This window comes from Bradyrhizobium sp. CCBAU 45384 (assembly GCF_028128665.1).
In the GTDB taxonomy this organism is placed as follows: domain Bacteria; phylum Pseudomonadota; class Alphaproteobacteria; order Rhizobiales; family Xanthobacteraceae; genus Bradyrhizobium; species Bradyrhizobium manausense.
This window is the reverse complement of the sequence record NZ_LBIZ01000099.1, coordinates 57,066-112,750: the sequence shown is the minus strand read 5'-3', so window position 1 is coordinate 112,750 and position 55,685 is coordinate 57,066. Positions and strand designations below refer to the sequence as shown.

The window sequence follows — 55,685 nt, the reverse complement described above, 5'->3', positions numbered from 1 at the left end:
AGATCCTTGCCGGCCATCTCGTAGTCGACGCCGAGCGCGACCCAGCGCATCGCCCAGTCGGCTTTCCACTGACACTTGACGTTACCGCCAGTGACTGATGTTTCGACTTCCTCGTTGGTATCAGGGTCAACATAGGTCACCGTACCGGCCGCGACGTCGCGGCGGATCATCGGCACCTGCAGCACGACACCTGTCGTCTTGCTGATCGGCAGGAACGGCGAATAGGTTGCACGGCGATCCGGCCCGAGCGTCGGCAGGATGATGTCCATGATCTTGTCGTAGGCGGCGAGCATCTTCAGCAGCGTCGCGTCGAAGCGGCCCGACTTGTAATAGACGGTCGAGCTCGCGAATTCGTAGTCGAAGCCGAAATGATCCAAGAAGGCGCGCAGGCGCGCGTTGTTGGCATCGCCGAACGACGGATGCTCGTTCGAGAACGGGTCCGGCACCGCGGTGAGCGGCCGTCCCAGATATTGCGCCAGCAGATCCTTGTTCGGCACATTGTCAGGCACCTTGCGGAAGCCGTCCATGTCGTCGGAGAAGGCGAGGAGCCGCGTCTTGATCTTGTCCTCGGTCAGCACGCGGAAGGCATGGCGCACCATCGAGGTGCGCGCGACCTCGCCGAACGTGCCGATATGCGGCAGGCCGGAGGGACCGTAGCCGGTCTCGAACAGCACCTCGTCCTTCGGGCTTTTCTTCAGCCGCGCGACAATGGCCTTCGCCTGCTCGAACGGCCAGGCGTTGGATTGTTCGGCGAGCGCACGAAGATCGCTCGGGCTCATGTTCGGGTCGATAACGGACATCAAGGGGCCTCCGGGCCGCGGAAAATAGCGATTTCCGGGCAGAATGCAATTTTGTGGGGCGACGCTGCCGCCTCCACCGTCATTGCGAGCGAAGCGAAGAATCGTAGGGTGGGCAAAGCGAAGCGTGCCCACCATTTCTAAAGACGTGGGCACGGCGCTGACGCGCCTTTGCCCGCCCTACGGCAGCCCGCTCGGTTCAAGAGCTGCGAACCTAAAACGGGCTCACCGAAAAATACTTCAGCCACAGATCGGTGTAGCGGCCTTTTTCCCAGACGCGGAACAGGGCCCAGTTCAGGGCCTGGCGCAACACGTCGTTGCCCTTGCGCACGGCAATGCCGACACCCTCGCCGAAGAAGCGGCTCTCCACGAAGGGACCGCCGGAGAAGGCGCAGCAATCGCCGGAATCGGTGCCGTTGATCCAGAACGCCAACGAGATGGCGTCGCCGAAGATGAAATCGACCTCGCCTTTGCGCAAGGCGGCGCGCAAGGCATCGTCGTTCGGATAGGGGTGCAGCTCGGCGTCGGTGAACATCGATTTCAGATAAGCCTCATGCGCTGAGCCAGCGATGACGCCAACCTTCTTGCCTTCGAGATATTCGGGGCGAATCTCCGGCATCACCGCATCCTTGCGCGAGACGAAGCGCGCCGGCACGCGGTAATAGGGATCGGTGAAGTCAACGCGCGCGCGCAGCTGCGGGCTCACCGCCATGGAGGCGATGATCGCATCGCCCCGGTTGGAGGTGAGCGCATCGACCAGCGTCTCGAAGCGGCGCATCTGCACGGTGCAGCTGACCTTGATCTCCTCGCACAGGCTGCGGGCGAGATCGACATTGAAGCCGGCCGGATTGCCGTCGGCACCGGTGAAGTTGAACGGCGGGTAGTCGGTCTCGGTCAGGAAGCGGATCACGGTCAGGCGCGACAGGTCCGGCCGCTCCGGCCGCCGCCGCGGGTCCCAGAAGCCGGGCACCGCCTGGGGAGCGGCTTGGGGCGCGACCGGGGTGGTGGCCTGAGGCGCCGCGGGAGGTCGCTTGGCAGGGGCCTGGGCCCTTGCCGAGGACAAACCTGCGAGCAGGCAGGCCGTGACGGCCAGCCCCGTCAGCAAGCCACGGGCAGATTTCGACGATTTCGCCTGTTGCGATGGAGCCATCGGCCGGAGATGCATGAATTTCGTTGGGATCGGAAGGCCTTATAGACCATCCGGCCGGGAACGCGAGCCGAAATGCACTCCCCCGCCGCCTGCGGGGTGTCCCTACAGATACTTCTTCAGATCCGCCGCCGCCTCTTCAGGGGTCCGCTTCAGGTTGAACGGCGAGACGAAGCGGCCGTCGCGATCGATCAGGTAGATCAGCGCGGTGTGGTCCATGGTGTAGTCGCCGTCCTTGGTCGGGACCTTCTTGGCATAGACCCGGTAGGAGGTGATCACCTTGGCGGTCTCGGCGGGATCGCCGGACAGGCCTTCGAGATGCGGATCGAAGCTGGAGAGATAGTCCTTCATGGTCGCGGGCGTGTCGCGCTCCGGATCAACCGAGATGAAGACGGCGTTGACCTTGTCGGCATCCTTGCCCATCGCGCGCAGCACTTCCGACATCTCGAACAGCGAGGTGGGGCAGACGTCAGGGCAATGGGTGTAGCCGAAGAAGATGAGGGTCGGCTTGCCCTTGAGGCTCGCCTCGGTGACGGTCTTGCCGTTCTGGTCGGTGAGCTGGAACGGGCCGCCGATCGCGGCCGGCTGCGCCACCTTGCTGACCCCGCCCATGGCCCAGAATATGATGAGGAGCCCGAGGACGAGGCTTGCGGCGAAAGCGGTCGCGATCACCAGCGGACGGGCAGTGGAGCTCATGAGCGGAAAACTTCCTGTCGCGGGTCAGAAGCAGGCGGCAAAGCCGCTCCTGATCATTTCGAAGAACACCTGGGTGCCATAGTGGAACCAGAGCGCGAGCGCACCGATCACGAGAAGCCCACCGACGCCAGCCCCTGTCCACAGCAGTACAGACGGCGCGCGCCCGGCAGTGGGCGAATTGTCCCTTAGCGGATGCGCCTGATGCAGTGGTTGAGCCATGACAAGGATCGGGTTCCCTGCCTTTGAAATAGGCGCCTGGGCGCGGGCGGGCAAGCCAAACGGGGCGAGCGGAGATCAATTGGTGATGAGTTCTCCCGTCATGCCCGGGCTTGTCCCGGGCATCCACGAACCTCCTTTGCGTGCCCAAAAAACGTGGATGGCCGGGACAAGCCCGGCCATGACGAAGGTGAGCGTGAAAAGCGAGGGACTACCTCGCCGATGGCTTGTTGGCCGAAGCCTGCGCGTCCATGTAGCAGGGCTTGTACATGGCCTGGAGCTGCTTGCCCCGCAGGAACAGCATGTGCGGCGTGAGGCCACCACGCTGTGAGATCCAGCGCTTCACCTGCGAGGGATACATCGCATAGAGCATCTGGGTGGCTTCGGGATTGGTGATGGCGCGGCCGTTGCTGCCGAAGTCCCAGGCGGCATGGAAGCCGAGCGTGGCGTGCGAGGTGACGCAGATGCGGTCGTGCGGGATGGCGCCGAGGACGATGGTGCAGGCGGAGGCGCAGAGACCGTCGATGATGACGGTATCGCCTGACTGCCTGAGGTCCTGGTATTTGTCGACGTAGGTTCCGATCCGGCCGCCACGATCATCCGCGATCCGAACCACCGCGTGAGACGCCCCCATGCAAGCGATCAGGCAAGCCGCCGCAAGCAACCCCGTCAGAAACTTCATTGGCCCCCGCCCCAGTCGTTTTCGAATCTGCGTGTCAGGTGGTGATGCGCGCCTAGCGTCGGTCGTTACCGTGGTTTTGTCTAGGCAGGCCGGCTCGCTCAAAACAAATTCAAATCCAGTGTTGCGTCCGCGCTGCACTCCGCCTGGCTCAATCCCAAAGTGGAACAAGTTAACGATGCCTTACGCGACACGCCCTTGATCTCAGTTACGGCAACGGGCTTCAATTCCGGGCAACTACAGGGGGGAACTCATGACCGACCTTCGGGCTGACCAGGCGGACGTCATTGTCGTCGGCGCAGGACTATCCGGGCTGGTCGCAGCGACCGAAATTGCCGATGCCGGCAAGCGCGTGATCGTCCTCGACCAGGAAGGCGAGCAGTCGCTCGGCGGCCAGGCGTTCTGGTCGTTCGGCGGATTGTTCCTGGTCGATTCGCCGGAGCAGCGCCGGCTCGGCATCAAGGACTCCTTTGAGCTCGCCATGCAGGACTGGCTCGGCACCGCCGGCTTCGACCGCGACGAGGACTTTTGGCCGCGCCAATGGGCCGAGGCCTATGTCGCGTTTGCTACGGCTGAGAAGCGTGACTGGCTGCGCGCGATGGGTCATCGCATCTTTCCCGTGGTCGGCTGGGCCGAGCGCGGCGGCTATGACGCGATGGGCCACGGCAATTCGGTGCCGCGCTTTCACGTCACCTGGGGCACGGGGCCCGGCATCGTCGAGCCGTTCGAGCGCCGCGCGCGCGAAGCCGCCAAGAGCGGGCGGCTGATCTTCAGGTTCCGCCATCGCGTCGATGCGCTGTCGATCACTAACGGTACCGTGGATGGCGTCAGCGGCGCGATCCTCGAAGCGACCAATGTCGAGCGCGGCAAGAGCTCGTCGCGCACTATCGTCGGCGAGTTCGCGTTGAAGGCGCAGGCCGTGATCGTCGCCTCCGGCGGCATCGGCGGCAATCATGATCTGGTGCGGGCGAACTGGCCCAGGCGGCTCGGCGATCCCCCGAAGTTCATGATTTCAGGGGTGCCGGAGCATGTCGACGGCCGCATGATCGGCATCACCGAGAAGACAGGCGCGCGGCTGATCAACCGCGACCGCATGTGGCACTACGTCGAGGGCATCCAGAACTGGTCACCAATCTGGCCGCGCCACGGCATCCGCATCCTGCCCGGGCCCTCCTCGATGTGGTTCGACGCCACCGGCACGCGACTGCCGGCGCCGCTGTTTCCCGGCTCGGATACGCTCGGCCAGCTCAAATACATTATGTCGACGGGGTATGATTATTCCTGGTTCGTCCTGACGCAGGCCATCATCAAGAAGGAATTTGCGCTGTCGGGCTCGGAGCAGAACCCCGACCTCACGGGCAAGAGCTGGCGCATGACCTTGCGGCGCGCCACCAACAAGGGCGCGCCGGCGCCGGTGGAGGCGTTCAAGAGCCACGGTGTCGACTTCATCGTGCGCGACAAGATCGAAGACCTCGTCGCCGAAATGAACAAGCTCGCCGGCAACGATCTGCTCAAGCTCGCGCACGTCAGGATGCAAATCGAGGCGCGCGACCGCGAGATCGCCAACCCCTACGTCAAGGATGCGCAGGTGATGAACATCCACAATGCGCGGCGTTACATCGGCGACAGGCTGATTCGCACCGCACCCCCGCACCGGATTCTCGATCCCGCGCAGGGACCGCTGATCGCGGTGAAGCTCAACATCCTCACCCGCAAGACGCTGGGCGGCTTCGAGACCGATCTCGACTCGCGCGTGTTCGGCGCCGAGGGCAGCGTCATCCCCGGATTGTATGCGGTCGGCGAAGCCGCAGGCTTCGGCGGCGGCGGCGTGCACGGCTATCGCTCGCTGGAAGGCACCTTCCTCGGCGGCTGCCTGTTCTCAGGCCGCAATGCCGGGCGTGCGGCAGCAAAAGCGGTGGGATAGGCGGGACGCATGCGTCATCGAGGATGCATGCGCCGCCGGCAACGCATGCGTGCCTGGGGTGGCTCAGCTTGGGGTGCTGGGCTAGACAGGGCCGCCATTCCCTGAAGGAGATTCCGCAAATGAGCATCCAGCGTTTTGAAACCGGCCCGCGCATGAGCCAGGTGGTCGTGCACGGCGACACCGTCTATCTCGCCGGCGTCGTCGCCAGCAACGCGGCCGGCGAAAGCGTGACCAAGCAGACCCAGGACATCCTCAAGACCATCGACGGCCACCTCGCCAAGGCCGGTACCGACAAGTCGAAGCTGCTGTCGGCCACGATCTACATCACCGACATGAAGACGTTCCAGGAAATGAACGCGGTGTGGGACGGCTGGGTGTCGCCCGGCAACACCCCGGCCCGCGCCACCGTCGAAGCCAAGCTCGCGGCGCCGCAGTACACCGTGGAGATCATGGTGACGGCGGCGAAGTAAGTTTCGCAGCATCGACGTACGACCGGAGCGCGATGAGACCCATCGCGCTCTTTTTTTGCGGGCACATGATCTCCGAGGTAATCGATCCCTGCGCGCGAACCTTCGATAGTCAGGTCAGCCGAACCAAGCGGCCCCATCGCAGGAGAGCACCATGACCGACCCCATCACCATCGCCCGCCGCTATATCGATCTCTGGAACGAGCGCGCGCAAAATCGCCGGCGCGAATTGCTCAGTGAAAACTGGACGGCGGATGCGAGCTATGTCGATCCGCTGATGAAAGGCGATGGCAGGGACGGCATCGACGCCTTGATATCAGGCGTGCAGCAGCGCTTTCCTGACTTCAAGTTCAGCCTGATCGGCGAGCCCAACGGCTACGGCGACCATGTCCGATTTTCGTGGGGTCTCGGCCCTGACGGCGTCGACAGCCCGATCAAGGGGACGGATTTCGCCGTGCTGAAGGACGGGCGGATCAAGAGCATTACGGGATTCCTGGATCAGGTGCCCGCGGGGGCGTGAGGCGCGAGCGCGGCCAAACTCGAATTGTCGTCCCGGCGAAAGCCGGGACCCATACCGCGTGATGTCTCGATTGCGCGCGGTGGGAGCACCGAACAACTAGCCTTCGCCAAACTACTCCCTGGGGTTATGGGTCCCGGCTTTCGCCGGGACGACAGCTGTGGTTAGGCGCGAACTTATGTCCATCACATTATCTCATGCCAGCCGATACGCAGCCTTGGCATTCACCCCGAACGCCTTCTCGCGCACGCTTTCGCCGAGCTTCGCCAAGCACGCTTCCAGCGCGCTCTTGATCTCGCTGTAGCTGCCGGCGAGCAGGCTCACCGGCCAATCCGAGCCGAAGATCAGGCGATCCTCGCCAAAACAATTCGCGACGTGCCGGAGATACGGAAACAGCCGCTCGGCGTCCCAATCGTCCCACTTCGCTTCGGTCGCGAGACCCGAGACCTTGCACCAGACATTGTCGCAGGCTGCGAGCTGCGCGATGCGCTCGGACCATTCGGCGCTGCCGCCAGCTGCGATCGGCGGCTTTGCAGCGTGGTCGAGCACGAAGCGGGCTTGCGGAAAGGCTTTTGCGGTTGCGATCGCGGCGGGTAGTTCGCGGGTGCGGACGAGGAAGTCGTAGGCGAGATCACGGGCGAAGATTTCGGCCAGTCCGCGCTGGACCTCAGTGCGCAGCAGCCAGTCGGGATCGGCCTCGTCATGAACCTGGTGGCGGATGCCGACCAGCTTGGCGCCGCCCGGCAAGGTGCGCAGGCGATCGAGCGTATCGCCGAGCGCGGCGTCGGTCAGGTCGGCCCAGCCGACGACACCGATGACGGAGGGCGTGGCATGCGCCGTCGCCAAGAATTCCTCGGTCTCCGCCAGCGACGAGCGGCACTGCACCACGATGCTTGCATCGATGCCGTTCGCCTGCAGCAGCGGCGCGAGATCGGCGGGACCGAAGGCGCGGCGGATCGGCGCCAGCTCAGGCGCCATCATCCAGGGGTAGTCGGCGCGCGCGGGATCCCAGAAATGCTGGTGGGCGTCGATGACCATGACTCACGCTCCGCCCGGCAGCGGCGCCCGCGCGTCGACGAGGTTCCTGGCGCGCAGCTCCTGCCAGAAGGCCTGCGGCACCGTGCGCTCCGACATCGCGATATTGTCGGCGACCTCGCTCGCGTTGCGCGCGCCCATCACGGCAACGGTCACGGCCGGATGGGCCATGCCGAACTGGAGCGCGGCGGCCTTCAGCTCGGTGCCATGCTTGCGGCAGAGTTGGTCGAGCTCGAGCGCGCGCGCCACGAGGGCCGCGTCGGCGTCCTCATAGTTGAACTTCGCGCCCGTGTGCGGATTGGCCAGAATGCCGCTGTTGTAGATGCCGCCGAGCAGGATGCCGATATTCTTCGCAGTGCAGATCGGGAACAGCGCATCCAGCGCGCCCTGGTCGAGCAGCGTGTAGCGGCCGGCGAGCAGGAAGCAATCGACCGGGACGGCTTCGGCAAAACGCGTGAGCATCTCGCACTGGTTCATGCCGGAACCGATCGCTTTCACGGTGCCGTCGTCGCGCAGACGTATCAGCGCGCGGAAGGCGCCGCTGACGGCGGCATCATAGTGATCGTCGGGATCGTGCACGAGCAGGACGTCGACGCGATCGAGCCCGAGGCGCTCCAGGCTTTCTTCCACCGAGCGCATCACGCCGTCATAGCTGAAATCAAATCGCGGCCGCAGCGCAGGTGCGTCCTTAAAATGATCGTCCTCGACCGTCGTACTGTCAGGCGCGCGCAGCAGGCGGCCGACCTTGGTCGAGATCGCATAGGACTCGCGCTGCTGTTGCCGCAGGAAAGCACCCAAACGGCGTTCCGCGAGGCCGAAGCCATAAAGCGGCGCGGTATCGAAGAAGCGGACACCGAGCGACCAGGCCTTTGCGACGGTGGCCTCCGCGTCCGCATCGCTGACCGCCGAGAACAGGCCGCCGAGCGGCGCCGAGCCAAGGCCGATTGACGTGACTTCGAGATTGTCAGCTAGCCGCGCTTTTTTCATCTTATTCACCTTGCGGGCTCCCTTGCTTCTCCCCCTGTGGGAGAAGGTGCCTTGCCGAAGGCAAGGCGCACGAGGGGTTCTCTCGGCGCATATCACACGAGCGGGACTCGCGGAGAGAACCCCTCACCCGGCTTCGCTACGAGCCACCCTCTCCCACAAGGGGAGAGGGTGGTCAGCGCAGGAACGTTGGGCTGGTAACGTTCCTACTTCAACAATTGAGCGACGTTATCCTTGGTCACGAGGTCGAGGCCGGTGTAGATCACCTCCGGAACCTTCTGGCCCTTCTTGATCGCGAGCAACGTGTCCATCGACTTCTCGCCCATTTCGAACGGGCGCTGGCCGGTGAGCGCGTTGGAGTAGCCGTCGCGCAGCAACTCGAGCTGCATCTTCAGCGTATCGGCAACGACGAGCGTCAGCTTGCCGCTGTCGATGTCCTTCTTGTTCTTGTTAACGAAGGCCTTGAAGCCCTCAGGCGCGAACATCGGCCAGCCGCCGACCGGAACGATCGCGGCGAGATCGGGCGTCGCGGTGCGCAGGTCGGACATCTGCTGGACCGCGAGCGTGGAATCGTCGTTGCAGAAGGTCGGCGAACCCTGCACCTCGACCCACTTCGAGCCCTTCAACGCCTCGCGGACACCATCGACACGTTCGGCGAGGTTCTTGGCGCCCGGACCACCGGAGACCATGGCATATTTGCCGCCCTCGGGCCGAAGCTGCAGCAATTGCTTGCCGAGCGCCAATCCGAAGTCCTTGTTGTTGGTGCCGATATAGGCGATGCGCTTGGAGCCCGGCGCGTCCGCGTCAAACGTGATGACGGGGATGCCTGCCGCGGTCGCAGCCTCAATCGACTTGGTCATCGACGCGACGTCGGCAACCGAGATCGCGAGCCCATCCACCTTCTGGGTGATGAAGTCCTGGATGATCTGCGCCTGCGTCGCCGGCTCGTGCTCGATCGGCCCCTTGTAGATGCACTCGACATTGCCGAGTTCCTTGGCGCGCTTCAGGCAGCCGTCACGCGCCACGTCGAAGAACGGGTTGTTCATCGCCTTGGGAACGACGGCGAACTTGTAGGTCTGGGCAAATGCCGGGGTCGCCATCATCGCGATGGTCACGCCAGCCAACAGAAGCTTCTTCATACTATTCCCTCCACACTTTGATGCCTATCCATTTGTGATGTGATGCCCCGGCAGGCGGATAGACGATCTTTCGTTGTCCTGCCGGAGTAACTGGTTAAGTGTTAAGTCATGCGCGAGCGGATGCGATCGACCAGCACAGCAAGAATGATGATCACGCCCACCAGCGTCTGCTGCCAGTAGGAGTTGACCTGCGCGAGCACGAGGCCGTTGCGGATCACCTCCAGCAGCACGCAGCCGACGATGGCGCCGAGCGGTCCGCCGAGGCCGCCGGCAAGATTGGCGCCACCGATAACGGCGGCGGCGATGACGTTGAGCTCGTAGGACGTCGCCATGTTCGCGGGCGCGGATCCCAGCCAGCCCGAGATGATGATGCCTTGCAGGCCGGCGGCGAGCGCGCAGATCACATAGACCTGGATCTTCACGCGCACGACCGGAATACCAGTCAACTCCGCCGCCTTCTCGTTGCCGCCGAGCGCGAAGACGTGGCGGCCGAAACTCGTGTGATGCAGCACAACCGCCATCACGACGGCGAGGATCACCAGGTAGATGAAGGGCGCGGGCACGCCGTACACGTCACCCGAGGTCAACGCGTAGAACAAATCGGCATCGGGCCCGCCCGGAAAGCTGCCACGGCCGTTCGAGACGACATAAGCCAGCCCTCGCACGATCGAGAGCATGCCGAGCGTGGTGACGAAGGGCGACAGCCCGAGCACCGCAATGCAGAAACCGTTGAAAATCCCGACGATGAACGCGGTGAACAGCCCGGCAAGCAGCGAGATCAGCAGGATCAATCCGGGCACATTGGCGACGACCGTCTTGCCATCGGCTGCCATGTGGACGAAATACGATCCCGGCGCCGACAGCTCGACCATGACCATGGAGGTGATCATCGCGGAAAAACACATCATCGAGCCGACGGAGAGATCAATGCCGCCGGTGATGATGACGAAGGTGATTCCGAGCGTGGCGATGGCGATGAAGGAAAAGTTCTTCGCCACGTTCTGCATGTTGCCCTCGGTAAAGAAGTAAGGGCTGGCAAAACGCATCACGATCATCAGCACCACCAGCGCCAGCAGCACGTAGCCGGTCTGCGAGGCGAAGATGCCGCGATGCCACCATTTGCTGCGGCCGACATTGGTGAAGGAGATCGGGTTTTCCATGGGTACGGACATTACGCCGCCTCCTTCGCGCCGGTGATAAGAGCGGTGACTTCCTCGGGGGACGTGTCGTGGATCGGCTTGTCGGCCCGCTTCTCGCCGCGGCGCATGACGATCACGCGGTCGCACACGGCGAACACGTCGGGCATGCGGTGGGAGATCAGCATCACCGCGACGCCCTGCTCCTTCAGACGGTGGATCAGGCTCAGCACTTGCTCGACCTGGCGTACCGAGATCGCGGCGGTCGGCTCGTCCATCATCACCAGCTTGGCGTTGGAGAGGCGTGTGCGCGCGATCGCCACCGCCTGACGCTGGCCGCCGGACATCTGCTTGACCAGATCATGCGGCCGGGTTTCCGAGCGCAGCTCGCCGAACAGCTCCAGCGCGCGCGACGCCATCGCCTTGTGATCGAGCAGCGCGACGGGTCCGAATTTGCGCTTGAGCTCGCGGCCGAGAAAGACGTTCGCCGCGGCCGACAGATTGTCGGCGAGCGCGAGGTCCTGATAGACGACCTCGATCCCCACCGCGCGGGCATCGACCGGGCGGCTGAAGTGGACGGGATGGCCGTCGAAGCGGATCTCGCCATGGGTCGGGCGGAAATTGCCGGCGATGATCTTGACCAGCGTCGACTTGCCGGCGCCGTTGTCGCCCATCAGGCCGACCACTTCGCCGGGATGGACATGCATGTTGACGCCATGCAGCGCGCGGATCGCGCCGAACTCCTTGCCGATCCCGGTCAATTCCAGCACCGGCTGGCCGCTTGTCGAAGAAGTTGTCATGCTCGGGCCTCGCTCAGACGTACCGGTTGACGAGAGATTCGAGATATTCCTGACGGCCCGACCGCGGCTGCGGATCGAAACCGGGGGTAAGCGCGCGATCAGAGAGATCGGCCAGCGATCGCTTGCCTGCCATGATCGCCTGCCCTTCGCTATCGGTCCATCCCTCATAACGCTCGGCGAGCGGCCCCGTGAGCGCCTCGGCGTCGAGCATGTCGACTGCTGCGAGCAGCGCCCGTGCGCAGGCGTCCATCGAGCCGACATGGGCGTGGATGAGATCATCAGGGTCGATCGATTGACGCCTGATCTTTGCATCGAAATTGAGACCGCCGGTGGTGAAGCCGCCGCCCCTGATCATGTCGTGGAACACCAGTGCCAGCTCCGGCACGTTCATGGCGAACTGGTCGGTATCCCAGCCGAGCAGATCGTCGCCCCTGTTGATGTCGAGCGAGCCGAACACGCCGAGCGCCTGGGCCAGGGCCACCTCGTGCTGGAAGGAATGGCCGGCGAGGATGGCGTGGTTCTGCTCGATGTTGAGCTTGACGTCCTTGAGCAGGTCGTAGCGCTGCAGGAAGCCGTAGCAGGTGGCGACGTCGAAATCATATTGATGCTTGGTCGGCTCCTTCGGCTTGGGCTCGATCAGAAGCGGGCCCTTGAAGCCGATCTTGTGCTTGTGCTCGACGACAAGCGAGACGAAGCGGCCCAGCTGGTCGAGCTCGCGCTTGAGATCGGTGTTGAGCAGGGTCTCGTAGCCTTCGCGGCCGCCCCACAGCACGTAGTTCTGCCCGCCGAGCCGGTTCGTCACCTCCAGCGCGGCGCGGACCTGTCCGGCGGCATAGGTGAAGACGTCAGGATCGGGATTGGTCGCCGCGCCCGCCATGTAGCGGCGATGCGTGAACAGGTTCGCGGTGCCCCACAGCAGCCGCACCTTGGCCGAGGCCATCTTCTTCTCGAAGATGTCGCCGATCGCATTGAGGTTGGCGACGGATTCGGCGAGCGTCGCGCCTTCGGGCGCGGCGTCGACGTCGTGGAACGTGAAGAAGGGCACGTCGAGCAGGCGGAACAGCTCGAAGGCGATGTCGGCCTTGGCGCGCGCCATCGCCATGGCGTCGGAGCCGTGATGCCATGGACGCAGGAAGGTCTCGCCGCCGAAGGGATCGCCGCCGGGCCAGCAGAACGAATGCCAATAGCAGACCGCAAAGCGCAGATGATCCTCGAGCCGCTTGCCGCGGACGACGCGGTCCTTGTCATACCAGCGGAAGGTCATAGGGTTCTTGGCGTCCTTGCCGCCATAGGCGACGGGGTCGGCGGCGCCGAAGAATTTTGGTAACGCGTTCACAGTGAAAACTCCTTCAGCGCGGGGTAGAGCTTGCGCCACTGCTGATAGGCCTCGTCATAGGCCGCAGCGCGCGACGGGTTGGGTGTTGACGTCGCAAGGCGCCGCGGACGCGTGCAGACCTGCGCGGGTTTTCCGCCCCGAGCGGCGAGCCGGCCCAGCCGGGCAGCGCCGAGCGCGGCGCCGACCTCGCCCTCCTCGACGCGATGCACGGCAATGCCGAGCACGTCGGCGCAGATCTGCGCCCACAGCGCCGAGCGGGAGCCGCCGCCGACGAGATCGACTTCGGAGATCGCCGAGCTGGCACTGCCGAGCGCGGCAAGATTATCGCGCGCGGCAAAGGCGACGCCTTCGAGCACCGCCTGCACGATTGCGTCGCGCCCGGTGGCGCCGCGCAGACCGATGAAAGCGCCGGCCGCGGCTGCATCATTGTGCGGCGTGCGCTCGCCATCGAGATAGGGCAGAAACTTCACCGGGCCTGGCCCGGTTACGGTGTCGCCGAGCGGCGCGAGCAACGAGGCTGTCGGTGTCGCCGTCACGCTGGAGAGCCAGGCCAGCGAAGCGGCGGCCGAGAGCATCACGCCCATCTGGTGCCAGAGGCCGGGCAGCGCATGACAGAAGGCGTGCACGGCGAGGGCCGGCGCCGGCGCAAATTTGTCGGTGACGCGGAAGATGACACCGGACGTTCCGAGCGACAGGAAGGCATCGCCCGGTGCGATCGCGCCGAGCCCGATCGCACTCGCTGCATTGTCGCCGGCGCCACCGGCAACGACGACATTCTTTGCCATGCCCCAGCGCTGTGCGAACTCGCCCGCGAGCGTTGCGCTCGCCTCGCTGCCCTCGACCAGGCGCGGCATGTGGTGCAGATCGAGCCCGGTGGCCTGCAGCAGCTCCGCCGACCAGCGGCGCTGGCCGACATCGAGCCAGAGCGTGCCTGATGCATCCGACATGTCCTCGACCATCTCGCCGGTCAGCCGGTAGCGGACATAGGCCTTCGGCAGCAGCACCTTGGCAACGCGCTTGAAGACCTGCGGCTCGTGCCGCGCGACCCAGAGCAGCTTTGGCGCGGTGAAGCCGGGCATCGCCAGATTTCCGGCGATAGCATGCAGCGAGGGGCAGCGGCGCTCGAGCTCGACGCATTCAGCATGCGAACGGCCATCGTTCCAGAGGATCGCCGGCCGCAGCGGGCGTCCATCGGTGTCAAGCAGCGTGGCGCCATGCATCTGGCCTGACAGGCCGATGCCGCGCACGGCGGCGACATCACCGGGACGAGCGGCGGCAAGATCGTCGACGGCGCCGATGGCGGCCTCGACCCAGGAATCCGGATCCTGCTCGGACCACAGCGGCTGCGGATGCGACAGCGCGAGCTCGCGCGCGGCCGTCGCGACAACCGCGCCGGCCTCGTTCACAAGCACCGCTTTCACACCGGACGTGCCGATGTCCAATCCGATAAACAAACGCGTCCTCCCTCTTCGTTTTGAGCGTGCTTCGTCCGGACAACCATTGCTTTCCGGATCACGCTGCCGCGGTGCGCGATCTGACGTCGCGCTTGCCGCAATCACTCATTTCAACACACGACCGCCGCGCCCTTTCGGTTACGGCAGATTGTCCCGCATCAGGATGTCGATGCGAATCTTCTCCTGTTCACTCAAGATCGGCTCGTTCCGCGCCAGCGACAGTAGCACGCGCACGGCGGCGCGCGCCTCGTGCCCCGGATTCTGCGAGATCGCGACATCCAGCGTGCCCTGCAGCAACAATCTGCGCGTCATCGCCGTGAGGTCGTGAGCGATAAAGACGATCTGCTTGTCGCGACCTGCCTCGGTCAGAGCGGTGGCCACGCCCTGCGTGCCGGCGCCGACATTGTAGAGGCCGATGATATCGGGGTGCCTGCCGAGCAGCCGCGAGATCAGCTGCTGAGAGCGGTCGTCCTCGTCGCGCCCCTCGAGCAAAGGCAGGATGTCGAGGTGCGAAAACTCCGACGCCATCACCTGATTGAAGCCGAAAATGCGCTCCGCATGGTCGCGCAGGCCCTGCGACCCCGCGATGATGGCGATCTTGCCGGATCTTTGGCCGACCAGCCTTCCGATCAGCGCACCCGCGGTGCGGCCCGCGGCGATATTGTCGATGCCGACATAGTGGTGGCGGCGCGACGAGGGCACGTCGGACACCAGCGTCACGACCTTGATGCCACGGTCGACGAGATCATTGATGGCGGCGCGCACGCTCGGATGGTCGAGTGCGACGACCGCGACGCCGTCATACTCGCTGCCGGCAAGCTCCTCCAGCGAGGCCGCCAGCACCGACGGGTCGAACACGTCGGTGATGACCATCTCAACGGCGAGGCGGCGGGCAGAGAGCCACGCCGACATCTCGCCCAGATAGGCCTTGATCTGCAGCATGAACGGGTTGGCGCCGACAGGCATCACGAAGGCAAACCGGCGGGCGCGGCCGCGGGCGAGCTCGGCCGCGGCCACATGCGGCTGGAAGGCGTTGCGCGCGATGATCTCCTGGACGCGCCGGACCGTGTCCGGCCGCACGCCCGGACGGTTATGCAAGACGCGGTCGACCGTAGCGAGGCTGACACCGGCCTCGCGGGCGATGTCCTTCAGCGTCAGCGCGGCGGATGCGGTCTCTTCAGCCATGGCTGAAGGCTAGCAGAGGCGTTTTGAGGTGCGCAACTCATTTTGAGGGGCAGGACGCCATTTTCGAGCACCGGTTGCGCAGGACTTCGCCTAGCTCTTTGTTTTGACGCGCCTTATTGCGCCAACCGTTATCCACTTCGCTTGAGAAGGTTCTATGCACCGAGATCCAGCGCGAGGAAGAGACTGTTGCGGTCCTCGACATAGCCCTCGAACGGGGCGCAAGGCACGAAGCCGTGGGCCCGGTAGAGCGCGTGCGCCGGCTTGAAATAGTCCCAGGAGCCGGTCTCGAGGCTCAGCCGCGTCATGCCGCGCCTGCGCGCCTCGGCGATGATGTGGCGGAGCATCTCCCCACCAAAGCCGCGGCGGCGCGTGGTCTGCAGCGTATGCATCGACTTCACCTCGCCGTGCTCTGCCGAGAGCGTCTTCAGCGCGCCGGTCGCAACCAGCGTCTCGCCGTCCCAACCGGTCCAGAACGCGACGTCGCGGGCACGAAGTCCGGCGAGATCGAGCGCGTGCGCGCTGCCCGGAGCGGTCTGCGCCCGCGCTGCCGTAACGTGATGGTCGAGCAATGCGACGACGCGCGGGTCAAAAGTATCGCCGGTACGGATCTGCATCGTCACGGCCTCACGTCAGTTGCAAGCGTCTTCTGCATGAAGACGAGATCGAGCCAGCGGCCGAACTTGCAGCCGACCTCCGGCATGCGGGCGACCTCGACAAAGCCGAGCGAGGCGTGCAGGCCGATCGAGCCGGCATTGAGGGCCTCGATCCCGGCGATCATGGCATGCTTGTTCATCGCCGCAGCGCGCTCGATCAGCGCGGCCAGCAGGCTGCGGCCGATGCCGGCGCGGTGATGGCGCTCATCGACATAGACCGAATTCTCGACGGTGTGGCGATAGCCGGGGAAGGGACGGAAATCGCCGAACGAGGCGAAGCCGACGACATCCCTGCCCTTCATCGCGACCAGCACGGGATAGCCCGCCTGCTGCCTTGCGCGGATCCATTCGCGCCGCGAAGAGAGATCGGCCGGCCCGTCGGTCCAGACCGCCGTGGTGTTGATCGCGGCGAAATTGTAGATGGCGAGGATGTCCGCGGCATCCTCCAGCGTGGCGTCCCGGATGATCAGCGGCATCACATTTTCCCGTAAGATGTGCCGCGCCTGGTGATGATGACGTAGCGGGCATCCTGCTTGGTTTCGTTCTCGAAGGTCACCGCGCGCATGACGTCGAAGTCGAGGCAGTCGCCCTCGCGCAGGCGCACCGTCTTGGCGTCGATATGCACGCAGACCGCGCCCTCCAGCATCAAGAGCTGCTGGGTGAAGGCGTTGCGGCCCCAGGGGCTGTACGGCACCCGCGCGCCGGCCGGCATGTCGACGACGATGATCTCGATGCCGCTCGCCGCATCGACGGGCGAGGCATGTCGGCGCCGGTAGCCGCTATCGGGATCGCGCCATTGCGGCTGGTCGGCGAGGCGCGTCAGCCGCTCCGGCGGCTTCTCCGAGAGTGCAACGACGTCGCTGAGCGAGACATCGAGCGCCGCGCAGAGCTTGTTCAGCAGCGCCGCCGTCGCGCTGCTCTGCGCCCGCTCCACCCGCCCGATCATGGCCCGGCTGACGCCGGATCGGCTGGCGAGCTCGTTCAACGTCATCCCTGCCTGCATCCTCAGAGTCTTCAAGCGGCGACCGATCGCGCGATCGAGTTTTTGCTGGTCCATGGCCTTCCGATCCGAACATCGCCCGGCACAGGGACCGCATCCGCCGGACAGGGGAGAGCTTAGAGCGGAGGAGCGGGGCGTGCCGCGAGCGAGAGGCTAATATATTGGAATCTTTGCGCGCCGGGCAGTAACGTTTAGGATGCACCAAACAACCATGCAGCGGGGAGGCGATGACATGAGCGGACCGACGCAGCGGATCATCAAAGCCAACGGCATCAACCTCAACATCGCCGAACAGGGCGAGGGGCCGCTGGTGCTGCTCTGCCACGGCTTTCCGGAAAGCTGGTATTCCTGGCGTCATCAGCTCGAGGCATTGGCGGCGGCCGGCTACCACGCCGTCGCGCCCGACATGCGCGGTTACGGCAAGAGCGACAAGCCTGAAGCGATCGACCAGTACACGATCTTCCACATGATCGGCGATCTCGTCGGCGTGCTCGATGCGTTCGCGGCAAAGAGCGCCATCATCGTCGGCCATGACTGGGGTGCGGGGATCGCCTGGCACGCGGCGCGGCTGCGCCCCGACCGCTTTCGCGCCGCTGCCATTCTCAGCGTGCCGTATCGCCCGCGCAGCGAGGTGCGACCGACCAGCGTGATGCCGCAGACCGAGGAAGCCCAGTTCTATCAACTGTACTTTCAGCAGCCCGGCGTCGCCGAAGCGGAGTTCGAGGCGGATACGCGCAAGGCGCTTGCCGCGATGCTGTTCGGCGGCTCCGGCGAGGGCGTCACCGCCATTCGCGCCATGGCGGCCGCGAGCGGACAGACGTCAAAAGGCGTCGGCATGGTCTCGCGCAAGGACGGCATGCTGCCGAAAGTGCCGGTGCCGTTGCCGTCGTGGCTCAGCGCCGCCGACCTCGATTATTACGCCGCCGAATTCGCCCGCAGCGGTTTTCGCGGGCCGCTCAACTACTACCGCAACCTCGACCGCAACTGGGAGCTGATGGGCGCGTTCGAGGGCGTCAAGGTAACAGTGCCCACGCTGTTCATCGCCGGCGACCTCGACATGGTGATCGCCTTCCCCGGTGCGGCCGAGCATCTCGCCAACATGAAGCAATGGGTGCCACAGCTGCGCGAGATCAAAATGCTGCCGGGCTGCGGACACTGGACGCAGCAGGAGCGGCCCGCCGAAGTGAACGCGGCGCTGGTCGACTTCCTGCGCAGCTTGCCGGGTTGAGCGGTCGCTAGCAGGTCCCGAGCTTGTCGATGCGCTTTTGATGGCGCCCGCCCTCGAACGCCGTCCCCAGGAACGCTTCGACACATTCCTTTGCGACCACCTCGCCGGTCGTGCGGCCGCCCAGCGCCAGAACATTCGCGTCATTATGCTGCCGGCAGAGCCGTGCGCCGGTGACATCATGCACGAGCGCGCAACGGATATGGGCGTGCCGGTTGGCGGCGATGGAAATGCCGATGCCCGACCCGCAGATCAGGACGCCGCGCCTGGCCTTGCCGTCCCTGATCGCGTCGGCCAGCTTGTGGGCGAAATCGGGATAGTCGACGGATGCCGCGCTGTCGGTGCCGAGGTCCAGCCACGTCACATCTGATAGCGCGGACTTCAGCGCTTCCTTGAGGGCAAAGCCCCCGTGATCACAGGCAATCGCGACCAAGCGCGTGCTTTCGTCCTTGTCGGCCATTTGCTGTCCCGGGTGATTGGAGCGGGCGAAGGGAATCGAACCCTCGTATGCAGCTTGGGAAGCTGCCGTTCTACCATTGAACTACGCCCGCCGATGCGCGTGTCCTGCGCCCATCCTGATTAGCCGAGACGGTGTCCGGCGCCAAGCGGTTTGGCGCGTCAGGCCAGACAGTTGTTAATGTCCTGGCAAGATTCCAGGTGCGCCGAATTGTGGCAGTGTTATGATGCCCGTGTCGGGAGGAGCAGCGTGCACTGAGTGGGGCGTGTGCATGGTGGGGCGTGCCTACACGATATTCGACACGGCGATAGGGCGCTGCGGCATCATCTGGAGCAGCACCGGCGTGGTCGCCGTGCAATTGCCCGAGGCACGGGAGATCGACACCCGCCGCCGGATTTTCCAGGTCCATCCCGAGGCGCGCGAGCAAGTCGCGCCTGTTAACACCGAGCTCGCCATCGAGGGTATCGTGGGCCTGCTGCAGGGCAGCGACCCCGATTTTTCCGACGTCAGCCTCGACGCCGGCGGCGTGCCGGCCTTCAACCGGCGGGTCTACGAATACACCTGCACCATCCCGCGGGGGGAGACGCGCAGCTATCACGAGATCGCCAAGGCGCTGGGCGCCTCCGGCGCCGCGCATTCGGTGGCGCAGGCGATCGCCAAAAATCCCTACATGATCATCGTGCCTTGCCACCGCGTGCTGGAAACGGGCGGCTATGCCGACCGGATTTCGCCTTATGGCGGGGTGATCTCCAAGCGGCGCCTGCTGGCGCTCGAAGGCGCGCACCCGATCGCCAGCAAGACGCTGTTCGAGGTGCTGCTGCCCGTTGCCCCGCCGCGTTCACCCAGCTAAGGCGCGATCCAGATCGCACCTTAGCTTATTTTTCTGGGCACGATCTTGTCGGAAAACCGCTTACACTTTTCCGGATCATGCCTAGATAGCTGGCATGGATGCGATCACGCTGCTGACGTCTCAGTCGATGACCGTCTGCGAGTTTCGCTGCGACGCGGGACCCGGCGACACGCCGTTTGCAGAGTGCCGCACCGGTCATTCCATCGCCTATGTCCGCTCGGGCAGCTTTGGCTGCCATTGCCGCGCGGGCTTCTTCGAGCTGGTGGCGGGCTCGCTTTTGGTTGGCGCGCCCGGCGAGGAATACACCTGCACGCATGAACATGTCTGCGGCGACGTCTGCCTCGGTTTCTTCTTCAGCGACAATCTGGTCGATGCCCTCGGCGGGCGGCGCGAGACCTGGCAGGTCGGCGCGACACCGCCGCTGCCCGAGTTGATGGTGCTGGGCGAGCTTGCCCAGACGGCGGCAGATGGCAACAGCGATTTGGGCCTCGACGAGGTCGGCCAGATTCTCGCCGGCCGCTTTGTCGATGTCGTCTCCGGCAAGCCGCGCAAGCGGGTAGCGCCGACGGCGCGCGACCGGCGCCGTGCGGTCGAGGCCGCGTTGTGGATCGACGCCAATTCGCATGCCGCGATCGATCTGGAACAGGCCGCGCGCCTGGCGGACTTGAGCCCGTTCCATTTCCTGCGGCTGTTCTCCAACGTGCTCGGCGTCACCCCGCATCAATATCTGGTGCGCTCACGGCTGCGGCACGCGGCGCGCCTGCTCGCGGACGACGACATTGCCGTCACCGACATCGCCTACGACGTCGGCTTCGGCGACCTCTCCAACTTCGTCCGCACCTTCCACCGCGCCGCCGGCCTGTCGCCGACCAGGTTCCGCCAGGCCTCGAAGGGGATGCGCAAGATTCTCCAAGAGCGGTTCGCCCTCAACTGACTAGGCTCGTCTCCGGTGCGCGCCACGAGCGGCGCGCTTTGCAATGGAGATGATCATGTACGACCATATCGGATTGCGCGTTGCCGACCTCGACGCCGCCACGCGGTTCTACACCGCGGCACTGGCGCCGCTCGGTTACGTGCTGTGCTCGAGCGGCGACGGCTATGCCGGCTTCGGGCCGAAGGGCGAGCCGGCATTGTGGCTGCATCTGAACAAGGGCCGCAAGGCCGACGGCGCGCATATCGCGTTTCGTGCCAAGGACCATGACGCCGTGAAGGCGTTTCACCGCGAGGGCCTGAACAGCGGCGGCCGTGACAATGGCGGCGCGGGCGCGCGCAAGGATTACAGCCCGACCTATTACGCGGCGTTCTTGATCGATCCCGATGGCAATAATGTCGAGGCGGTTTGTACGTGAGCGATCGCCACGCGCGTGATCTCGTAGGGTGGGCAAAGCGTAGCGTGCCCACCAATGCGCGCAACGATGCAGACGGTGGGCACGGCGCGCGAAGAGCGCACCTTTGCCCACCCTACTGATTCCGCATTTGAGGAAACAACATGGCCTCCATCCACAACGACGTCTCCCTCCCCGCCCCGGCCCGCGACGTCTGGGACGCGGTGCGCGATTTCGGCGCGCTGCCTCAGCGGCTGGTGCCGGGCTTCGTCACCGCATGCCAGCTCGACGGCGATACGCGTGATGTCACCTTCGCCAACGGCTCGGTTGCGCGCGAAGTGCTGGTCGATTGCGACGATATCAGACAGCGGCTGGTCTACGCGATCAGCAGCGAGCGGCTGAAGCATTACAGCGCTTCGGTGCAGGTGATCGCCGACGGCGAGGCAAGCTGCCGCCTGATCTGGACCATCGACATGCTGCCGAACGAGCTTGCAGCTTACGTGCAGGAGCAGACCAAGCTAGCTGTCGCCGCCATGCACAAGGCCTTCCCGTAGTTTTTATTTGCGCATGATCTCCGCGCAAACGCGTTCCGCGTTTGTCGCGAGGGAAAACCGCTGCGCACTTTTCCGGATCACGCGCGTGCAACGTGATCCGTCTCACAGAGCCCGCCCCTCATCGGCCGTAACCATGGCCGCGTGCGTCCTGACGGCCTCGCTCTCCCGGCGGCGCCACGCACGCGAGGAGCATGCCATGAGAGGTGCGGACAAGGTGATCTGCCAGGCAGCTGCCGTGCTGCTGCTGTTTTCGATTTCGAGCGCGCCGGCGAAGGCGCAATTCGCAGGCCTCGGAGGTGCCGGAGGCGGGGACATGATGACCCAGATGGCGCCGATGCTGGAGATGATGAAGGCGAAGATGGGCAAGCGCCGCTTCGCCATGCTGATGCAGACCATGGGCCCGATGATGAGCCGCATGATGGAGAACGGCGGCGGTGGCCTTGGCGGAATGATGGGCGGCAGCATGGGCGGCCTCGCCGGCGGCAATCTCGGCGGCGGATTCGGCGCACCCAATTACGGCGCCGGCTATGCACCGATGGGCGGCATGGGCGGCGGCGATATCATGGGCATGCTCGGCGGCGCCGGCAGCGGCGACATGATGGCGATGATCCCGCAACTGATGCGGCTCGCCAATGTCGGCGGCGGCCATCGCCGCCACAGGCATCGTTAGTCGGCAACCGACAGCACAGGCGCGACGGCGAGTTTCGCGTCTCGCGGCCCCCAGCGCGTCAGCACCACGCTGGAGCACGAGAGCACGCCGAGCACGACCATCGAGCTCGCGGCGAGCCAGAAGAAGCTTTGCGCGCTCGCGTCATGCGTCGACAGCCACCAGCCGATGCCCGCGATGTAGATCAGCCGGGCGGTCTGCGCCAGCACAGGACCGATCACCTTGGCTGCACCTTGCGAGGAGAAATACATCGTCGTTGCAAGGCCGAAGAACGCGTAGAACGGCCCGACCGTCGAGAGATATTGATGGCTCGCCGCGCGCACGGCCGCGCTGTCGGTGAAGATGTTGACCCAGAGATCCGGGAAGATCGCAACGAGGCATGCTGGCGCGCCGACGGCCACGAAGGCGGCGGCACCGGCGGTCCAGGCGATGCGGCGCGCCCGCGCGATGCGGCCCGCCCCGATCGCCATTCCGACCATGGGCACGCAGGCGATACCGAACGAGAACGCGATCGAGGTCAGCAGGAATTCGAGCCGCGCGCCGATGCCGTAGCCGGCGAGGATCGCGGTGCCGAATTTGGCCAGCATGTGGGTGAAGATCGAGATCGTCAGCACCGATTGCAGCGGCGAGAAGCAGGCGATGGCTCCGACCTTGAGGATGTCGAAGAACATCACCCATTGGATGCGCAAGCCGCGGAGTTTTGGAACGACGCGGGCGCGGCCGGAGAACAGGTACCAGCCCATCACGCAGATATTCATGGAGTAGGCGATCAGCGCGCCGGCGGCGACGCCGCGCATGCCGAGTTGCGGAAACGGGCCGAGCCCGAGGCCCAGCGTGCCGCCGAGCACGATCTGCCAGACCGCAGAGTTGAGGATGAGAAACGACGGCAGACGCATGTTGCCGGTGCCGCGCAGCACGCCCGCCATGGTGTTGAGCAGCCAGGGCAGCACGGCACCGCCGAAGAACACCTGGGTGTAGGCGATCGCATGCGTCAGCACATTGCCGCGGCCGCCGAGCATCGTCAGCACCTGAGGGCCGAAGATCAGCATGCCGAGCATGAAGACGAGGCCGAAGGTGATGCCGATCAGCAGCGCATGCGCAGCCAGCGTCCCGGCACGCTCGCGATCGCCGGCGCCGAGCGCGCGTGCGATGGCGGAGGCCACGGCGCCGCCCATGGCGCCGCCCGACATGGTCATGGTCAGGATCACTGTCGGAAACACCAGCGCCATCGCGGCCAGCGCCTCGACGCCGAGCCGGCCGATATAGGAGGTCTCGGCGATCACCGTGCAGGTGCCGGCGGACAGGGCGACAACGTTCGGCCAGGCGAGGGAGAGCAGCGTGCGCAGGATCGGCCCGTCGGTCAGCGCGCTCCGTACCGGGCGCGCGGGCGACGGTCGCGGACGTTCCTGCTCATCGACCGGGATCTCGGCGACCTCAGTCATTTCCTCTCCCGGACAAATCCGCCATTCGCGGCGTGGCAATGCTTAGGTGCATCAATCATTCGCTCGCGCGAAAGGCGCGGCTGCGCACTTGTTAGCACGCTGGTTGCCGATTCCTCCTGCGTCAGGTGCAGGCGTGCCCTGCGGCAGCGCATTTCGATAGGTGGAATTAACCGATCGTCCAGACTAGCGGTGGGCGGCCGCCTGCCGTTGGGCGCAGGTGTACGCCGATGTGCCGGCCGCATCCTGCGGCGAGTCCCTCGAGCAATCCCTCCAGCACCTTGGCGCAGGCGCCGTGATAGTCAGTGACACCGTCCATCAGCTTCCAGCTCTGCTGGTGGATTTCGAAGCTGCCTTCGGATTGCGTGGTCTCGGCCGCATCGTCCTGCGCGGCGAACAGCGCGCGGAGGAAGGGCGCAAACGCGCTCGCGCCGCCGCGGCGCATCGCCAGCGGCGCCGCGATCTCATCGAAAAACTGCATGCCGATCAGATTACCGGTGATGCGCAGGAGATAGCCGGCATCTTCCGGCCCGAATAGTTGCACCATCACCGGCGCGGCGGTGCGCACATATTCCATGGCGTAGTTGCGATAGGCCTTTTCGAGCCGCGGCCTTGGCCAGCTAGCGAGGGGAAGCGCCGGCGCGGTCTTCGGATCGAACAGCGGCGCCTCCAGATGCCGCGCGTAGACGAGGCGTTGATCCGGTTCGAGCGGATGGTCGTATTGATGGTAGTAGCCTTCGAGCCCGTCCTGGCCGTCGACGCTCTGCTTGGTGCAGACGAAGCCCAACCGGAGATCACCGAGTGCGACGCCGTTGTTGGCGTGCCAGCCGCGCAGCATCGCGCGGCTGACCTCGCCCGGCACGCCGCAGATTGCCGCGCCTTTCCAGATCCAGCGCGGCGGCGGATAGCGGATCCAGGCCTTGATGTCGCTCTCATACATGTATTCGACATGCACGCCGCCGATCCAGTTGGAGAGATAGTGATATTGCGCCGCCGCCACCGCCGGCGGCAGATGATCGATCCCGAGCTTCCTGAGCCCCGGCAGGAAGCGCTCCTGCTGCTGGCGACGGAACACGCGGAAGACGAATTCGGCGGCGTCGGCCGTGCCGCGACGCGTCACCACAGTGAGGATCAGACCGGTGAAATAGGCGTGGTAGAGATCGGCGACCGCACGCCAGCGCTTCCATTGCGCTGCTTGCGCGGCGTCTGCGGCGGTCATCGTTTGCTCCCGGCTTGTTGTTTTGCGGGAGTGTGTCATCGCGGATGGGGCTAAGCAACCAACACTAGCCCGGTGTCATCGCCCGGCGAAGACCGGGCGATCCAGTATTCCAGAGGTGTCAGTGCTTGAATCGAGAGGCCGCGGCGTACTGGATTCCCCGCCTTCGCGGGGAATGACAGCTGAGGACGGGGTACAGCTACACCCGAAAATGCTTGCTCAGCTTGAGCCCCTGCGCCTGGTAGTTGGAGCCGATGCGCTGGCCGTACATGGCGTCGGGGCGGGACAGCATCTTCTCGTAGACGAGACGGCCGACGATCTGGCCGTGCTCGAGGATGAACGGCACCTCGCGCGAGCGCACTTCCAGCACGGCGCGCGATCCTAGCCCGCCGGCACCGGCATAGCCGAAGCCCGGATCGAAGAAGCCGGCATAGTGCACGCGGAATTCGCCGACCAGCGGGTCGAACGGCACCATCTCCGCCGCGTAATCGGGCGGCACCTGCACGGCTTCCTTGGAGGCGAGGATGTAGAACTCGCCGGGGTCGAGGATCAGGCTGCCGTCGGGACGGGCCGAGATCGGCTCCCAGAAATCTTCCACCGCATAGCCGGAGCGGCGATCGACATCCACCACGCCGGTGTGGCGCTTGGCACGATAGCCGACGAAGCCATTGCCCTTCTCCCCGGAGAGATCGACCGAGACGGCGACGCCGCCGGTGAGGTCGGCATCGTCGATGTCGACGAGGCGTTCAGTGGCATGGAGCGCATCGAGCGCATCGGCATTGAGGATGGCGTCACCAGTGCGGAAGCGCACTTGGCTTAGGCGCGAGCCTTCGCGGACCAGCACCGGAAACGTCTTCGGGCTGATCTCGGCATAGAGCGGGCCGTGATAGCCGGCGCCGATCATATCGAAGCGGCGCGTGCCGTCGGCGATCACGCGGGTGAAGACGTCGAGCCGGCCGGTCGAGCTTTTCGGATTAGCCGCCGCGACGATCTCCGGCGGTAGCGCCAGGCTTTCCAGCAGCGGCACGATATAGACGCAGTTGGTTTCCAGCACCGCACCGTCGGAGAGGCTGAACTCGTGCAGCTTCAACTGGTCGATGCGCTCGGCGACGGTGGCGCCGGGACCGGGCAGGAAACTGGCGCGGACGCGATAGGCGATATCGCCGAGACGCAAATCGAGGCTCGCCGGCTGAATCTGGCTTTCGACGAAATCATAGGCGGGCAGGATGAGGCCCGCTTCCGCCATCGCCGCGATCATGCGGTCGGGCAGGATACCATTGGCGTCGGCGGCAACCGTGAACGTCAACCGGGGGTCCTCGTCAGGGGTCGCGTACATCCGGACTTGCGGGACATACGAGCCTTTTACGGCTATCCGATGGACGCCTTGACGGAAAGGGCATTGCGGAATATGAGCATCACTTATCCCGTGGTGATTTGAGCCGGCCGGCTTGCAGCCACGTTAAATAAGTCGCTAAACAGGCCGGGGACCTCTGTGATCCCGGCCCGTGGAGATATCCAGGCCGGTTTTTTTATGACCATCTCGACAAGACGGTCATATCGGAGGGTCCTATGTCGAAGTCGCCTGCCTCTTACCGCCCCGAAACCCGCCTGGTCCATTCCGGCACCCTGCGCTCGCAATATGGCGAGACGTCGGAGGCGCTGTTTTTGACCCAGGGCTATGTCTACAACAGCGCCGAGGAGTGCGAGGCGCGGTTCAAGGGCGAAGACCCCGGCTTCATCTATTCGCGTTACTCGAATCCGACGATCGCGATGTTCGAGCGCCGCATGATCGAGCTCGAAGGCGCCGAAGCGGCCCGCTCGGCGGCGACAGGCATGGCCGCGGTGACGACGGCGATCCTCGCGCCGCTCAAGGCCGGCGACCATGTCGTGGCCTCGCGCGCGCTGTTCGGCTCGTGCCTCTACGTCATTCAGGATCTGCTTCCTCGCTACTGCATCGAGACCACGCTGGTCGATGGCGCCAATCTCGACCAATGGCAACGCGCGGTGAAGCCGAACACCAAGACGTTCTTCCTGGAGAGCCCGACCAATCCGACGCTCGACGTGCTCGACATTCCCTCGATTGCCGAGATCGCCCACAAGGGCGGCGCGCGGCTCGTGGTCGACAACGTTTTCGCGACGCCGATCTGGCAGAGCCCGCTCGCGTTAGGCGCCGACGTCGTCGTCTACTCCGCGACCAAACACATCGACGGCCAGGGCCGGTGCCTGGGCGGCATCATCCTGTCCTCGGAAGCCTTCATCGCCGAGCACATCCACAATTTCATGCGCCAGACCGGCCCGTCGATCTCGCCGTTCAACGCCTGGGTGCTGCTCAAGGGCCTGGAGACGCTAGGTGTGCGCGTGCGCGCGCAGACCGACACGGCAGCGCGCATCGCCGATGTGCTGGCGAGCCATCCCAAGATCGCGCGGCTGGTCTATCCCGGCCGCGAGGACCATCCGCAGGCGGCTCTGGTGAAGAAGCAGATGCGCGGCGGCTCGACGCTGGTCGGCTTCGAGGTCAAAGGCGGCAAGGCGGCTGCATTCCGCGTGCTCAACGAGCTCAAGCTCGCAAAGATCTCGAACAATCTCGGCGATGCCAAGAGCCTGGTCACGCATCCGGCGACGACGACGCATCAGCGGCTGAAGCCGGAAGATCGTGCCGCACTCGGCATCAGCGAGGGATTCATCCGCTTCTCGGCCGGGCTCGAGCATGCGGATGATCTGATCGAGGATCTGACCGCGGCGCTGGAGAAGGCGTAGCCACAACAAAGGTCTCGTAGGATGGGCAAAGCGTGAGCGTGCCCACGTCTTCTTCCTTCGTATCACTGAGCGGTGGTGGGCACGGCGCGTTGCGCCTTTGCCCACCCTACGGCGCAGTTGCCTACATCGGCCGATAGGTCCGCACGTCCGCGGGCACGTTCACCCCGATCTTGATCTGGCCGACCGAGTGGATGATGTCGTCGCCGAGCAGCTGGGCGAAGCAGGCATAGCCCCAATCGTTCATGTGCAGGCCGTCGGCGATGACGAAACTCTCGACCGGAAGCGCCTGCTTCTCGTGCCAGTCGCGCATCACCTCGAAGCGCGGGAAGATGCCGACGTGACGAAGCTCGGCGACCTTGCCGAGCAGCTTCACCATCTTGCTTGCGCTCTCGGGACGCTCGGTGACCCTGGGCGAATATTGCGGGTCGACCAGCACGATATCGGAATTGCCCGCCGCCTGGATGCGAGTGATGCCGTCCTCGACCATCTTGGCGGTGTCGCCGGGATCGAGATTGCGCAGCACGGCGTTGGTGCCGACCTGCCAGATCACGAGATCCGGATGCACGTCGATCACCTCCTTCTGGAGGCGCTTCATCATCTCGGGCGCGTCCTCGCCGCCGACGCCGGCATTGATGACGGTGATGTCAGCGGTCGGATATTGCCGGCGCAGCTGCGCAGCGAGACGGTTCGGATAGTTGAAGTCGGGCGAGCTCGCGCCATAGCCCGCCGTCGACGACGAGCCGAACGCGACGATGACGACGGGCTGGCCCGCGACGAGCTTGCCCGCGACATGGGGCAGCGAGCCCATCGTCTTGGCGCCGCCCTTCGGCGGCAGGCAGGGAACGCGGCTGAAAATATCGCCGGCCGATTTTGCGACCTGCTTCACCTTGTCGATGGCGCGCGAGGTAAGGCCGCGCTGATCGGTGGGCTGCTGGGCCGTCGCCGCAACCGTGGTCTGCGACGGCGAGGTGGGCGCTGGGTTAGCGGCCTGCTGCGGCGCGGCAGTCGCCTGGGCGGCCTGAGCTCGGGCAGGCGCCTGCAGCACAGGCATCAGCATCAGCAGCGTCGCCACTGCGGGCGCGGACAACCATGTCGACAGGCCAAAAGGGCGGAAAGAACTCATTAACGCTAGACCTCAATTCTGCTGCTCGGTCGGCCCCAGATGGGCAGCATCGATCACGAACTGCGCCAACGCCCGGCCAAGGCAATCATGGACCTGCTTCGCCAGCTCGGGGCCGCGCGAGGCGCTGAACAAGTCGAACTGCCCCTGATCATTCCACTGCCGCATGATCGCGAAACGATCGAACAGCGGGATATCATGCTCCTGCGCCACCACCCGCATATTGTCGAGATAAGGCGGTGCCGAGATCATGGATTCGGTACGCGGGCTGTATTGCAAGTTCATCAAGACGACGTCAGCCCCTGCATGTTGCAGCGCAGCGACCCCATCGGTCACGGCGCCGCGAAAGTCATCGGGATCGATCGATCGGATAGCATCCACCGTCCCGGTCTGCCAGATGACCAAAGTAGGTGTTTTTGCTTCCATCAGCTTAACGAAGGTTCCGGCGGCCTCCTCCGCCGTCTTCTTGCTCTGTAGTTCTACGGATACGTGCACGGTCTCCGAAGGGGGCAGTTTCTCTTTCAAGATCGCCTCCATCCGTGCCGGATAGGAGCTGCTTTCCGAAAATGGGATCGTCGTCGACCGGCTTCCGATCACGAGGATCTCAAGCGGTTTGCCCGCCTTGACGGCGTCGGCGACCTTGGGGAGCTGGCTCTCGGTGGCGAGCAGATAAGGCGGCACTTCACAGGCTGCAGGGATCGGGGGCGTCGCAGGCGCGGCCTCGTCTGCGCGCGCCGAAGGCGCGGTGAGGTACCCGCATAGCAGGATCAGGCTCAGGATAACCTTCGCCGTCATCAGCCCCCTCCCGCCAGATCGGCGTTGCCGACGGCGTTTTTGGTTTTCGCACCGCTCTTGTCAGCTACGCGCTTGTACCACGAAATCACCCAGGCCATCGCCCACATGATCAGAATTCCTGAAAGACTAATCAGCGCATGCATGGCGGGTCCACCGGAGACCTCGGCCAGGATGAAATGGCCGGCAAAGGCCAGGAAGACGCCGAGACAGAAGATCTCCAGCGAGTGCTGGCCGCACACGATCAGCGGCCGCAACCATTGCGATTTCAGGCCCGGCCATTCCCGCGGCAGGAAGCGCACGGTGAGCGCGGCCAGCGCCAGGAAATGCGTGAAGCGCAGCACGTCGAGATCGGTCTTGTCGATCGGATACATCCACTGCTCGATCCGCTTCGGCATGAAGTGCGAAAGCTGCGGGACGTACCAGGTCAGCGTCACATAGAACGCCGCAACGAGATAGGCGATCGAGATCCACATCGTCACGGGCGATGCCAGAATGCGCGACATGCGTCGCGCACCTCCGAGCGCGCACCATGCGCCGAACACGAACAGCAACTGCCAGGCAAAGGGATTGAACGCCCAGAAACCGTTCGGATAGGCGGAGAAGTACAGATCGAACTGCCAGGTCGCCGCGTAAAGCAGCGCCGAGAGCGCGAGCGTGACATCGGGCCGCCATTTCATCGACCACAGGATCAGCGGCAGCGCGAGCATCAGGACGATATAGAGCGGCAGCACGTCCATGTTGACGGGACGGAAGCGCAAGAGAAGCGCCTGCACGATGGTGATGTCGGGCTGCTTGAGAAAATCCATGATGCCCATCTCTTCGGTGTAGAGCGGGTTCTCGAAGCTGGTCGCGACGTAGGAGATTTCGGCGAGGAAGATCGTGAACAGGAAGACGTGGGCGACATAGATTTGCCAGACCCGCCGCAGGACGCGCGCCGTGGCGATGACGACACCGCTCTCCAGCATCGCGCGGCCGTAGACGAAGGCTGCGGTGTAGCCCGAGATGAAGATGAAGATCTCGGTGGCGTCGCTGAAGCCGTAATTGCGGATCGTGAACCAGGTCAGCAGATTGGGCGGCAGATGGTCGATGAAGATCAGCCACAGCGCGAGGCCGCGGAACAGATCGAGCCTGAGCTCGCGCTCGCCGATGGCAGGCAGCGTGATGGCGGGCGCGGCGACGCGCGGCTTCGCGTCGACCGGTTTGGCCTCCGCGGGCTTGGCGCCTGCGGTTCCCGCGATCGTCGATCCCGTCACTTGATCGGCAATGGTCATGGGGGCCCAAAAACCCTTCCGCAAATCGCGACGTTTCAGGAGTGTACCGGGCCGGTCGCCGCCTCGCAAAGCGGCCGGATCACATCTGGGGTGTACTTCTTCGTGAATTCGGGCGGGACGATGTCGCCAAGGCCGCGTGCGGCGTTTGGTTCCTGGCCGGGTTTTCGTTATGATGGCAGCCATGTACCGCGCCGTGACCCGCCAGATCGAAGTGACCGTCGAGCCGAACTTTGTTCCGGAACAGTCCTCGGCCGACCGCTCGCGGTATTTTTGGTCCTACACCATCGTGATCACCAATTCGGGCGACGAAACCGTGCAGCTCAAGACGCGGCACTGGATCATCACCGATGCCACCGGGCGGCAGCAGGAGGTCAAGGGCGAGGGCGTGATCGGCGAGCAGCCCGTGCTCGCCCCCGGCGAACGCTTCGAATACACCTCGGGCGTGCCACTCTCCACCGCCTCCGGCTTCATGACCGGCCGCTACCTGATGGTGAGCGAAACCGGCGAGCGCTTCGAGATCGACGTGCCGACGTTCTCGCTGGACAGCCCCGACAACAAGCGGGTGTTGAACTAGAGGCGGGTGACAGTGCCGTAGGGTGGGCAAAGGCGCAAAGCACCGTGCCCACGTCTTTCGTTGTCATCGGGAGATCCGTGGGCACGGCGCAAGAGCGCCTTTGCCCACCCTACAAGAGCTCGTTACGCGTCTTCCACGCCCGCTTCATCCGGCGTGAATTCGTACACCGAGCTACAGAACTCGCAGGTCACGACGACCTTGTCGTCCTTGACCATGGCGCTGCGATCGTCAGGCGAGAAGCTCTTCAGCATGGACGCGACCGCGTTGCGCGAGCAGGAGCATTGCGCTTTCAGGACCAGCGGATTGAACACGCGCACGCCGCGCTCGTGGAACAGGCGGTAGAGCAGCCGTTCACCGGAGAGATCGGGATCGATCAACTCGACGTCCTCGACCGTCTCGATCAGCGAGCGCGCCTCGACCCAGGCATCGTCTTCGGCGACGCTGTGAGCCTCAAGGCCCTCGGGCGCATCGCCGGGATGCAGATCGGCCTGCCGCGCCCGCTCCGGCGCCTTTGGCAAAAACTGCATCAGCATGCCGCCGGCGCGCCAGCGGTGCTTGCCGCCGTCGCTCGAGCGCCACTCCTCGCCGACCGCAAGGCGCACGCGCGTCGGGATCTGCTCGGAGCGCAGGAAATATTCGTGGGCGGCGTCTTCCAGGCTGCCGCCGTCGAGCGCGACCAGGCCCTGGTAACGGCTCATATCGGGCCCCTGGTCGATGGTCATGGCGAGATGACCGCGGCCGAGCAGCGTGCCGGAATTCATTCCGGTTTCCTTGGCATCACCGAGGCGCTCGGCATCGAAGCGCGCATAGGCGCGCAGGCGATCGGGCGCCTGATAGTCGACCACCAGGAACGACACCGGCCCGTCGGTCTGGGCCTGCAGGATGAAGCGGCCCTCGAATTTGAGCGCCGAGCCGAGCAGCGTCGTCAGCACGATGGCTTCGCCGAGCAACTTGCCGACCGGTGCGGGATAATCATGCTTGGTCAGGATGTCGTCGAGCGCCGGGCCAAGCCGCACCAGACGGCCGCGCACATCGAGCGCATCGACCTCGTAGGGCAGCACGGCGTCATCGACGGGAACTGCGGAAGGCGCGCGAACCGGGCTTTCGGGCCTGGTTTTCATGTCGGGGGATTGGGAAACCATGGCGCTTTATCTGGGGTCGGAGGGCGGAAATGGAAGGGCCCCCGCATTCGGTGCTCAGAATGGCGGGGCGCGTAGCCCGGATGGCGCGCAGCGCAATCCGGGGAAGTCTTTCCGCGTTGAGAAGCCCGGATTTCGCTGCGCTCCATCCGGGCTACAAGTGAGCCTACTTCACCGCGTCAAAACACCAGGCCAAAATGCCCTTCTGCGCGTGCAGGCGGTTTTCGGCCTCGTCGAACACCACTGACTGCGGACCGTCGATCACCTCGTCGGTGACCTCCTCGCCGCGATGGGCGGGCAGGCAGTGCATGAACAGCGCATCGGGCTTGGCCAGCGACATCAGCTTGGCATTGACCTGGTAGGGCTTGAGCACGTTGTGACGGTGCTCACCTTCCTTGTCGCCCATCGACACCCAGGTGTCGGTGACGACGCAATCGGCGTCCTTCACGGCGGCCTCGGGATCGGTGCCGAGCACGATCGACGCGCCCGTCGCCTTGATGAAGTCGCGCATCACCTTCTTCGGGGCAAGCTCCGGCGGCGTTGCGACATTGAGCTTGAACTTGAAGCGCTCGGCGGCATGGGCCCAGGACGCCAGCACGTTGTTGTCGTCGCCGGTCCAGGCCACGGTGCGGCCCTCGATCGGGCCGCGATGCTCCTCATAGGTCATGAGGTCGGCCATCACCTGGCACGGATGTGAGCGCCGCGTCAGGCCGTTGATGACGGGCACGGTCGCGTTCGCCGCGAGCTCCAGCAGCGCCTCGTGATTGAGGATGCGGATCATGATGGCGTCGACATAGCGCGACAGCACGCGCGCGGTGTCGGCAATGGTCTCGCCGCGGCCGAGCTGCATCTCGGCACCGGTGAGCATGATGGGCTCGCCGCCGAGCTGGCGCATGGCGACGTCGAACGAGACGCGCGTGCGGGTCGACGGACGCTCGAAGATCATCGCCAGCGTCTTGCCTTCGAGCGGCCGCACCGGCTGATGCGCCTTCTGCTTCGCCTTCATGGCGGAGGAGGCCGCGAGCATGCTCTTGAGCTCCGACAGCGGCAGCTCGTTGATATCGAGGAAGTGCTTGGGTGCCTTGCTCATCAGCTTGCCGCCCGCTTGTTGCCTGACAGCGCCGTGCAGGCGCGCTCGAGCCTGACGATGCTGTCCTCGATTTCCGCCTCGGTGACGATCAAGGGCGGCAGGAAGCGCACGACATTGTCGCCGGCGCCGACGGTAAGCAGCTTCTCGTTGCGCAAGGCTGCGACCAGATCGCCTGATGGCACCACGGCCTTGATGCCGATCAAAAGCCCCTCACCGCGGATTTCGCTGACGATATCGGGATGACGGTCGATCACGGAGGCGAGCTTCTGCTTGAGCAGCAGCGACATCTTCTGCACGTGGTCGAAGAAGCCGGGCTTGAGCATGACATCGAGCACGGCGTTCGCGGCCGCGATCGCCAGCGGATTGCCGCCGAAGGTCGAGCCGTGCGAGCCGGGGCCCATGCCGGCGGCCGCATCTGCAGTCGCCAGGATCGCACCGATCGGAAAACCGCCGCCGAGCGCTTTCGCCAGCGACATCACGTCGGGTGTGACGCCGGTGCGGCGATGGGCAAAGAGATCGCCGGTGCGGCCCATGCCGGTCTGCACCTCGTCGAAGGCCAGCAGCAAGCCTTTCTCGTCGCAGAGCTGGCGGAGCGCCTTGAGGAAGGCTGATGTCGCCGGACGCACACCGCCCTCGCCCTGGATCGGCTCGATCAGGATGCCGGCGGTATGCGGGCCGATCGCCTTCTTCACGGCCTCGATGTCGCCATGCGGGATCTGGTCGAAGCCGTCCATCGGCGGACCGAAGCCTTCGAGATATTTTGCCGATCCCGTCGCGGCCAGCGTCGCGAGCGTGCGGCCGTGGAAGGCGCCCTCGAAGGTGATGATGCGATAGCGCTCCGGATGGCCCTTGGAGAAGTGATGATGGCGGACCAGCTTGATCACGCCCTCCAGCGCCTCGGCGCCGGAATTACAGAAGAACACGAAGTCGGCAAAGCTCTCATTGCAAAGACGCGCAGCGAGCTTCTCGCCGTCAGGGCTCTGGAACAGGTTCGACATGTGCCAGAGTTTCGTGGCCTGCTCCTGCAGCGCCTTGACCAGCGCCGGATGGGCATGGCCGAGTGCGTTGACCGCGACGCCCGAGGTGAAATCGAGATAGCGATCGCCATTGGTTGCGATCAACCAGACGCCTTCACCGCGCTCAAAACCGATATCGGCCCTGGCGAATACGGGGAGCAAATGCGGCGCTGCGCTGTTGGTCATGACGATCTCTTTGGTGGTCACTTCGGATGTTTCGGACGGCCTGAACACGCATGGCGCAGCGCGTCATTTGGCCCGGAAAACGAAACGTGCCGCCTTTTAAGGGCGGCACGTGCGACTATCTTATGCTTGGCAATACGGGTGTCAATGCCGCCCGGAAAGCCTCGCGAAACGCTGAATCCGTAGTCTTGCGGTGGCGATTTTGCGGGATTTTCGCCACGGAACATGTGGAAGCGAGTCGGCGGACTCTTGCGCGTGAGTCACGGCATATTGTAGCGTTTGGCTTGTCAGATACGACATCTCGTGCAGCGGTTCTGATCCCAAAAGTCCTCATGTACCGGCGTAAACGTTCGGGCGCATCTGGCGCGCCCGGCGAGCCTTAAGGGATTCTGGCGGCACGGGTTTTTCGAAGCTTAGGCATTCGTCGTGAGGCCCCACAGATGGCTGGCGCCGGCGAAGGAAAGGATGCAATGACGGTTTTGACCTGGTCAGATGATCGCGTCGAGCAGCTGAAAAAGCTCTGGGAGGCCGGACTTTCGGCCAGCCAGATCGCCGCTGAGCTTGGAAACGTGACCCGCAACGCCGTAATCGGCAAGGTGCACAGGCTCGGCCTGTCCGGCCGCGCCAAGAGCCCCTCATCAGCAGCTCCGCGGCCGCGCAAGGCGCGTCCCGCACAGCACATGATGCGGGTAAGCCGCCCCATCGCGCGCGGCAACACCGCGCTGGCGCAGGCTTTCGAGGTCGAGGTCGAGGCTGAACCTGTTACCTACGACAACGTTGTGCCGATGAGCCAGCGGCTCTCGTTGCTCGAATTGAACGAGGCCACCTGCCACTGGCCGGTCGGCGATCCCTCAAGCCCGGATTTCTTCTTCTGCGGCGGCAAGGCGCTCTCCGGCCTGCCCTACTGCGCCCAGCACTCGCGCGTGGCGTATCAGCCGGCGGCGGATCGCCGGCGGGCGCCGGCGAAGCCGGGCACGCGCTGAGTACTTGGTTCAGACGACATCGTCGCGGTACAGGCCGGGACGAAAAAAGCGCGCCACCTGGCGCGCTTTTTTGTTTGCTGGCGGGCAGCTTAGCTTGAGGTCTGCTCAGCCTTCGCGAAGCGATCGTCGAGCGCGTAGCCTGCGCCGCGGACGGTGCGGATCGGGTCCTGCTCGCGGCCGAGATTGAGCAGCTTGCGCAGGCGGCCGATATGCACATCGACGGTGCGTTCGTCGATATAGATGTCGCGGCCCCAGACGCTGTCGAGTAGCTGCTCGCGCGAGAACACCCGGCCGGGATGCTCCAGGAAGAACTCCAGCAGGCGATATTCGGTCGGTCCGAGATCGATCGGCCGGCCCGAGCGCGCCACGCGGCGCTTCTCGCGATCGAGCTCGATGTCGCCGAAGGCGAGCACGGTCGCGAGCCGCTCGGGGCTGGCGCGCCGCAGCAGGCCCTTCACCCGCGCGAGCAGCTCGGGCACCGAGAACGGCTTGACGATGTAATCGTCGGCGCCTGTGGCAAGGCCCCTGACACGCTCGCTCTCCTCGCCGCGCGCGGTGAGCATGATGATCGGCAGCTGCTTGGTGTCGGATCGCGTCCGCAACCGGCGGCACAGCTCGATCCCGGACAGGCCCGGCAACATCCAGTCGAGCACGATCAGATCGGGGATGTGCTCCTTGAGGCGGGTGTCGGCGTCGTCGCCGCGCATCACCGTCTCCACGTCATAGCCGTCGCCTTCGAGGTTGTAGCGGAGAAGCTCGGTCAGAGCTTCCTCGTCCTCAACCACCATAATGCGTGCGCCCATGGGCTCGTCGCTCCTTGCGTAATCAGGTGTTCGGGACCGTCGTGGCGAACGTCGTCATGTCGCCCTTCGGCCGCTTGTCGGTGATGGCCTGGCCTTCGATCATGTAGAACACGGTCTCGGCGATGTTGGTGGCGTGGTCGCCGATCCGCTCGATGTTCTTGGCGCAGAACATCAGATGGATGCAGAACGAGATGTTGCGCGGATCCTCCATCATGTAGGTGAGGAGCTCGCGGAACAGCGAGGTGCAGATGGCATCGACTTCCTCGTCGCCCTTCCACACCGCCATCGCTGCCGGCAGATCGTGCGCGGCATAGGCGTCCAGCACCGACTTGACCTGCTGCTGCACGAGGTCGGTCATGTGCTCGAGGCCGCGGAACAGTTTGAGCGGATGGAAATCCGTCTCCAGCGCCGCGACGCGCTTGCCCATGTTCTTGGCGAGGTCGCCGATGCGCTCGAGGTCGGTCGCAACCCGCATGGCGCCGACGATTTCGCGCAAGTCCACCGCCATCGGCTGGCGGCGCGCGATGGTCAGCACGGCGCGCTCCTCGATCTTCTTCTGCAGCGCGTCGAGCTCGGCATCGATGGTGACGACGCGCTGGCCCAGCTCGACGTCGCGGCGGATCAGCGCATCGACGGAATCGACGATCATGCGCTCGGCGATGCCGCCCATCTCGGCGACCAGGCGGGTGAGCTCCTGAAGGTCGGTGTCGAAGGCTTTTGCGGTATGTTCGGAAGCCATGTCCTGTCTCCTCAGCCGAACCGGCCGGTGATGTAATCCTGCGTGCGCCGGTCCGACGGCGACGTGAAGATCTTGCTGGTGTCGTCGAACTCGATCAGCTCGCCGAGATACATGAAGGCGGTCTTGTCGGAGACGCGGGCCGCCTGCTGCATGTTGTGGGTGACGATCGCGATGGTGTAGTTCTCGGACAGTTCCTGGATCAGCTCCTCGACCTTGGCGGTCGAGATCGGATCGAGCGCCGAGCAGGGTTCGTCGAACAGGATCACTTCAGGCCGCACCGCGACGGTGCGGGCGATGCAGAGGCGCTGCTGCTGGCCGCCCGAGAGCGACAGGCCGGAGGCGTTGAGCTTGTCCTTGACCTCGTTCCACAGCGCGCCGCCGCGCAGCGCCTTCTCGACGCGGTCGTCCATCTCGGACTTCGAGATCTTCTCATAGAGGCGGATGCCGAAGGCGATGTTCTCGTAGATCGTCATCGGGAACGGCGTCGGCTTCTGGAACACCATGCCGACGCGGGCGCGCAGCAGGTTGAGATCCAGCTTGGGGTCGAGGATGTTGGTCTGGTCCAGCATCAGCTGACCGGTGACGCGTTGGCCCGGATAGAGGTCATACATCCGATTGAAGATGCGCAACAGGGTCGACTTGCCGCAACCGGACGGGCCGATGAAGGCGGTGACGCGGTTGGTGCCGAGCGTCAGATTGATGTTCTTCAGCGCCTGGTGCTCGCCGTAATAGAAGTTGAGGTTGCGCACCGTCACCTTGGCCGGAGCTTCCGGCAGCGGCTGCTGCGAGGCGAGGTGCGCGTTGGAGCTCACGGATACGGACAAGTCGGTCATTTTGCGGTCCTCTCGGCACCGAGGATGCGGGCGCCAATGTTCAGGGCAAGCACGGTGAGCGTGATCAACAGCGCACCGCTCCAGGCGAGCTGCTTCCAATAGGCGTAAGGGCTCTGGACGAAATTGTTGATGGTGACGGGCAGGTTCGCCATGGTCTTGTTCAGGCCGAGGCTGAAGAACTGGTTCGACAGCGCGGTGAAGAGTAGCGGCGCGGTTTCGCCGGCGACGCGGGCGGTGGCGAGCAGCACGCCGGTGATGAGGCCGGAGCGGGCCGCACGATAGGCGATCCGCTTGATCACCAGCGAGCGCGGCAGGCCGAGCGCGGAGGCGGCCTCGCGCAGCGCGTTCGGCACCAGCAGCAGCATGTCCTCGGTCGTGCGCAGCACCACCGGGATCACGATGACGGCGAGCGCGAGCGAGCCTGCGATCGCCGAGAAGCCGCGCATCGGCACCACCACCGCGCCGTAGATGAACAGGCCGATGATGATCGAGGGCGCCGACAGCAGGATGTCGTTGATGAAGCGGATCACCGAGGTCAGCTTGTCGTTACGGCCGTACTCGGCGAGATAGGTGCCGGCGAACAGGCCGAGCGGCGCGCCGATGCCGACGCCGATCACGGTCATGATCAGCGAGCCGACGATGGCGTTGCGCAGGCCGCCCTCGGTCGAGCCCGGCGGCGGGGTATCGGCGACGAACAGCTCGAGGTTGAGGCCGGCGATGCCGTTATAGAGAAGCGTGAGCAGGATCAGCGCGAGCCAGGTGACGCCGACGGCGGCGGCTCCGAAGCAGAGCCCTCGGACGATGATGTCCTTGCGGCGGCGGCGTACATAGATCGGGTTCATGTCACTTCCCCGCCTTCGTTTCCAGACGCAGCAGCATCAGCCGGGCGGCGGCGAGCACGAAGAACGTCAGCACGAACAGCAACAGGCCGAGCAGGATCAGGCCGGACTGGTGCAGGCCGTCGCTCTCGGCGAACTCCGATGCGATCGCCGCCGAGATCGTGGTGCCAGGCGCGAAGATCGATGACGAGATGCGGAACGAGTTGCCGATGATGAAGGTCACCGCCATGGTCTCGCCGAGCGCACGGCCCAAGGCCAGCATGACACCGCCGATGACGCCGACACGGGTATAGGGGATCACGACGCTGCGCACCACTTCCCAGGTGGTGCAGCCGACGCCGTAGGCGGCCTCTTTCAGCACCGGCGGCACGGTCTTGAACACGTCGACCGAGATCGAGGTGATGAAAGGCAGCACCATGATCGCCAGGATCAGCGCGGCATTGAACAGGCTGAGATAGGACGGGGGACCTGCGAAGACCGCGCCCAGCACCGGGACGCCGTCGAAGATCTTGATCATGAAGGGCTGGAAGGTGTTGGCCAGGAACGGCCCCAGCACGAAGAAGCCCCACATGCCGTAGATGATCGAGGGAATGCCGGCGAGCAGCTCCACCGCCATGCCGATCGGGCGGCGCAGCCATTGCGGGCAGAGCTCGGTCAGGAAGATCGCGATACCGAGACCGACGGGAATGGCGATCAGCATCGCGATGAAGGAGGTGACAAGCGTGCCGTACATCGGTCCGAGCGCGCCGAGCACGGGCGGATCGGCCGACGGCGCCCAGCGCTGCGTCCACAGGAACGCAAAGCCGTATTCCTTCATCGCCGGGAAGGCACCGACGATCAGCGACAGGATGATGCCGCCAAGGATGAGGAGCACCGAGATCGCGGAAAGCCGGGTGATCCAGTAGAAGGTGACATCGCCGAGCTTGAACGCGCTCAAGGCCTTCGCGCGATCATAGGGGCCAGCGTCGTCGACTACATCGCTCTGAACAGCCATTTCTGCCACGCCGATCCCCTGTATTACGCTATCTGCATGCCGCCGATAAGGAGCGGTCTTGTCGACGATTTGTCCCGCGTCATTCCGGGATGGTCCGAAGGACCAGACCCGGAATTTCGAGCTTCCGGGTTCGCTCGCCACGCTCGCGCCCCGGAATGACGGGGCACGAGCGTCGGACTTCAGAGCTTTAGCTCTTGATCTCGGCAGACCAGGTCTTCTCGATCTGCTGGACGACGCTGTCCGGCATCGGGATGTAATCGAGCTCCTCGGCTGCCTTGGCGCCGTTCTTGAAGGCCCAGCGGAAGAACTTGATGGCTTCCTGCGAGGCCGCCTTGTCGGTGGCATCCTTGTGCATGAGGATGAAGGTCGCCGCCGTGATCGGCCAGGACTTGTCGCCGGGCTGGTCGGTCAGGATGACGTAGTAGCCGGGCGCCTTGGACCAGTCGGCATTGGCGGCGGCCGCCTGGAAGGCCTCGGTGGCGGGCTCAACGGTCTTGCCACCCTTATTGACCATCTTGGTGTAGGTCAGCTTGTTTTGCTTGGCGTAGGCGTACTCGACATAGCCGATCGAATTCTTGGTCTGGCCGATGTTGCCCGAAACGCCTTCGTTGCCCTTGGCGCCGACGCCAACCGGCCATTCGACCGCGGTGCCCTCACCGACCTTGCTCTTCCAGTCCGCGCTGACCTTGGAGAGATAGTTGGTGAAATTGAAGGTGGTGCCCGAACCGTCCGAGCGGCGAACCACGGTGATCGCCTCCGACGGCAGCTTCACGTTCGGATTGAGCTTCTTGATCGCGCCGTCGTCCCACTTGGTGATCTTGCCGAGATAGATGTTGGCGAGCGTCTCGCCGTCGAACACCATCTCGCCAGGCTTGACGCCTTCGAGGTTGACGACCGGAACGATGGCGCCCATCACCATCGGCCACTGGGCAAGGCCGTCCTTCTCGAGCTGCTCGGCCTTGAGCGGCATGTCGGTGGCACCGAAGGTCACAGTCTTGGCCTGAATCTGCTTGATGCCGCCGCCGGAACCGATCGACTGGTAGTTCAGACCGTTGCCGGTCTCCTTCTTGTAGGCATCAGCCCACTTCGAATAGATCGGGAACGGGAACGTCGCACCTGCGCCGGTGATGTCGGCAGCGAACGCCGCCGTCGTCGTTGCGGCGACCAAGCCGGCAGCGACGATCGTTTTGAGGAAATTCATGCTGGTCTCCATACAGGGGAGCGAAGCGCCATCCGCGCCCGATCGCGCTCCCGCGCCGCCCCTTTAGGAGCGGTCGGCTGAGCTTTTACGAAGGTTTCGTGACAGTCGGATGACAGCGCTAAGCGATTGAAACCGCGTTGTTTTATTGCCTAAACCAAAGTCCTGGCCTGGGGAAAACAGGCGGTGAAAGTCGCACCCTGCTTGGGCACGCTTTCGATCAAAAGACGGCCGCGGTGACGGTTAAGAATATGTTTCACCAGCGATAATCCGAGCCCCGTGCCGCCCTGCGAGCGGCTGTCGCCGACGTCAACCCGGTAGAACCGCTCGGTCAGGCGCGGCAGGTGCTCCGGCGCGATGCCGGGGCCGAAATCCCGCACCATGACCCGGATTTCCTGAGTTGCATCGGCGGGCGCCGGCAGCGTCAGCGAGACGATGACGCGTCCACCGGAGGCGCCATATTTGAGCGCGTTTTCGATCAGGTTTTCGAACAGGCGGAGCAGCTCCTCGCGGTCACCGGCGATCATGACCGGGCCGTCAGGCAAATGGGTCTCGACCTCGACCTGACGCTCGCGCGCCAGCGGCTCGAGCCCGTCGGCGACCTGGAGGATGATCGGCAAGAGATCGACCAGAGTGTCGGGCCGCACATGGGCCGACAGCTCGACCCGCGACAGCGACAAAAGGTCGTCGATCAGGCGCGCCATGCGCGTCGCCTGGTTGTGCATGATACCGAGGAAGCGCTCGCGCGCCTTCGGATCGTCCTTGGCCTGGCCCTGGAGCGTGTCGATGAAGCCGGACAGCGCGGCCAGTGGCGTTCGCAACTCATGGCTGGCATTGGCGACGAAGTCGGCGCGCATCTCCTCGACCCGGCGCAGCGGGGTCTGGTCGTGGAAGGTCATCAGCATGCATTTGTCGGCGCCGCCGAAATTGGTCGGCACCGGCACCGGGGTGATGATCAGCTCCATCCAGCGATCGACAGGCACATGGTCGAGATAGGTCGCGCGCCGCGGCTCGGTGGTGGCAATGGACTCGCGCAGCGCCGTGATGATCTCGGGCGAGCGCAGCGCGAACTGGGCGAGTTCGTTCTTGCGCAGCGCCGGCGCGAGCTGCGCGGCGGCCGCATTGAGATGGATGACCCGGCCGGCGCGGTCGAGCAGCACCGCCGGATCCGGCATGCCGGCGACGACCGCAGCCACCGCGGCGCTTTCCACCGGATTGACGCGCCTGACGTCCTCGCGCGAGGCGGCGGTATCATGCAGCCGCCAAGGGATCAGTGCCGCAGCCGCGATACAGACAAACACGGCGACGGCATGCACCACCGACACCTCGCCGAGCGAGACTACGACCGACAGCGCCAGTGCCGCAGCGATCAGGACGATGGTCGAGTGTCGCAGCCGGTCGGACCAAGGCTGCACCGTGGGAGACGAGGGAGCGTCGATCGCCATCGGGCCGGGCTTCTCCTTGGGTTCGCTCTGCGCCGGTCAGACGCCACCGCTATCGCTACGCTTTCTCACATAAGCGGCTTCAGGCGGTGGACCTGGATCGAGCTTGAGCGCCGCCTGCTGCAGGCGTTTCGATCGGGCGCCGATGATAACCTCCCGAAACGTCAGCAAGATTACAGAGATGACGAAAGGGGACAGATAATAGAGGACCCGGAACAGCAGCATGCCGCCGAGCAGCTCCTCACGGTCCATCTGCCAGAGGCCGACCAGCATGGCGGCGTCGAAGACCCCTAAGCCGCCGGGAGAATGGCTGGCGAAGCCAAGCAGCGTCGCCGAGACGAAGATGACGGCGACCACGACGAAGCCGAGATTGGGCTCGTCGGGCACCAGCACGTACATGGCAAGCGCACAGAAGCCGAGATCGATGATGCCGATGGCGATCTGCAGCAGCGTCAGCGGGCCGCCCGGCAGCACCACGGTCCAGGGGCCGCGCCCGACCACCCGCGGCTGGGTCCAGACCCAGACCACGTAAGCGACCAGCGCCACGATGATCATCATCGCGACGGTGCGGTTCAACCAGGGCGGCAGCTGGTCGATCGAGGCCGCCGCCTCCGGATGATAGGAGATGCCGAGGCCGAGCACGGCGGCATTGCCGAGCCAGAAAGTGAGGCCGGCCAGGAAGCAGATTTTCGCGACGTCGATCGCGTTGAGGCCATAGGCCGAATAGATGCGATAGCGCACGGCGCCGCCGGTGAAGACGCTGGCGCCGACATTGTGGCCGATCGAATAGCTGGTGAAGGCCGCGAGCGCGTTGATGCGATAGGGTACGTGGGATTGGCCGATCGCGCGCACGGCAAACAGATCGTAGAAGGTCAGGGTGAAATAGCCCGCGGCGACGAACAGCGCGGCCATCGCAATCTGGCGCGGCTCGGTGCTCTTGATCGCCTCGATCACCTCGTTCGCGTCGATGCCGCGCAGCATGTGGTAGAGCACATAGCAAGCGATGCCGATGACCGCGACGCTGATCACAACTCCAAGCTTATGCAGGATTTGCTTCTGGCGCAGCAACGTCATCGTCCTGCGTATGGCTTCCAGCATCTAGACCTCGAACAACACTTCAGCGGCCAGGGTGGCCGGCGAACAGGCGGACGACGCACAGGCACTCAACGAACGAGCACTCAACGAACCCTCGCCGCCGGCTTTGGCCTCGCGCATGCCCCCCGTCCCTCCACTAGCGCGTTTCGGGGCGGAGTGGAATTCGCCAATGTGAACAAAATCACGTGCCTTCAATATTTTAGGCAGGCTTGCGAGCTGATGATGCACGGTTTGGCGCTTTCGGCGGCAAGGCTTGAGGCGAATCTCCATGGCAATCTGCGCAGTCGCCGTGAAGTTTTGATGATTTCGACCGGACAATGTTCCGTCGCGCTTTAAGTCGAAATCAATCTATGGACCGCGTGCGCCCGTTAAAAGAGGGGCCGCTGCGTCGGCAGGGCTGCGCGGCACACGATGATGTGGCCGACGCCTCGCTCCTGGTCATCGCGTTGCACTGCGACATCACAGACGTCATCGCGGCCGCCCCGCCAAGGCAGCCGCGACGAGCATGTTGCTCAGAAGTAGCGTTGCCCTCAGGCTGCAAGCTGCGGGCGCATCGCTTCGATGCCGGCGATCCAGCCGGCGACAGAGCGGCCAATCGCCTCGGGGTGATCCTCCTGAAGGAAGTGCAGCCCGCCGCCGAGGCGAACCAGCGCGCAGTTCTTCAACGAGGCCGCAAACCGCGCGGCAAATTCCGGTGTGACCAGAGCTCCGGGCTCACCCGGGAACAGAAGCTTGGGATAGGACGACGCGGCCAGCGCCGCGTGCGCGGATTCAAGCGCCGCATAGACGTCGGCTGGCTCGCCCGCGATCGGCAATTCGCGTGGAAGCGCAAGCACGGGACGGCGACTCTCCGGCGTCGGGAATGGCGCACGATAGGGTGCCATCTCCGCGTCGCTCAGCTTGCGCACGATGCCGCCGGGCAGGACGCGCTCGACGAACGCATTTGCCTCGAGGATCATCGCTTCGCCCTCACCTGGCGTTCTGAATTTGCGGAAGACCGCGCGTGCCGCCTCGGCATGGTCCTGCTCTTCCGCGACCTCGGTGTGGTGGAAGTCCTGCCAGGTCGGCATTGGACGGATGAATTCCATGAAGGCGAGGCCGCGCACGAAATCCGGCCGGCGCGCGGCGAGATGAAATGCGAGCGCCGTGCCCCAGTCCTGCGCGACGAGATAGGCCGATTTGATACCGCGCGCTTCGATGAAGGCATCGAGATAGCGGACAAGATCGAAGAAGCGGTAGGCGACATCGGGCTTGTCGGACTGACCGAAGCCGATGTTGTCGGGCGCGATGCAATGCGCGACCGGTGCCACCAGCGGCAGGATATTGCGCCAGATATGCGAGGAGGTCGGATTGCCGTGGAGGAACAGCGCAACGGGCGCGCTGTCCGCGCCGGTCTCGCGATAGGCCATGTGGCTTCCGAGGACGGACGCTTTGCGAATCTCGATGTCGATCGGCTTGGTCATGTCGGCTCCTTGAACACGGTTTGGAATGCGATGGTCTTGAAGCGTTCGAGCGCTTTGGGATTGCGGTCGACTTTCATGCGCAGGATTGCGCCCTGCCAGGACGCGAGCAGGAAGTCGGCAAGCTCATCTGGCTCGAAATCGGAGGCGATCTCGCCGCGCTCTTGCGCATCCCTGATGCAGGCGGCGAACGGGGTGCGCCATTCGGCAAAGATCGCTGAGAGACGCGCGCGCAGCAGTTCGCTGCTGCCCGACGCCTCAAGGCTGAGATCGCCGATCAGGCAGCCGCGACCATAGCCGTCGGCCTCGAGCCTTCCGGTGATGATGTCGAGATAGCGCCGCAGGCGCGCGCGCGGCGTCAGCGAAGTGTCCTCGAGCGCTTCGGCGACCAGGCCGCGGGTGACATCGAAATAGCGGTCGAGCACTTCGGAAGCGAAGGCCTCCTTGGAGCGGAAATGATTGGTGAAGGATCCCTGCGGCGCGCCCGCCGCAGCGGTGACGTCGCGCACGCTGCTGCCGTGATAGCCGGTCCGGAACATGACCTTGAGGCCGGCGTCGAGGATGGCGTCTTTGAGCGATGGCTTAGGCATGTGTGAAATAATACGTACGTACGTATTGATGTCAAGCACTGACCTGTTGCTGCGGCAATCTCCCTGCCGGTCAGTCAGTTACTGCATTTTTGGAGCACGGATCAGGCCGCAGGCTGGCTGCGCGAGACCACCCAATAGCGCAGCCAGGCGCCGACGGTGCAGCCACCGAGATAGCAGGCGAACATGACGAGGCCGAGGTCGAGCCAATAGCCGAAGCGGCCCGGCACCGCATGCGCGAACGAGGCCGCGACCAGGCCCGCGACGAGCACAGCGAGCCAGCGCGCCGTCACCTTCGAGGTGCCGTTGCCGCGCTGGACCACCGAGATCCAGCCCATGCAGAAGCCCAGCAGCACCGAGCCGATCAGCCAGCCCATATGGAACGAGACGAGATAGGGCATGATCACCTCACCAGAAATTCGATGCGGCGGTTCTGCGCCTTGCCGTCGTCGGTGTCGTTGCCGGCGACAGGCTGCGTGCTGCCATAGCCGACCGCTGTGAAACGGTCCGGGGGCAGCCCGGCCTTGACCAGATAGTCGATCACCGCCTGCGCGCGCTTCTCGGAGAGCGCCTGGTTGAACGAGTCCTCGCCATCGGCATCGGTGTGGCCGGCGACCTCGATATTGGTGGTGGGGCAGCGCAATGCCGTTTCGATCAGATGATCGAGGACGCCCGCGGAGTCAGGATCGATATCGGCACGCTTGGGCTCGAACCGGATCTTGCCCTTGGCCAGCAGCTCCGAGAACAATTGCTGGCAGACGGTGCCGTCGACCGGCCCTGCCGCGGGCTTCACCGTGATTTCGGGCTTGTACTGCCAGGCCTTTGGAAAATCCTTGCCGAGGCCGGCGCGGATGTCGTTGGCCGCGCCTTCGTACAGCGCATCACCCGACAGCTTCACCTCGCGATCCGAGACCACGAGGGTGCCGGTCGACAGCCGCGACAGCGCACCGAGTGCTGCGACCACCGCGGTGTTGAACGAAGCAGGCGCGCCGATGCTGGCCTTGAGATTGTCGACCACCTTCTCGGTGAAGAATTTCCGCGAGGCGCTATTCGCGATCGCGGCGTGCACGGCGTTGTCGGGCACGTAGCCGGTCAGCGTCACGGTGGCGGCGACCGGATCCTTGTAGGCCTGGAAGATATAAGGCGGCGCCTTGATCTCGTTGGACGCGATCGAAAAGCCCTCAGGCAGGTTCTTCAGCGCGGCGGCGATCGCCTCGCGTCCGCCGAGGTCACGCGCCATGCCCGACAGATTGATCTTGGTGTCGGAGATCGTGATCTTGCCGTCCTTCAGCTTGCCGATCTGGTCGATCAGCAACATCGCCGCCGCCTCGAAACGCGCAGGCGCGCCGCGGGCGAGACCCATCTGATCGGCGACCTCGCCGCCATTGACCTCCTTTCGCGCGGCCTCGGTGAGGCGCGCCTTCATCGACGGCAGCGGCGCGGAGCCCGACAGGGTCACCCGCACGACGTCGCGCTCGGCGGTCCAGACGAAGGGTTTTGCTTCGGGAACAAGGCGGGTCTGGTCGTCGACCAGCCGAACGCCGGGAACCGTCTCGACCGTGGTCACGGCATCGCGGCGCCCCTCCTCGGAGAAAGCGTCCGCGGCCAAGCGGACGTCCCGGCCGTCCACCGCGATTCGGGTCTTGTCCAGGACGGTATCCTTGAGCGCGGCCGAGCTGCGGGCCGACAGGTCGGCCTCGACAGGCAAGGTGTTATTCCAGGCCGCAAATCCCCACATGACGGCCAGGGGAATCAGCCCCGGCCACCACTTGCTGGCCCACCTGAAAAGCATATGCATTCGACGACCCGAACTCTGGAACCGGAGACAAAACAAACCCTTGGCAGGCTGTCAAACCGGAAATGGGGCCGTTTCCGGGGTCACCCGTGAAACAATTGGAATAACTTTTTCTTCAAGGGTCGTTCCCTACATTGGGGGCGGAATGCCCAGGGGTCGGCCAGCCGGTCATGAAACAACTGCGTAACAACGTCATTCGCGCCGGGCTGGGAGCACTCTATTTCAGCGGCGCGCATCACCTGCTGCGTCCGCTGCTGTCGGGCGTCGGCGCCATTTTCATGCTGCACCATGTTCGGCCGGCCCGTGAGCGCGCGTTTCAGCCGAACCGGCATCTCGAGGTGACCCCCGACTTCCTGCGCGCGACCCTGTGCCATTTGCGCTCGCGCGAGATCGACATCGTCAGCATGGACGAGCTGCACGAACGGCTGGTTCAGGGCCGGTTCGAGCGCCGCTTCGCCGCCTTCACCTTCGACGACGGCTATCGCGACAACCGCGATCATGCCCTGCCGGTGCTACGCGAATTTGACGCGCCCGCGACCGTCTATGTCGCCAGCGACTTCGCCGAAGGCATGGGACGGCTGTGGTGGACCGCGCTGGAAGCCGTCATCGCCAAGGCCGAGCAGGTCGACGTCACAATCGGTCAATCCGCGCTGCGGCTCGATGCAAGCTCGCCGGCCGCCAAGCAGGCGACGTTCGATCGCCTGCACGACTGGCTGCGCGCGCTGCCGGGCGAATACGATCTGAAGCGCGAGATCGAGGCTCTCTGCATCGCGCACGGTATCGACATGGAAGCGCTGTGCCGAGACCTCTGCCTGTCCTGGGGCGAGGTGAAGCGGCTCGCGGCCGATCCGCTTGTCACGATCGGTGCGCACACCATCAGCCATTGCAATCTCGCCAAGCAAAGCGAGGAGGCCGCCACGCAGGAGATGGCGGTGAGCCGCGCGCGGATCGAGCATGCGCTGGAGCGCGAGGTGCGGCACCTCGCCTACCCCTATGGTGACCGCGAAGCGGCGGGGACGCGCGAATTCGCGTTGGCCGCATCGGCCGGCTTCAAGACCGCGGTGACAACACGACCCGGCATGCTGTTCGCCGAGAACGCCGATCACATGACCGCATTGCCGCGCGTTTCGCTCAACGGAAATTACCAGGATGCGCGCATCCTGCCGGTGCTGACCTCTGGCGCCGCGACCGCGATGTGGAACGGTTTTCGCCGGTTTGCGGCGGCCTGACCGTCGTCCCGGCGAAAGCCGGGACCCATACCGCGTGATTTTTCGATTGCGGTTGATATTAGTCCCGAACGACCAGCCTTCGCCAAACACCTCCCTGTGGCTATGGGTCCCGGCCTCCGCCGGGAGGACACTGAGTTGGCTGAACGGCTGACGCACTACACTCCACCGTTCCTTGACTCCCCTCGCCGCGACGCTCAAAACGTCGCCAACGCAAGGGAGGTGTCATGTCCAACGATCTGTTTTCGCTCAAAGGCCGTATCGCACTGGTCACCGGCGGCTCACGCGGCATCGGCAAGATGATCGCGGCGGGATTCCTCAGTGCCGGCGCTGCGAAGGTCTACATCACCGCGCGCAAGGCCGGGCCCTGCGAAGCCACCGCGAAAGAGCTCTCGGCGCAATATGATGGCGATTGCATCGCGCTGCCGATCGACATCTCGACCGTCGAAGGCTGCAACAAGCTCGCCGGCGAAATCATCAAGCTGGAGCCGAAGCTCGACATCCTCGTCAACAATGCCGGCGCGGCCTGGGGCGCGGAATTCGACGAATTCCCCGAGAGCGGCTGGGACAAGGTGATGGATCTCAACGTCAAGTCCCTGTTCTTCCTGACCAAGGCTCTGGCCAAGCCGTTGCGGGCGGCGGCCTCGCGCGAGCGCCCGGCGAAGGTGATCAACATCGCCTCGGTCGACGGCATCTTCGTCAATCCCAGCGAGACCTATTCCTATGCCGCGAGCAAGGCCGCCGTGATCCACCTGACGCGGCGCATGGCAACGAAGCTGATCAAGGACAACATCAACGTCACCGCGATCGCGCCGGGCGCGTTCAAGTCCGACATGAACCGCGCCGCGCGCGATCATTCGGACGAAGTGGCCAAGCGCATTCCATCGCGGCGCATCGGCACCGACGAGGACATGGCGGGCGTTGCGATCTATCTGGCTTCGCGTGCGGGGGATTACGTGGTCGGCAACACCATCGCGGTCGATGGCGGCGTGGTGTACGCGAATGCGGGGCTGGAGATCGCGGGATAGGGGGCGGCTAGCGCCTAGGCCTTACCACACACTCGCTGTCATGCCCCGGCTCGACCGGGGCATCCAGTACGCCGCGGCTTCGCGGATCTATTACAACCGTCTCTGGAATACCGGATCGCCCGCCTTCGCGGGCGATGTCAGTGAGGGTGTGGCGCGGCCGTCGCTTCTCGCTGGTAGCCCCTACGACTCGATCTTCACGTACTCGAAATCGCCCGGCTTGTTGTCGATGCCGACCTTCGGCGGCGAGATCCAGGAGGCGAACTTGCCGGTTTCGGTGACAGGCTGCATCAGGGAGGTGATGAAGTCGCCGTCGCTGGTCGAGGGCAGCCAATCGTCCTTGCGCTTGGCCCAGGTGGCATCGTCGATCAGGATGCCGTCGGGCGTCGCGTGCACGTCCTTGAACTCGCCGATATGGCGGTGGAAGGCCACGTTCGGCAGCGTCAGCTTGAAATCGTAGCCGGCGGTCGAGATCACCTTGTTCCAGCGCAGCATGCCCTTGACGCAATCCTGGCTGTAATCGTCGCGCAGGCGCATGTTGAGCGCGGTCAGCGCCGGCTCGTCGACCAGCTTGATCTCGCCGTTGATGAGCTTCAGCACCGGATAGGTCGAATTCTTCAGCTGATGATCGTCGTCGATCTGGGTCTCGTGGTAGCGGCCCTTGATGCCGGCGTTGAAGGCATTGGCCGCGTTGGTCGAGACTTCCGAACCGAACAGGTCGAGCGACAGCGTGTAGTGCAGGTTCAGCTTCTTCTGGATGGTCGGAAGATCAATGACGCCCAGCGCGCGGACCTTCGCGATGTCGGTCGGGTCGGTGATGCCGGCCGCCTTCATCGCATCGCAGGTGCGCTGCACGACGCGGGTGATGCCGGTCTCGCCGACGAACATGTGGTGCGCTTCCTCCGTGAGCATGAAGCGGCAGGTGCGCGACAAGGGATCGAAGCCCGATTGCGCCAGCGAATGCAGCTGCATCTTGCCGTCGCGGTCGGTGAAATAGGTGAACATGAAGAAGGACAGCCAGTCCGGCGTCGCCTCGTTGAAGGCACCGAGCATGCGCGGCGCATCGGCATCGCCGGAACGACGGCGGAGCAAATCGTCGGCTTCTTCACGTCCGTCGCGGCCAAAATATTTCTGCAGCAGATAGACCATCGCCCAGAGATGGCGGCCTTCCTCGACGTTGACCTGGAACAGATTGCGCATGTCGTAGAGCGAGGGCGCGGTCTTGCCGAGATGGCGCTGCTGCTCGACCGAGGCCGGCTCGGTGTCGCCCTGGATCACGATCAGGCGGCGCAGCATGGCGCGATGCTCGCCCGGGACTTCCTGCCAGGCCGGCTCACCATAATGCTCGCCGAACGGGACGACGCGATTTTCTTCCTGGGGAGCAAGGAGAATGCCCCAGCGATATTCGGGCATGCGGACGTAATCGAACTTGGCCCAGCCGCGCGGATCGACCGAATAGGCGGTGCGCAAATAGACCAGCGACTCCTGGAAGCCTTCCGGCCCCATGTCGCTCCACCAATCCATGTAGCCGGGATGCCAGCCTTCCAGCGCCTTCAGCACCTGGCGGTCTTCGGCGAGATTGACGTTGTTCGGAATCTTGGTCGAGTAGTCGACGTTCATGATGTTCATGTTCATGGCCGTGCTCTCCTTAAACCCGCGTCATATCGAATTTCGGCTTCTGGCCGCTGCCGTAGCGGCGCAGCGCGCCTTCCTCGCCGACGGCGTTGGGGCGCTGGAAGATCCAGTTCTGCCAGGCGGTGAGGCGGGCGAAGATCTTTGATTCCATGGTCTCGGGACCGACGAAGCGCAGGCTGGCTTCCATGCCGGTGAGGCTGTCGGGCGAGAAGCTGGCGCGCTCCTCCAGGAACACGCGGACCTCGTCGTCCCAGTCGATGTCGTCGAGCGCGAAGGTGACGAGACCGAGCTCTTCGGCCTGCTCGGCGTCAAGCGCAGTGCCGAGGGTGGCTTCGGCGCGCTCGACGTCAGCCGGATCAGCCTGGAAGCGCGACTCCAGCCGCGTCAGGCCGTGGCTCATCGGATAAGGACCGAAATTCATCGCCGACAATTCGATCGACGGCGGCGGCTGATTGTCGCCCTGGCGCGTGCCGATCAGCATGTAGGAGCGGTCGGCGGCGAAGACGAGCTCGGCGAGCGTGCCGGCAAAGCAGGACCCCGGCTCGACCAGCGTCACCAGCGTGCGCGAGGTGACGTCGACGCGCTTGAGCACGCGCTTCCAGTAGTGCCTGATCTCGTTGACCAGCCAGTGCGCCTTGTTGGCTTCGAGGAAGGCGTCGGACGCGAGCACATGGGCACGGTCGCCGTGGCTCTTGAACACGAGCATGGCGGTCTCGAGCTCGTTGATGCGCAGGTGCAGGATGGCATCGTCGAGCTCGCGTGCGACTTGCAGCGGCCAGAACGAGGCGCCCTGCACCATCATGCCGTCGATGTCAGCAGGCGGCGCGGCCTCCGGCGCCTTGATCGAGATGGTGGCGATGCGCGCGGCGCGGTCGATGTCGACCGTGACAAAGCCATATCGAATGCTGGTCTCGTCGATCACACGCTTGAGCGGCGTCAGCACGATGCCCTTGCCGCTGCCGGCGCGCTTCGAGGCCGCCGCAAACTCCTTGGCACGCTCGGCGATCCTGGCCTCGAGCTTGGAGTTCGGCGCGATCTCGTCGACGAGGCGCCATTGCACGGCGCGCTTGCCCTTCACGCCTTCCTCGATGGTGCAGAAGAAATCGGCGTGGTCGCGGCGCACCTTGCGCTTGTCGACGACGCGGGTGAGGCCGCCGGTGCCCGGCAACACCGCGAGCAGCGGCACCTCGGGCAGCGCCACGGCCGAGGCGCCGTCGTCGGCGAGGATGATGTGGTCGGTCGCGAGCGCCAGCTCATAGCCGCCGCCGGCGGCCGAGCCGTTCACCACGGTGATGAAGCGCTGGCCGGAGTTCTCCGAGGAATCCTCCATGCCGTTGCGGGTTTCGTTGGTGAACTTGCAGAAGTTCACCTTGTGGGCATGGGTCGAGCCCGCGAGCATGCGAATGTTGGCGCCGGCGCAGAACACGCGGTTCTTGGCCGAGCGCATCACCACGACCTTCACCTCGGGATGCTCGAAGCGCAGCCGCTGCACGGCGTCGGCGAGCTCGATGTCGACGCCGAGATCGTAGGAATTGAGCTTGAGCAAATAGCCCTCGAACAGGCCGCCGTTCTCGTCGACATCCATGGTGAGCGTCGCCACGTCACCGTCGACCGCCAGCTTCCAATGCTTGTAGCGGGACGGTTCGGTCTGGAAATCGATGAATGTCGCGCCGCCTGCGAGGCGCCGTTCTTCCCCGGCCATGGGCCACCCTTGAGCTCGTCCTGGTTTTAGCGTTAGATGCACAATAATGCATCTTCTTTCATACGTCCAGCCCGAATCTGGGCCGTGTATGCACTTTGCTTCATCCTGATGACAACTCGCAAAGGCCCCCGGGGATCATGCCGCTTGAAGCCCGGGATCATCGCGCAGGGTGGCCTTTGCGAATTGCTCGATCGCCTCCAGCGTCACCCCCGGCGCTTCACGATGCGGCGAATGCCCGGCACCCGGAATGATTTTCAGGTCGACCGGGCAGTAACACTCCTCCTGCGCGATCTCGACCTGGCGCAACGTCCCGTATTGGTCATCGGCGCCTTGCACCACCATGACCGGCACGCGGATGTAGGCCAGATATTCCGAGATGTCCCAGTCGCGGAATTTCGGGTCGAGCCAGGCGCCGTTCCAGCCGTAGAAGGCGTTGTCGACGTCCTTGTGCCAGCGCGCGAGCTTCGACCTGAGGTCCGTTGTCTCGAACGTCGTCTTGATCGCGGCGATGGATTTGATCGAGATGTCTTCGACGACGAAGTGCGGCGCAATCAGTGCGATGCCTTGCAGGCGATGATCCTGATGTGAACCGGCATAGATGGTGGCGATCGAGGCACCATCGGAATGGCCGAGCAGGAGGCCGCGCCTGAAGCCGATCATGTCGAGCAGCTTCGGCAGCACGTCCAGCGCCTCGCGCTGCATGTAGTCGAGCGGACGTGGCAGCGCGACCGGAGACGACTGGCCATAGCCCGCGCGCGAATAGGCGAAGATGCCCGCGCCGGTGGCTTGCTGGAGCTTCTGGGGGAAGTCACCCCAAAGTCCGACGGAACCGAGCCCTTCGTGCAGCATGACGATCGTCGGCGCGTCGGAGGCCTTCGGCGCCAGCCAGACGTATTCGAGGCTGGCGCTGCCGATGCTGAGGAAGCCGGTGGGTGTGAGGTTGGTCATGCACGTTTCCATTCATTCCATCATTCCGGACAACTCGCAGAGCGAGTTGATCCGGAATCCCGAGATTGTAGCCTGTGGCTCGAGATTCCGGGTTCGCGCTTCGCGCCCCCCGGAATGACGGAGCCGATCAATTCGCCCCTTCCCGCAGCTTGAATCGCTGGATCTTCCCCGTCGCGGTCTTCGGCAGCGAGTCCACCACGTCGATCCAGCGCGGATATTTCCACGGGCCGATCTTCTGCTTGACGTGCTCCTTCAGCATCTCCTGCAAGTCGCTCGTCTTCGCACCCGGGCGCAGCACGACGAAGGCCTTCGGCTTCAACAGGCCTTCCGGATCGGCCTCGGGCACGACGGCGGCCTCCAGCACGGCCGGATGCGTGATCAGGGCGCTCTCGACCTCGAAAGGCGAGACCCAGATGCCGGAGACCTTGAACATGTCGTCGGCGCGGCCGCAGAAAGTGTAGCGGCCCTCGGCGTCGCGAACATATTTGTCGCCGGTACGTGTCCACGGGCCTTCAAATGTGCGCCGACTCTTGTGGCGCTGATTCCAATAGCCCTCGCCGGCCGAGGGCGCATCGACCAGGAGTTCGCCGACTTCTCCGTCAGCGACATCCTGGCCGGCCTCGTTGACGAGCCGCACTGCATAACCCGGCACCGGCTTGCCTGAAGAGCCGTACTTGATGTCGCCGGGCGCGTTCGAGAGGAAGATGTGCAAGAGCTCGGTCGAGCCGACACCGTCGAGAATGTCGACGCCGAAACGAGACTTCCAACTGTTGCCGACGGATTCCGGCAGCGCCTCGCCGGCGGAGGTGCAGATGCGCAAGGACTTGCCGCCCCGCTCGCCCTTCATCGCCTCGTCGTTCAACATCGCAGCAAACAGCGTCGGCACGCCGTAGAAGATCGATGGATTGTAGCGGTTCATCAGGTCAAACATGCGCGCCGGCGTCGGACGCTCGCTGTTGAGGATCACGCTCGCGCCGACCGACATCGGGAAGGTCAGCGCATTGCCGAGGCCATAGGCGAAGAACAGTTTTGCCGCGGACAGGCAAACGTCGCTCTCGCGGATGCCAAGCACCTGCTTGGCGTAGGTATCCGCGGTCGCCTGCAGATTGGAATGGATGTGGCGCACGCCCTTGGGCATGCCGGTCGAGCCGGACGAATAGAGCCAGAACGCGGGCTCATCCGGATGCGTCGCAGCGGTGGTGAACTGATCGCTCTCCCCTGCGATCTCTTCCGCGAGTTGCTTGTGGCCGTTCTGCTTGGCGCCGGAGACGACGACATGCTCGAGATCAGGCATGCGGCCGACCACGTCCTTGATGACGGGATAGAGCGCCTCCGAGACGAACAGCACGCGGGCGCGGCAATCGGCGAGGATGTAGGCGTATTGATCCGCGGTCAGCAACGTATTCAGCGGCACCGGCACGATGCCGGCGCGGATCGCGCCCAGGAACACGATCGGGAAATCGACCGTATCCAGCATGATCATCGCCACGCGCTCCTCGCGGCGGACGCCGAGCCGGCGCAGCATGTTGGCGGCGCGG

General features: G+C 64.6%; 56 protein-coding genes, 1 tRNA gene and 1 riboswitch (2 of these 58 cut by a window edge). Of the genes, 14 read left to right on the top strand and 43 right to left on the bottom strand.

The window, feature by feature from the left end; all coding sequences use genetic code 11:
- The 5 genes from XH80_RS11575 to XH80_RS11555 all read right to left on the bottom strand — a co-directional run.
- Positions 1-800: the start of a lysine--tRNA ligase gene (locus XH80_RS11575; RefSeq protein ID WP_271598706.1), read on the bottom strand. Its footprint begins 844 nt before the window's first position; 800 of the gene's 1,644 nt are visible here — the first part of the coding sequence; the start codon lies at positions 798-800; the stop codon falls past the left edge of the window.
- Positions 801-1,011: 211 nt separating this feature from the next.
- Positions 1,012-1,947 (bottom strand): transporter substrate-binding domain-containing protein, encoded by a 936-nt coding sequence (locus XH80_RS11570; RefSeq protein WP_271598705.1) that lies wholly within the window; start codon positions 1,945-1,947, stop codon positions 1,012-1,014.
- A 102-nt stretch (positions 1,948-2,049) separates the two neighbouring features.
- Positions 2,050-2,640, bottom strand: coding sequence for an SCO family protein (locus XH80_RS11565; RefSeq protein WP_057742628.1), 591 nt, complete (start codon positions 2,638-2,640; stop codon positions 2,050-2,052).
- 24 nt (positions 2,641-2,664) lie between these two features.
- Positions 2,665-2,859, bottom strand: coding sequence for a hypothetical protein (locus XH80_RS11560; protein WP_271598704.1), 195 nt, complete (start codon positions 2,857-2,859; stop codon positions 2,665-2,667).
- Between the two features lie 208 nt (positions 2,860-3,067).
- Positions 3,068-3,538 carry a hypothetical protein gene (locus XH80_RS11555; RefSeq protein WP_057742624.1) on the bottom strand — a complete coding sequence of 157 codons (471 nt, stop codon included), beginning with the start codon at positions 3,536-3,538 and terminating at the stop codon, positions 3,068-3,070.
- A 250-nt stretch (positions 3,539-3,788) separates the two neighbouring features.
- On the opposite strand from XH80_RS11555, the gene XH80_RS11550 reads away from it, so the two are divergent.
- The 3 genes from XH80_RS11550 to XH80_RS11540 all read left to right on the top strand — a co-directional run bounded on the left by XH80_RS11550 (position 3,789) and on the right by XH80_RS11540 (position 6,446).
- Positions 3,789-5,459 (top strand): FAD-binding dehydrogenase, encoded by a 1,671-nt coding sequence (locus tag XH80_RS11550; protein WP_271598703.1) that lies wholly within the window; start codon positions 3,789-3,791, stop codon positions 5,457-5,459.
- A 119-nt stretch (positions 5,460-5,578) separates the two neighbouring features.
- A complete protein-coding gene (locus tag XH80_RS11545; protein WP_057742620.1) occupies positions 5,579-5,929 on the top strand; it encodes a RidA family protein in 351 nt (116 codons plus the stop codon).
- Between the two features lie 151 nt (positions 5,930-6,080).
- On the top strand, positions 6,081-6,446 hold the full coding sequence (locus XH80_RS11540; protein WP_271598702.1) for a nuclear transport factor 2 family protein: 366 nt from the start codon (positions 6,081-6,083) through the stop codon (positions 6,444-6,446).
- 192 nt (positions 6,447-6,638) lie between these two features.
- Here XH80_RS11540 and XH80_RS11535 read toward each other — a convergent pair whose 3' ends face one another.
- From XH80_RS11535 to XH80_RS11485, 11 genes are all read right to left on the bottom strand, one after another.
- Positions 6,639-7,481: an amidohydrolase family protein gene (locus tag XH80_RS11535; protein ID WP_271598701.1), complete on the bottom strand. Its 843-nt coding sequence runs from the start codon at positions 7,479-7,481 to the stop codon at positions 6,639-6,641.
- 3 nt (positions 7,482-7,484) lie between these two features.
- Positions 7,485-8,465: an aldo/keto reductase gene (locus tag XH80_RS11530; protein WP_271598726.1), complete on the bottom strand. Its 981-nt coding sequence runs from the start codon at positions 8,463-8,465 to the stop codon at positions 7,485-7,487.
- A gap of 203 nt (positions 8,466-8,668) precedes the next feature.
- Positions 8,669-9,601 carry a sugar-binding protein gene (locus XH80_RS11525; RefSeq protein ID WP_271598700.1) on the bottom strand — a complete coding sequence of 311 codons (933 nt, stop codon included), beginning with the start codon at positions 9,599-9,601 and terminating at the stop codon, positions 8,669-8,671.
- A 101-nt stretch (positions 9,602-9,702) separates the two neighbouring features.
- Entirely contained in the window at positions 9,703-10,773 is a 1,071-nt protein-coding gene (locus tag XH80_RS11520) for an ABC transporter permease (protein WP_271598699.1), read from the bottom strand.
- The gene (locus XH80_RS11515; RefSeq protein ID WP_271598698.1) at positions 10,773-11,537 is read right to left on the bottom strand and encodes an ATP-binding cassette domain-containing protein; all 765 of its coding nucleotides are present in this window, start codon (positions 11,535-11,537) and stop codon (positions 10,773-10,775) included. The genes XH80_RS11520 and XH80_RS11515 overlap by 1 nt, the downstream gene beginning before the upstream one ends.
- 13 nt (positions 11,538-11,550) lie before the next feature.
- Positions 11,551-12,873 (bottom strand): xylose isomerase, encoded by a 1,323-nt coding sequence (xylA, locus tag XH80_RS11510; RefSeq protein ID WP_271598697.1) that lies wholly within the window; start codon positions 12,871-12,873, stop codon positions 11,551-11,553.
- A complete protein-coding gene (gene xylB, locus XH80_RS11505) occupies positions 12,870-14,327 on the bottom strand; it encodes a xylulokinase (RefSeq protein ID WP_271598696.1) in 1,458 nt (485 codons plus the stop codon). The genes xylA and xylB overlap by 4 nt, the downstream gene beginning before the upstream one ends.
- Before the next feature lie 138 nt (positions 14,328-14,465).
- Positions 14,466-15,512: a LacI family DNA-binding transcriptional regulator gene (locus tag XH80_RS11500; protein WP_271598695.1), complete on the bottom strand. Its 1,047-nt coding sequence runs from the start codon at positions 15,510-15,512 to the stop codon at positions 14,466-14,468.
- Between the two features lie 152 nt (positions 15,513-15,664).
- Positions 15,665-16,126, bottom strand: coding sequence for a GNAT family N-acetyltransferase (locus XH80_RS11495; RefSeq protein WP_271598694.1), 462 nt, complete (start codon positions 16,124-16,126; stop codon positions 15,665-15,667).
- A 2-nt stretch (positions 16,127-16,128) separates the two neighbouring features.
- The gene (locus XH80_RS11490) at positions 16,129-16,641 is read right to left on the bottom strand and encodes a GNAT family N-acetyltransferase (RefSeq protein ID WP_162268319.1); all 513 of its coding nucleotides are present in this window, start codon (positions 16,639-16,641) and stop codon (positions 16,129-16,131) included.
- Positions 16,641-17,222, bottom strand: coding sequence for a helix-turn-helix domain-containing protein (locus tag XH80_RS11485; RefSeq protein WP_220004127.1), 582 nt, complete (start codon positions 17,220-17,222; stop codon positions 16,641-16,643). The genes XH80_RS11490 and XH80_RS11485 overlap by 1 nt, the downstream gene beginning before the upstream one ends.
- A 175-nt stretch (positions 17,223-17,397) precedes the next feature.
- Between XH80_RS11485 and XH80_RS11480 the strand changes: the two genes are divergently transcribed.
- Entirely contained in the window at positions 17,398-18,393 is a 996-nt protein-coding gene (locus XH80_RS11480) for an alpha/beta fold hydrolase (RefSeq protein ID WP_271598693.1), read from the top strand.
- 7 nt (positions 18,394-18,400) lie between these two features.
- Here the strand turns inward: XH80_RS11480 and rpiB are convergent, their stop codons facing one another.
- Both rpiB and XH80_RS11470 read right to left on the bottom strand, forming a co-directional pair.
- Positions 18,401-18,850, bottom strand: a complete 450-nt coding sequence (gene rpiB, locus XH80_RS11475; RefSeq protein ID WP_271598692.1) for a ribose 5-phosphate isomerase B — start codon at positions 18,848-18,850, stop codon at positions 18,401-18,403.
- A 17-nt stretch (positions 18,851-18,867) separates the two neighbouring features.
- Positions 18,868-18,941, bottom strand: a tRNA-Gly gene (locus tag XH80_RS11470).
- Positions 18,942-19,118: 177 nt separating this feature from the next.
- On the opposite strand from XH80_RS11470, the gene XH80_RS11465 reads away from it, so the two are divergent.
- The 5 genes from XH80_RS11465 to XH80_RS11445 all read left to right on the top strand — a co-directional run bounded on the left by XH80_RS11465 (position 19,119) and on the right by XH80_RS11445 (position 22,246).
- The gene (locus XH80_RS11465; RefSeq protein ID WP_271598691.1) at positions 19,119-19,697 is read left to right on the top strand and encodes a methylated-DNA--[protein]-cysteine S-methyltransferase; all 579 of its coding nucleotides are present in this window, start codon (positions 19,119-19,121) and stop codon (positions 19,695-19,697) included.
- A gap of 94 nt (positions 19,698-19,791) precedes the next feature.
- Positions 19,792-20,631 carry a helix-turn-helix transcriptional regulator gene (locus XH80_RS11460; protein WP_271598690.1) on the top strand — a complete coding sequence of 280 codons (840 nt, stop codon included), beginning with the start codon at positions 19,792-19,794 and terminating at the stop codon, positions 20,629-20,631.
- A 55-nt stretch (positions 20,632-20,686) separates the two neighbouring features.
- Positions 20,687-21,046, top strand: coding sequence for a VOC family protein (locus XH80_RS11455; RefSeq protein ID WP_271598689.1), 360 nt, complete (start codon positions 20,687-20,689; stop codon positions 21,044-21,046).
- A 140-nt stretch (positions 21,047-21,186) separates the two neighbouring features.
- Complete coding sequence (locus tag XH80_RS11450; protein WP_271598688.1) at positions 21,187-21,576, top strand: SRPBCC family protein; 390 nt, start codon at positions 21,187-21,189, stop codon at positions 21,574-21,576.
- A 196-nt stretch (positions 21,577-21,772) separates the two neighbouring features.
- Positions 21,773-22,246, top strand: coding sequence for a hypothetical protein (locus XH80_RS11445; RefSeq protein WP_271598687.1), 474 nt, complete (start codon positions 21,773-21,775; stop codon positions 22,244-22,246).
- Here XH80_RS11445 and XH80_RS11440 read toward each other — a convergent pair.
- The 3 genes from XH80_RS11440 to XH80_RS11430 form a co-directional block, all read right to left on the bottom strand.
- Complete coding sequence (locus XH80_RS11440) at positions 22,243-23,685, bottom strand: MATE family efflux transporter (RefSeq protein ID WP_271598686.1); 1,443 nt, start codon at positions 23,683-23,685, stop codon at positions 22,243-22,245. The genes XH80_RS11445 and XH80_RS11440 overlap by 4 nt on opposite strands.
- 166 nt (positions 23,686-23,851) lie before the next feature.
- Complete coding sequence (locus tag XH80_RS11435) at positions 23,852-24,901, bottom strand: hypothetical protein (protein ID WP_271598685.1); 1,050 nt, start codon at positions 24,899-24,901, stop codon at positions 23,852-23,854.
- A 196-nt stretch (positions 24,902-25,097) separates the two neighbouring features.
- On the bottom strand, positions 25,098-26,234 hold the full coding sequence (locus tag XH80_RS11430) for a 2'-deoxycytidine 5'-triphosphate deaminase (protein ID WP_442868562.1): 1,137 nt from the start codon (positions 26,232-26,234) through the stop codon (positions 25,098-25,100).
- An 80-nt stretch (positions 26,235-26,314) separates the two neighbouring features.
- A riboswitch (SAM riboswitch) is annotated at positions 26,315-26,394 on the top strand.
- Positions 26,395-26,467: 73 nt separating this feature from the next.
- Here XH80_RS11430 and XH80_RS11425 point away from each other — a divergent pair.
- Positions 26,468-27,655 carry an O-succinylhomoserine sulfhydrylase gene (locus XH80_RS11425; protein ID WP_271598684.1) on the top strand — a complete coding sequence of 396 codons (1,188 nt, stop codon included), beginning with the start codon at positions 26,468-26,470 and terminating at the stop codon, positions 27,653-27,655.
- Positions 27,656-27,776: 121 nt separating this feature from the next.
- Here the strand turns inward: XH80_RS11425 and XH80_RS11420 are convergent, their stop codons facing one another.
- From XH80_RS11420 to XH80_RS11410, 3 genes are read right to left on the bottom strand one after another with little or no spacing between them, the layout of a single operon-like run.
- Positions 27,777-28,778 (bottom strand): SGNH/GDSL hydrolase family protein, encoded by a 1,002-nt coding sequence (locus XH80_RS11420; protein WP_271598683.1) that lies wholly within the window; start codon positions 28,776-28,778, stop codon positions 27,777-27,779.
- Between the two features lie 12 nt (positions 28,779-28,790).
- Positions 28,791-29,570: an SGNH/GDSL hydrolase family protein gene (locus XH80_RS11415; RefSeq protein WP_271598682.1), complete on the bottom strand. Its 780-nt coding sequence runs from the start codon at positions 29,568-29,570 to the stop codon at positions 28,791-28,793.
- A complete protein-coding gene (locus tag XH80_RS11410) occupies positions 29,570-30,841 on the bottom strand; it encodes an OpgC domain-containing protein (RefSeq protein WP_271598681.1) in 1,272 nt (423 codons plus the stop codon). The genes XH80_RS11415 and XH80_RS11410 overlap by 1 nt, the downstream gene beginning before the upstream one ends.
- A 181-nt stretch (positions 30,842-31,022) precedes the next feature.
- Here XH80_RS11410 and apaG point away from each other — a divergent pair, with 181 nt between their 5' ends.
- On the top strand, positions 31,023-31,415 hold the full coding sequence (gene apaG, locus XH80_RS11405) for a Co2+/Mg2+ efflux protein ApaG (RefSeq protein WP_057745205.1): 393 nt from the start codon (positions 31,023-31,025) through the stop codon (positions 31,413-31,415).
- Between the two features lie 122 nt (positions 31,416-31,537).
- Here the strand turns inward: apaG and XH80_RS11400 are convergent, their stop codons facing one another.
- The 3 genes from XH80_RS11400 to XH80_RS11390 all read right to left on the bottom strand — a co-directional run bounded on the left by XH80_RS11400 (position 31,538) and on the right by XH80_RS11390 (position 34,846).
- Complete coding sequence (locus tag XH80_RS11400; RefSeq protein WP_271598680.1) at positions 31,538-32,557, bottom strand: Hsp33 family molecular chaperone; 1,020 nt, start codon at positions 32,555-32,557, stop codon at positions 31,538-31,540.
- A gap of 163 nt (positions 32,558-32,720) precedes the next feature.
- On the bottom strand, positions 32,721-33,644 hold the full coding sequence (gene argF / locus XH80_RS11395) for an ornithine carbamoyltransferase (RefSeq protein WP_271598679.1): 924 nt from the start codon (positions 33,642-33,644) through the stop codon (positions 32,721-32,723).
- On the bottom strand, positions 33,644-34,846 hold the full coding sequence (locus XH80_RS11390; RefSeq protein WP_271598678.1) for an aspartate aminotransferase family protein: 1,203 nt from the start codon (positions 34,844-34,846) through the stop codon (positions 33,644-33,646). Before XH80_RS11390 ends, argF begins: the two co-directional genes overlap by 1 nt.
- A gap of 467 nt (positions 34,847-35,313) precedes the next feature.
- On the opposite strand from XH80_RS11390, the gene XH80_RS11385 reads away from it, so the two are divergent.
- On the top strand, positions 35,314-35,826 hold the full coding sequence (locus XH80_RS11385; RefSeq protein WP_018644522.1) for a GcrA family cell cycle regulator: 513 nt from the start codon (positions 35,314-35,316) through the stop codon (positions 35,824-35,826).
- Between the two features lie 89 nt (positions 35,827-35,915).
- Here the strand turns inward: XH80_RS11385 and phoB are convergent, their stop codons facing one another.
- The 12 genes from phoB to XH80_RS11325 form a co-directional block, all read right to left on the bottom strand.
- The gene (gene phoB / locus XH80_RS11380; protein ID WP_057745196.1) at positions 35,916-36,629 is read right to left on the bottom strand and encodes a phosphate regulon transcriptional regulator PhoB; all 714 of its coding nucleotides are present in this window, start codon (positions 36,627-36,629) and stop codon (positions 35,916-35,918) included.
- 22 nt (positions 36,630-36,651) lie between these two features.
- Positions 36,652-37,368, bottom strand: coding sequence for a phosphate signaling complex protein PhoU (gene phoU / locus XH80_RS11375; RefSeq protein WP_271598677.1), 717 nt, complete (start codon positions 37,366-37,368; stop codon positions 36,652-36,654).
- A gap of 11 nt (positions 37,369-37,379) precedes the next feature.
- Positions 37,380-38,201, bottom strand: coding sequence for a phosphate ABC transporter ATP-binding protein PstB (pstB, locus tag XH80_RS11370; RefSeq protein WP_220004111.1), 822 nt, complete (start codon positions 38,199-38,201; stop codon positions 37,380-37,382).
- Entirely contained in the window at positions 38,198-39,043 is an 846-nt protein-coding gene (pstA, locus tag XH80_RS11365; protein WP_271598676.1) for a phosphate ABC transporter permease PstA, read from the bottom strand. Before pstA ends, pstB begins: the two co-directional genes overlap by 4 nt.
- Position 39,044: 1 nt before the next feature.
- Entirely contained in the window at positions 39,045-40,034 is a 990-nt protein-coding gene (pstC, locus tag XH80_RS11360) for a phosphate ABC transporter permease subunit PstC (protein ID WP_271598675.1), read from the bottom strand.
- 187 nt (positions 40,035-40,221) lie between these two features.
- Complete coding sequence (gene pstS, locus XH80_RS11355) at positions 40,222-41,235, bottom strand: phosphate ABC transporter substrate-binding protein PstS (RefSeq protein ID WP_271598674.1); 1,014 nt, start codon at positions 41,233-41,235, stop codon at positions 40,222-40,224.
- A gap of 149 nt (positions 41,236-41,384) precedes the next feature.
- Positions 41,385-42,677, bottom strand: a complete 1,293-nt coding sequence (locus tag XH80_RS11350) for an ATP-binding protein (protein ID WP_271598673.1) — start codon at positions 42,675-42,677, stop codon at positions 41,385-41,387.
- 36 nt (positions 42,678-42,713) lie between these two features.
- Positions 42,714-43,772: a lysylphosphatidylglycerol synthase domain-containing protein gene (locus XH80_RS11345; protein WP_271598672.1), complete on the bottom strand. Its 1,059-nt coding sequence runs from the start codon at positions 43,770-43,772 to the stop codon at positions 42,714-42,716.
- 527 nt (positions 43,773-44,299) lie between these two features.
- Entirely contained in the window at positions 44,300-45,232 is a 933-nt protein-coding gene (locus XH80_RS11340) for a haloalkane dehalogenase (RefSeq protein WP_271598671.1), read from the bottom strand.
- A complete protein-coding gene (locus XH80_RS11335) occupies positions 45,229-45,819 on the bottom strand; it encodes a TetR/AcrR family transcriptional regulator (RefSeq protein WP_271598670.1) in 591 nt (196 codons plus the stop codon). The genes XH80_RS11340 and XH80_RS11335 overlap by 4 nt, the downstream gene beginning before the upstream one ends.
- A 101-nt stretch (positions 45,820-45,920) precedes the next feature.
- On the bottom strand, positions 45,921-46,217 hold the full coding sequence (locus tag XH80_RS11330; protein ID WP_271598669.1) for a hypothetical protein: 297 nt from the start codon (positions 46,215-46,217) through the stop codon (positions 45,921-45,923).
- Positions 46,218-46,219: 2 nt separating this feature from the next.
- On the bottom strand, positions 46,220-47,614 hold the full coding sequence (locus tag XH80_RS11325; RefSeq protein ID WP_271598668.1) for an OmpA family protein: 1,395 nt from the start codon (positions 47,612-47,614) through the stop codon (positions 46,220-46,222).
- Positions 47,615-47,781: 167 nt separating this feature from the next.
- Between XH80_RS11325 and XH80_RS11320 the strand changes: the two genes are divergently transcribed.
- Together XH80_RS11320 and XH80_RS11315 are read left to right on the top strand one after the other, a co-directional pair.
- Positions 47,782-48,840 (top strand): polysaccharide deacetylase family protein, encoded by a 1,059-nt coding sequence (locus tag XH80_RS11320; protein WP_271598667.1) that lies wholly within the window; start codon positions 47,782-47,784, stop codon positions 48,838-48,840.
- Between the two features lie 224 nt (positions 48,841-49,064).
- Complete coding sequence (locus XH80_RS11315; RefSeq protein ID WP_271598666.1) at positions 49,065-49,865, top strand: SDR family oxidoreductase; 801 nt, start codon at positions 49,065-49,067, stop codon at positions 49,863-49,865.
- Between the two features lie 180 nt (positions 49,866-50,045).
- Here the strand turns inward: XH80_RS11315 and boxB are convergent, their stop codons facing one another.
- The 4 genes from boxB to XH80_RS11295 all read right to left on the bottom strand — a co-directional run.
- Positions 50,046-51,497 carry a benzoyl-CoA 2,3-epoxidase subunit BoxB gene (gene boxB, locus XH80_RS11310; RefSeq protein ID WP_057745154.1) on the bottom strand — a complete coding sequence of 484 codons (1,452 nt, stop codon included), beginning with the start codon at positions 51,495-51,497 and terminating at the stop codon, positions 50,046-50,048.
- A 13-nt stretch (positions 51,498-51,510) separates the two neighbouring features.
- Complete coding sequence (gene boxC / locus XH80_RS11305; RefSeq protein ID WP_271598665.1) at positions 51,511-53,199, bottom strand: 2,3-epoxybenzoyl-CoA dihydrolase; 1,689 nt, start codon at positions 53,197-53,199, stop codon at positions 51,511-51,513.
- Positions 53,200-53,334: 135 nt separating this feature from the next.
- On the bottom strand, positions 53,335-54,147 hold the full coding sequence (locus tag XH80_RS11300) for an alpha/beta fold hydrolase (protein WP_271598664.1): 813 nt from the start codon (positions 54,145-54,147) through the stop codon (positions 53,335-53,337).
- A gap of 127 nt (positions 54,148-54,274) precedes the next feature.
- On the bottom strand, positions 54,275-55,685 hold the 3' portion of the coding sequence (locus XH80_RS11295) for a benzoate-CoA ligase family protein (protein WP_271598663.1). The gene runs 131 nt beyond the window's last position; 1,411 of the gene's 1,542 nt are visible here — the last part of the coding sequence; its start codon lies off the right edge, out of view — the gene reads right to left on this strand; it ends in the stop codon at positions 54,275-54,277.

Bases quoted from the DNA above. Each gene is read 5' to 3' on its own strand.
- XH80_RS11420 (WP_271598683.1), bottom strand. From the start codon at position 28,778: ATGAGTTCTTTCCGCCCTTTTGGCCTGTCGACATGGTTGTCCGCGCCC.
- XH80_RS11485 (WP_220004127.1), bottom strand. From the start codon at position 17,222: ATGGACCAGCAAAAACTCGATCGCGCGATCGGTCGCCGCTTGAAGACT.
- XH80_RS11495 (WP_271598694.1), bottom strand. From the start codon at position 16,126: ATGCAGATCCGTACCGGCGATACTTTTGACCCGCGCGTCGTCGCATTG.
- XH80_RS11300 (WP_271598664.1), bottom strand. From the start codon at position 54,147: ATGACCAACCTCACACCCACCGGCTTCCTCAGCATCGGCAGCGCCAGC.
- XH80_RS11480 (WP_271598693.1), top strand. From the start codon at position 17,398: ATGAGCGGACCGACGCAGCGGATCATCAAAGCCAACGGCATCAACCTC.
- XH80_RS11390 (WP_271598678.1), bottom strand. From the start codon at position 34,846: ATGACCAACAGCGCAGCGCCGCATTTGCTCCCCGTATTCGCCAGGGCC.
- XH80_RS11525 (WP_271598700.1), bottom strand. From the start codon at position 9,601: ATGAAGAAGCTTCTGTTGGCTGGCGTGACCATCGCGATGATGGCGACC.
- XH80_RS11550 (WP_271598703.1), top strand. From the start codon at position 3,789: ATGACCGACCTTCGGGCTGACCAGGCGGACGTCATTGTCGTCGGCGCA.
- XH80_RS11350 (WP_271598673.1), bottom strand. From the start codon at position 42,677: ATGGCGATCGACGCTCCCTCGTCTCCCACGGTGCAGCCTTGGTCCGAC.
- XH80_RS11315 (WP_271598666.1), top strand. From the start codon at position 49,065: ATGTCCAACGATCTGTTTTCGCTCAAAGGCCGTATCGCACTGGTCACC.
- XH80_RS11570 (WP_271598705.1), bottom strand. From the start codon at position 1,947: ATGGCTCCATCGCAACAGGCGAAATCGTCGAAATCTGCCCGTGGCTTG.
- phoU (WP_271598677.1), bottom strand. From the start codon at position 37,368: ATGGCTTCCGAACATACCGCAAAAGCCTTCGACACCGACCTTCAGGAG.
- XH80_RS11545 (WP_057742620.1), top strand. From the start codon at position 5,579: ATGAGCATCCAGCGTTTTGAAACCGGCCCGCGCATGAGCCAGGTGGTC.
- pstC (WP_271598675.1), bottom strand. From the start codon at position 40,034: ATGGCTGTTCAGAGCGATGTAGTCGACGACGCTGGCCCCTATGATCGC.
- XH80_RS11520 (WP_271598699.1), bottom strand. From the start codon at position 10,773: ATGTCCGTACCCATGGAAAACCCGATCTCCTTCACCAATGTCGGCCGC.
- XH80_RS11540 (WP_271598702.1), top strand. From the start codon at position 6,081: ATGACCGACCCCATCACCATCGCCCGCCGCTATATCGATCTCTGGAAC.
- XH80_RS11455 (WP_271598689.1), top strand. From the start codon at position 20,687: ATGTACGACCATATCGGATTGCGCGTTGCCGACCTCGACGCCGCCACG.
- XH80_RS11450 (WP_271598688.1), top strand. From the start codon at position 21,187: ATGGCCTCCATCCACAACGACGTCTCCCTCCCCGCCCCGGCCCGCGAC.
- pstA (WP_271598676.1), bottom strand. From the start codon at position 39,043: ATGAACCCGATCTATGTACGCCGCCGCCGCAAGGACATCATCGTCCGA.
- rpiB (WP_271598692.1), bottom strand. From the start codon at position 18,850: ATGGCCGACAAGGACGAAAGCACGCGCTTGGTCGCGATTGCCTGTGAT.
- XH80_RS11460 (WP_271598690.1), top strand. From the start codon at position 19,792: ATGGATGCGATCACGCTGCTGACGTCTCAGTCGATGACCGTCTGCGAG.
- XH80_RS11385 (WP_018644522.1), top strand. From the start codon at position 35,314: ATGACGGTTTTGACCTGGTCAGATGATCGCGTCGAGCAGCTGAAAAAG.
- XH80_RS11330 (WP_271598669.1), bottom strand. From the start codon at position 46,217: ATGCCCTATCTCGTCTCGTTCCATATGGGCTGGCTGATCGGCTCGGTG.
- XH80_RS11335 (WP_271598670.1), bottom strand. From the start codon at position 45,819: ATGCCTAAGCCATCGCTCAAAGACGCCATCCTCGACGCCGGCCTCAAG.
- XH80_RS11530 (WP_271598726.1), bottom strand. From the start codon at position 8,465: ATGAAAAAAGCGCGGCTAGCTGACAATCTCGAAGTCACGTCAATCGGC.
- XH80_RS11340 (WP_271598671.1), bottom strand. From the start codon at position 45,232: ATGACCAAGCCGATCGACATCGAGATTCGCAAAGCGTCCGTCCTCGGA.
- XH80_RS11535 (WP_271598701.1), bottom strand. From the start codon at position 7,481: ATGGTCATCGACGCCCACCAGCATTTCTGGGATCCCGCGCGCGCCGAC.
- XH80_RS11345 (WP_271598672.1), bottom strand. From the start codon at position 43,772: ATGCTGGAAGCCATACGCAGGACGATGACGTTGCTGCGCCAGAAGCAA.
- XH80_RS11435 (WP_271598685.1), bottom strand. From the start codon at position 24,901: ATGACCGCCGCAGACGCCGCGCAAGCAGCGCAATGGAAGCGCTGGCGT.
- XH80_RS11500 (WP_271598695.1), bottom strand. From the start codon at position 15,512: ATGGCTGAAGAGACCGCATCCGCCGCGCTGACGCTGAAGGACATCGCC.
- XH80_RS11425 (WP_271598684.1), top strand. From the start codon at position 26,468: ATGTCGAAGTCGCCTGCCTCTTACCGCCCCGAAACCCGCCTGGTCCAT.
- XH80_RS11325 (WP_271598668.1), bottom strand. From the start codon at position 47,614: ATGCATATGCTTTTCAGGTGGGCCAGCAAGTGGTGGCCGGGGCTGATT.
- pstB (WP_220004111.1), bottom strand. From the start codon at position 38,201: ATGACCGACTTGTCCGTATCCGTGAGCTCCAACGCGCACCTCGCCTCG.
- phoB (WP_057745196.1), bottom strand. From the start codon at position 36,629: ATGGGCGCACGCATTATGGTGGTTGAGGACGAGGAAGCTCTGACCGAG.
- boxC (WP_271598665.1), bottom strand. From the start codon at position 53,199: ATGGCCGGGGAAGAACGGCGCCTCGCAGGCGGCGCGACATTCATCGAT.
- argF (WP_271598679.1), bottom strand. From the start codon at position 33,644: ATGAGCAAGGCACCCAAGCACTTCCTCGATATCAACGAGCTGCCGCTG.
- XH80_RS11415 (WP_271598682.1), bottom strand. From the start codon at position 29,570: ATGACGGCGAAGGTTATCCTGAGCCTGATCCTGCTATGCGGGTACCTC.
- pstS (WP_271598674.1), bottom strand. From the start codon at position 41,235: ATGAATTTCCTCAAAACGATCGTCGCTGCCGGCTTGGTCGCCGCAACG.
- XH80_RS11440 (WP_271598686.1), bottom strand. From the start codon at position 23,685: ATGACTGAGGTCGCCGAGATCCCGGTCGATGAGCAGGAACGTCCGCGA.
- apaG (WP_057745205.1), top strand. From the start codon at position 31,023: ATGTACCGCGCCGTGACCCGCCAGATCGAAGTGACCGTCGAGCCGAAC.
- XH80_RS11555 (WP_057742624.1), bottom strand. From the start codon at position 3,538: ATGAAGTTTCTGACGGGGTTGCTTGCGGCGGCTTGCCTGATCGCTTGC.
- XH80_RS11490 (WP_162268319.1), bottom strand. From the start codon at position 16,641: ATGCCGCTGATCATCCGGGACGCCACGCTGGAGGATGCCGCGGACATC.
- XH80_RS11565 (WP_057742628.1), bottom strand. From the start codon at position 2,640: ATGAGCTCCACTGCCCGTCCGCTGGTGATCGCGACCGCTTTCGCCGCA.
- XH80_RS11320 (WP_271598667.1), top strand. From the start codon at position 47,782: ATGAAACAACTGCGTAACAACGTCATTCGCGCCGGGCTGGGAGCACTC.
- boxB (WP_057745154.1), bottom strand. From the start codon at position 51,497: ATGAACATGAACATCATGAACGTCGACTACTCGACCAAGATTCCGAAC.
- XH80_RS11515 (WP_271598698.1), bottom strand. From the start codon at position 11,537: ATGACAACTTCTTCGACAAGCGGCCAGCCGGTGCTGGAATTGACCGGG.
- XH80_RS11400 (WP_271598680.1), bottom strand. From the start codon at position 32,557: ATGGTTTCCCAATCCCCCGACATGAAAACCAGGCCCGAAAGCCCGGTT.
- XH80_RS11465 (WP_271598691.1), top strand. From the start codon at position 19,119: ATGGTGGGGCGTGCCTACACGATATTCGACACGGCGATAGGGCGCTGC.
- XH80_RS11430 (WP_442868562.1), bottom strand. From the start codon at position 26,234: ATGTACGCGACCCCTGACGAGGACCCCCGGTTGACGTTCACGGTTGCC.
- XH80_RS11410 (WP_271598681.1), bottom strand. From the start codon at position 30,841: ATGACCATTGCCGATCAAGTGACGGGATCGACGATCGCGGGAACCGCA.
- XH80_RS11560 (WP_271598704.1), bottom strand. From the start codon at position 2,859: ATGGCTCAACCACTGCATCAGGCGCATCCGCTAAGGGACAATTCGCCC.
- XH80_RS11445 (WP_271598687.1), top strand. From the start codon at position 21,773: ATGAGAGGTGCGGACAAGGTGATCTGCCAGGCAGCTGCCGTGCTGCTG.